34 protein-coding genes and 2 pseudogenes are annotated in these 41,151 nt (G+C 45.0%); 14 read left to right on the forward strand and 22 right to left on the reverse strand.

Annotated elements, in window-relative coordinates; translation table 11 throughout:
• Nucleotides 1-549 precede the first annotated feature (549 nt).
• The 3 genes from RIG27_RS06045 to RIG27_RS06055 form a co-directional block, all read right to left on the reverse strand.
• Nucleotides 550-1,893 carry a flavin-containing monooxygenase gene (locus RIG27_RS06045; protein WP_446343354.1) on the reverse strand — a complete coding sequence of 448 codons (1,344 nt, stop codon included), beginning with the start codon at nt 1,891-1,893 and terminating at the stop codon, nt 550-552.
• On the reverse strand, nt 1,880-2,701 hold the full coding sequence (locus tag RIG27_RS06050) for an SDR family NAD(P)-dependent oxidoreductase (protein WP_446343356.1): 822 nt from the start codon (nt 2,699-2,701) through the stop codon (nt 1,880-1,882). Before RIG27_RS06050 ends, RIG27_RS06045 begins: the two co-directional genes overlap by 14 nt.
• Before the next feature lie 184 nt (nt 2,702-2,885).
• On the reverse strand, nt 2,886-3,875 hold the full coding sequence (locus tag RIG27_RS06055; RefSeq protein ID WP_446343358.1) for an SDR family NAD(P)-dependent oxidoreductase: 990 nt from the start codon (nt 3,873-3,875) through the stop codon (nt 2,886-2,888).
• 216 nt (nt 3,876-4,091) lie between these two features.
• On the opposite strand from RIG27_RS06055, the gene RIG27_RS06060 reads away from it, so the two are divergent.
• Entirely contained in the window at nt 4,092-4,694 is a 603-nt protein-coding gene (locus tag RIG27_RS06060) for a hypothetical protein (protein WP_446343360.1), read from the forward strand.
• Nucleotides 4,695-5,115: 421 nt separating this feature from the next.
• Here RIG27_RS06060 and RIG27_RS06065 read toward each other — a convergent pair whose 3' ends face one another.
• The 4 genes from RIG27_RS06065 to RIG27_RS06080 all read right to left on the reverse strand — a co-directional run bounded on the left by RIG27_RS06065 (nt 5,116) and on the right by RIG27_RS06080 (nt 10,516).
• A complete protein-coding gene (locus tag RIG27_RS06065) occupies nt 5,116-6,405 on the reverse strand; it encodes an alpha/beta hydrolase fold domain-containing protein (RefSeq protein WP_446343362.1) in 1,290 nt (429 codons plus the stop codon).
• Nucleotides 6,406-6,509: 104 nt separating this feature from the next.
• Complete coding sequence (locus RIG27_RS06070) at nt 6,510-9,167, reverse strand: EAL domain-containing protein (RefSeq protein ID WP_446343364.1); 2,658 nt, start codon at nt 9,165-9,167, stop codon at nt 6,510-6,512.
• 639 nt (nt 9,168-9,806) lie between these two features.
• Complete coding sequence (locus RIG27_RS06075; RefSeq protein ID WP_446343366.1) at nt 9,807-10,184, reverse strand: hypothetical protein; 378 nt, start codon at nt 10,182-10,184, stop codon at nt 9,807-9,809.
• Nucleotides 10,185-10,264: 80 nt separating this feature from the next.
• Nucleotides 10,265-10,516: a hypothetical protein gene (locus RIG27_RS06080; protein WP_446343368.1), complete on the reverse strand. Its 252-nt coding sequence runs from the start codon at nt 10,514-10,516 to the stop codon at nt 10,265-10,267.
• A gap of 118 nt (nt 10,517-10,634) precedes the next feature.
• On the opposite strand from RIG27_RS06080, the gene RIG27_RS06085 reads away from it, so the two are divergent.
• Together RIG27_RS06085 and RIG27_RS06090 are read left to right on the forward strand one after the other, a co-directional pair.
• Nucleotides 10,635-10,871 (forward strand): helix-turn-helix domain-containing protein, encoded by a 237-nt coding sequence (locus RIG27_RS06085; protein WP_446342570.1) that lies wholly within the window; start codon nt 10,635-10,637, stop codon nt 10,869-10,871.
• A 124-nt stretch (nt 10,872-10,995) separates the two neighbouring features.
• Nucleotides 10,996-11,196 carry a hypothetical protein gene (locus RIG27_RS06090; protein WP_446343370.1) on the forward strand — a complete coding sequence of 67 codons (201 nt, stop codon included), beginning with the start codon at nt 10,996-10,998 and terminating at the stop codon, nt 11,194-11,196.
• Nucleotides 11,197-11,272: 76 nt separating this feature from the next.
• Here the strand turns inward: RIG27_RS06090 and RIG27_RS06095 are convergent, their stop codons facing one another.
• Both RIG27_RS06095 and RIG27_RS06100 read right to left on the reverse strand, forming a co-directional pair.
• Nucleotides 11,273-12,619, reverse strand: coding sequence for an RNA-guided endonuclease InsQ/TnpB family protein (locus RIG27_RS06095; RefSeq protein ID WP_446343372.1), 1,347 nt, complete (start codon nt 12,617-12,619; stop codon nt 11,273-11,275).
• Nucleotides 12,620-13,190: 571 nt separating this feature from the next.
• Nucleotides 13,191-14,372, reverse strand: coding sequence for an RtcB family protein (locus RIG27_RS06100; RefSeq protein WP_446343374.1), 1,182 nt, complete (start codon nt 14,370-14,372; stop codon nt 13,191-13,193).
• Nucleotides 14,373-14,515: 143 nt separating this feature from the next.
• Here RIG27_RS06100 and RIG27_RS06105 point away from each other — a divergent pair, with 143 nt between their 5' ends.
• Together RIG27_RS06105 and RIG27_RS06110 are read left to right on the forward strand one after the other, a co-directional pair.
• On the forward strand, nt 14,516-16,552 hold the full coding sequence (locus RIG27_RS06105) for an FAD-dependent oxidoreductase (RefSeq protein WP_446343376.1): 2,037 nt from the start codon (nt 14,516-14,518) through the stop codon (nt 16,550-16,552).
• A complete protein-coding gene (locus RIG27_RS06110) occupies nt 16,543-17,109 on the forward strand; it encodes a CHAT domain-containing protein (RefSeq protein WP_446343378.1) in 567 nt (188 codons plus the stop codon). Before RIG27_RS06105 ends, RIG27_RS06110 begins: the two co-directional genes overlap by 10 nt.
• A gap of 161 nt (nt 17,110-17,270) precedes the next feature.
• Here RIG27_RS06110 and RIG27_RS06115 read toward each other — a convergent pair whose 3' ends face one another.
• The gene (locus tag RIG27_RS06115; protein WP_446343380.1) at nt 17,271-17,936 is read right to left on the reverse strand and encodes an RNA-guided endonuclease InsQ/TnpB family protein; all 666 of its coding nucleotides are present in this window, start codon (nt 17,934-17,936) and stop codon (nt 17,271-17,273) included.
• A 166-nt stretch (nt 17,937-18,102) separates the two neighbouring features.
• On the opposite strand from RIG27_RS06115, the gene recD2 reads away from it, so the two are divergent.
• Nucleotides 18,103-20,430, forward strand: coding sequence for an SF1B family DNA helicase RecD2 (gene recD2 / locus RIG27_RS06120; protein WP_446343382.1), 2,328 nt, complete (start codon nt 18,103-18,105; stop codon nt 20,428-20,430).
• A 111-nt stretch (nt 20,431-20,541) separates the two neighbouring features.
• Here the strand turns inward: recD2 and RIG27_RS06125 are convergent.
• The 3 genes and pseudogenes from RIG27_RS06125 to RIG27_RS06135 form a co-directional block, all read right to left on the reverse strand.
• Nucleotides 20,542-21,024, reverse strand: a pseudogene (locus RIG27_RS06125) (DUF4079 domain-containing protein).
• A 126-nt stretch (nt 21,025-21,150) separates the two neighbouring features.
• Nucleotides 21,151-22,326, reverse strand: coding sequence for a nuclear transport factor 2 family protein (locus RIG27_RS06130; protein WP_446343384.1), 1,176 nt, complete (start codon nt 22,324-22,326; stop codon nt 21,151-21,153).
• Nucleotides 22,327-22,557: 231 nt separating this feature from the next.
• On the reverse strand, nt 22,558-23,418 hold the full coding sequence (locus RIG27_RS06135) for an alpha/beta fold hydrolase (protein ID WP_446343386.1): 861 nt from the start codon (nt 23,416-23,418) through the stop codon (nt 22,558-22,560).
• 151 nt (nt 23,419-23,569) lie between these two features.
• On the opposite strand from RIG27_RS06135, the gene RIG27_RS06140 reads away from it, so the two are divergent.
• Together RIG27_RS06140 and RIG27_RS06145 are read left to right on the forward strand one after the other, a co-directional pair.
• Entirely contained in the window at nt 23,570-24,793 is a 1,224-nt protein-coding gene (locus RIG27_RS06140; protein WP_446343388.1) for a peptidoglycan recognition protein family protein, read from the forward strand.
• 143 nt (nt 24,794-24,936) lie between these two features.
• The gene (locus RIG27_RS06145; protein ID WP_446343390.1) at nt 24,937-25,500 is read left to right on the forward strand and encodes a Uma2 family endonuclease; all 564 of its coding nucleotides are present in this window, start codon (nt 24,937-24,939) and stop codon (nt 25,498-25,500) included.
• A 34-nt stretch (nt 25,501-25,534) separates the two neighbouring features.
• Here the strand turns inward: RIG27_RS06145 and RIG27_RS06150 are convergent, their stop codons facing one another.
• Nucleotides 25,535-26,632, reverse strand: a complete 1,098-nt coding sequence (locus RIG27_RS06150) for a DNA methyltransferase (protein ID WP_446343392.1) — start codon at nt 26,630-26,632, stop codon at nt 25,535-25,537.
• 104 nt (nt 26,633-26,736) lie between these two features.
• Between RIG27_RS06150 and RIG27_RS06155 the strand changes: the two genes are divergently transcribed.
• The 4 genes from RIG27_RS06155 to RIG27_RS06170 all read left to right on the forward strand — a co-directional run bounded on the left by RIG27_RS06155 (nt 26,737) and on the right by RIG27_RS06170 (nt 28,548).
• Entirely contained in the window at nt 26,737-26,991 is a 255-nt protein-coding gene (locus tag RIG27_RS06155; RefSeq protein WP_446343394.1) for a helix-turn-helix domain-containing protein, read from the forward strand.
• Nucleotides 26,991-27,872, forward strand: a complete 882-nt coding sequence (locus RIG27_RS06160) for a hypothetical protein (protein WP_446343396.1) — start codon at nt 26,991-26,993, stop codon at nt 27,870-27,872. Before RIG27_RS06155 ends, RIG27_RS06160 begins: the two co-directional genes overlap by 1 nt.
• Before the next feature lie 164 nt (nt 27,873-28,036).
• The gene (locus RIG27_RS06165) at nt 28,037-28,285 is read left to right on the forward strand and encodes a helix-turn-helix transcriptional regulator (protein ID WP_446343398.1); all 249 of its coding nucleotides are present in this window, start codon (nt 28,037-28,039) and stop codon (nt 28,283-28,285) included.
• 23 nt (nt 28,286-28,308) lie between these two features.
• A complete protein-coding gene (locus RIG27_RS06170) occupies nt 28,309-28,548 on the forward strand; it encodes a helix-turn-helix transcriptional regulator (RefSeq protein ID WP_446343400.1) in 240 nt (79 codons plus the stop codon).
• 42 nt (nt 28,549-28,590) lie between these two features.
• Here RIG27_RS06170 and RIG27_RS06175 read toward each other — a convergent pair whose 3' ends face one another.
• Nucleotides 28,591-29,484: a helix-turn-helix transcriptional regulator gene (locus RIG27_RS06175; protein WP_446343402.1), complete on the reverse strand. Its 894-nt coding sequence runs from the start codon at nt 29,482-29,484 to the stop codon at nt 28,591-28,593.
• A gap of 131 nt (nt 29,485-29,615) precedes the next feature.
• On the opposite strand from RIG27_RS06175, the gene RIG27_RS06180 reads away from it, so the two are divergent.
• Nucleotides 29,616-29,765 (forward strand): hypothetical protein, encoded by a 150-nt coding sequence (locus tag RIG27_RS06180; RefSeq protein ID WP_446343404.1) that lies wholly within the window; start codon nt 29,616-29,618, stop codon nt 29,763-29,765.
• A 121-nt stretch (nt 29,766-29,886) separates the two neighbouring features.
• Here the strand turns inward: RIG27_RS06180 and RIG27_RS06185 are convergent, their stop codons facing one another.
• Nucleotides 29,887-30,606, reverse strand: a complete 720-nt coding sequence (locus tag RIG27_RS06185; protein ID WP_446343406.1) for an Rpn family recombination-promoting nuclease/putative transposase — start codon at nt 30,604-30,606, stop codon at nt 29,887-29,889.
• 344 nt (nt 30,607-30,950) lie between these two features.
• Between RIG27_RS06185 and RIG27_RS06190 the strand changes: the two genes are divergently transcribed.
• Entirely contained in the window at nt 30,951-33,692 is a 2,742-nt protein-coding gene (locus RIG27_RS06190; protein WP_446343408.1) for a VIT domain-containing protein, read from the forward strand.
• Nucleotides 33,693-33,709: 17 nt separating this feature from the next.
• Here RIG27_RS06190 and RIG27_RS06195 read toward each other — a convergent pair.
• The 6 genes and pseudogenes from RIG27_RS06195 to RIG27_RS06220 all read right to left on the reverse strand — a co-directional run.
• Nucleotides 33,710-33,988 (reverse strand): annotated as a pseudogene (locus RIG27_RS06195) (ABC transporter ATP-binding protein); the annotation flags it as partial.
• 56 nt (nt 33,989-34,044) lie between these two features.
• The gene (locus RIG27_RS06200) at nt 34,045-35,913 is read right to left on the reverse strand and encodes a DUF6798 domain-containing protein (RefSeq protein WP_446343410.1); all 1,869 of its coding nucleotides are present in this window, start codon (nt 35,911-35,913) and stop codon (nt 34,045-34,047) included.
• Between the two features lie 121 nt (nt 35,914-36,034).
• Nucleotides 36,035-36,742, reverse strand: a complete 708-nt coding sequence (locus tag RIG27_RS06205; RefSeq protein WP_446343412.1) for a class I SAM-dependent methyltransferase — start codon at nt 36,740-36,742, stop codon at nt 36,035-36,037.
• A gap of 156 nt (nt 36,743-36,898) precedes the next feature.
• Entirely contained in the window at nt 36,899-37,657 is a 759-nt protein-coding gene (locus RIG27_RS06210) for a class I SAM-dependent methyltransferase (RefSeq protein WP_446343414.1), read from the reverse strand.
• A 46-nt stretch (nt 37,658-37,703) separates the two neighbouring features.
• Nucleotides 37,704-38,711, reverse strand: coding sequence for a glycosyltransferase family 2 protein (locus RIG27_RS06215; protein WP_446343416.1), 1,008 nt, complete (start codon nt 38,709-38,711; stop codon nt 37,704-37,706).
• 376 nt (nt 38,712-39,087) lie between these two features.
• The gene (locus RIG27_RS06220) at nt 39,088-40,878 is read right to left on the reverse strand and encodes an ABC transporter ATP-binding protein (RefSeq protein ID WP_446343418.1); all 1,791 of its coding nucleotides are present in this window, start codon (nt 40,876-40,878) and stop codon (nt 39,088-39,090) included.
• Between the last annotated feature and the right edge of the window lie 273 nt (nt 40,879-41,151).

The following is a 41,151-nucleotide window of genomic DNA, read 5'->3' on the forward strand; positions in this document are numbered from 1 at the left end:
CAAAGCCTTTATATAACAAAAGGTTTGGGCGTTATCTGGATGTTTTTCTCAATTTTGAATAGCTGAGGCGCTACAATTATTATGGGGCTTGGTTTTTGATTGTTTAAACTGATAGTTTAGCATAGTAACTCCGGAAGAACCCAATGTTGGCGATTAGGACACAAGAGGAATTACTGGGTCGTCATCCACCACCATAAACTTGCATTGACTGATTGCGTTTTTTGTGTGTTGCTTTCCCTTTTTTGACTATGGGGTAAGCTGTTCTTTTAGTACGCTTGTTTCCCCCTAGATTCTGTTGGGTTGACGCAAGGAAACCCAACCTACAACTGACGCAGCTACACCATCTATAGCGGTAATGGTGTGTTACGCTACGCTAACAAACCCTACTGGCTACCTTTCTATTTCCAGTGATAACTTAATCAGGGCGGGTTTTGTTGTTCATTTATTTCTGAATAGCTGAATTTAATCCCTAAACCCGCCCCGACAATTTGGCTAAATTTGCCCCTACAATTGGGGATAAATCCTTGGGAAACATCTCCCTTTATTCGGTCAATGTTTAGCCGGGAGTGGACGGTTCTCAAAGTTAGGATACTTGGCATCAACTTGAGCAGCTCTTTTAGCAATCCAGGTAAAGAAAAAATGAGCCAGTTTTAACTGCCTAAAAATCTGCTGCGGATCAGACAAATGAGTCGTCGGTAGCTGTTGTCCCATTTCTTTAAACACCAACCCTAGCGGCACATTGATTTCATCCTGAAGTTGCAGACAACGGGTAAAATAGGGACCGTAAGCCGACATCAATGAGCCAACTCCGCCCCGCGCTTGTCCCCACCCAATGTAATAGAGTCCCTTGTAATCCTCAATAAACGAGCTAGCATAACATTTAACCACAGCTCCGGCAACGCGCTGAAGTTCCTCCGGTAAGAAGGGGTAGGCAACATGATAGCCAGTAGCACAAACAATTAAATCAAATTCTTGCTCACTCCCATCGACAAACTCGACCTTTTTCCCCTGAAGCCGACTCACCCCAGGCTTGCCAATAATTAGACCATGTTTAATATAGTACGGCACTTCATTATTTAATGTGGGGTGTTTCTCAAAAATGCGATGGTTCGGTTGAGATAAACCATAGTCTTGATGAGTTCCAAAAGTCAGCCTAATAATGCCATAAGCCATCAGCCGTTGTAACCATTCTGGCATCCACCATCGCAGGAGATCAGCCGTTGGCACTCCCATAAACGTTTTGGGAATAAACCAAACGGATTCACGCATACTTAAGACACTCTTACAGCTTACCCGTGCAGCTTCGGCGGCAATATCACAGGCTGAATTTCCACCGCCAATTACTAGCACCCGTTTCCTGCGTAGTTGATCCGGTTTTTTGTAATCTTTAGAATGAATAATCTCCCCGTGAAATTCTCCCTCAAATTCCGGAAACCGTTTGCACCAGTGATGTCCGTTACACAGTAATACGCCTTTGTAAATCCGTTGTTCCCCATTGGCAAAGGTCACTTCCCAGAGGTTATTTTCAATGGGTCGAACATACTCAACAGTACGATTAAGTTCAATCGGCTCTCGTAACTGAAAATGATCGGCAAAACGATTCAGATAATCCCGGATATGTTGAGCGCTGGGGAAATCGGGATAATCATCGGGCATGGGAAAATGAGTAAATTGGGTAATGGTTCGGGATGAAATAATATGGGCAGTTTCATAAACCCCGTGATACCAATTGCCACCGATATCATCACTGCCATCCACCTGATCATAGACAATACCCTCTGCTTTCAGGGCTTGAGCCATACCCAATCCCACAAACCCTGCGCCGATAATCAACTGCTTGTGACTCGTATTAACCTGCTGTACTGTTGAGCGAGAACGACTAACTTGCACCACGGTTTAATCTCTTGGCAAACTCATTACTAATCCAGTCTAATAAGCCAGGAGTATATCGTTTGAAACGCTGGACATTTTGCGCGATCGCATCCGGGAATACGTGCAGTTGATCCCGCTGAATGCCTTGAATTGTCGCTGCCATCACCTTCGCGGGATCAGTTGCCCAGGATTCAGGCACACCTTGATGTCCCTCAGCGAGTGTGCCATACCGTTTTGCTTGCAGAATGGGGGTACGGCTAAAAAAGGGATAAACGGCTGTCACCTTAACATTGTAGTCCTTGACTTCATTGAACAGCCCTTCACTAAATCCTCGTAACCCATATTTACTGGCAGAATAATGGGTCAATCCTGCGAGTGCAAACCAACCCGCGACGGATGAAATATTCACAATATGCCCTTTTTGACGCGCAATCATATCCGCCACAAACAAGGAACTTAAACGCATTGGTGTGATTAAGTTCACCTGCATCAACCGTTCCCATTCCGGTGCTGGAACTTCGTCCATGCGACCAAATACGGCAATTCCAGCATTATTAATCAAAATGTCAATCGGGATATCCAGGGCTTTAACCTGATGATACAGCGCTTCACAGCCCTCGCCAGACGACAAATCAGCCTCGAAGCAAGCCAGTACCTCCCCCGTGGCGACTTGAAGCTGAATATCCGCCACCCGTTGCTCTAGGGCGGGTTTATCCAAATCCGTTAAAATTAATCGGCTACCCGCCATCAATAACTGTCGGGTTAATTCTTGTCCAAAACCACCGGCGGCACCGGTAATCAGGATAACGGCTGAGCGTAGCTGGGTCATCTGTTTATTCTAGTAGGTTTGTCTTATGTCATTTGTCTTATGTCATTTAGACAGGGCGGGTTTAGTGACATTAGGGTGGACAAAAAAATGATAGTAGTGAAACCCGCCCCTACACATAAAACTCTTTTCTAGTCATTGATCATTCACCTCCCTCATCTCCCTCATCTCCCCCCACCACAACAACTTATTCAGCAGCCCCTATTTTAGGAGAGCTAAGTGATTGTAGCAGTAGCAGTGACCAAGGTACATTAATATTAGGCACCAGCCAGGAGGACTTTCTCAGGGCGGGAAAGACAAGGGGAAGCACGAAACGCAGAGACCGTAACGATACAGGACGTTCCCCGTTTTTGTCTACCAATCCGTAGTGTTTAGCTAACTCCGCCACAATCTGCACCCGCCCAGTTCGTCGCATCACCCTGGAATCTGCGGCTAGGGCGGCAATAACCCGTCCGGTGAGTAAGGGTGTTTCCCAGTTGTACCTCTCTTTTATTGCTGAGTTTTTCGGGTCAACCGCTGCACTTTCATCCATATTGGCGGCAAACTGAGTAAACTTTTCTGTCCCCACAATTCCGGGCCAAATTGACAGGGATGCAATGTTCTGGGGTTTGAGTTCAATCGCCATATCTGCGGCTAGGCGATCGCACGCTGATTTACCTGCACCGTAGGGAGGACTAAAAATATAGGATAGACTACCCCAAGAGGAGATGGTACAGATAAGTCCTTGCTGATGGGGGGTCATCATCCGGGCGGCAAAAATACTGGCAACATAGTGGCTCCGCAGCCCCACATTATTGCAAGCATCCCACAAACTCGGTTCACTCTCCCAGAACGGCTTTCCCGCCGCGTCTGTTAAGGCTTGTACCCCGGCGTAAGCATTATTAACTAGCAGATCCAGTTGTCCCTGTTCATCCTGGATACGCTCAAACAGCAAACGCACTTGTTCATCGTCACTGTGATCCACTTGGATGGGAATGCAGACGCCACCGGCTTGCTCAACGGCTAATTGGGTTTCCTGGAGACTCCCGGATACACCATTATCAGAGGTTGAACGCTCTAGGGTACGTCCTGTCATATAGACTGTCGCCCCAGCTTCACCCAGCGCGATCGCAATTCCCTTACCTAGACCCCGCGTTGCCCCTGTGACTACTGTGATTTTACCTTCAAGATGTTTCATAATTGTTTTTTTTCAGTTTATCTTGGCAGCACTTCAAGTGATGACGACACCCAAGCCGTGATCAACCGTACCAGAATAGGAACAGTATGATACTGTTGGTTAACTAACTGAAGGATCTGACCCCTCCCCAAACCTCTCCCTAGCCCTCTCCTACAAGGAGAGGGAAGCAGACCCTCATTCTAGAAAATAAGTTCTTTAACATTTAGAATCATTATTATGCCCTACAGTAAATTTACGCTGAGTAAAGTTGTAGAAGAGTTTCAACTCACAATCATTGAAGGAGAGCGCTTTCTACCAGACGTTCCCCTAGTTCAGCCAAGCCCATTACTCCAAGATACGCTAAAAGAAACAATTCCTTGGGCAATCGCGGTGAGTAGTGAAAAAGCGCGTTCGGAAGGAATTATTAATCCAGTATTATTAGAAGTAAAACGACAACTAAAGGGACAAGTTAGCGTTTTTTCTGGCGAAGAGTTCACAGTGCAGCCAGAGGTTGATTTGACGGGCTATGTTGATTTTTTAATTAGTCGCTCTCCCGAACAATTATTTATTAAAGCCCCAGCGGTGATTTTGGTGGAAGCGAAGAAAGAAGACCTAAAACCTGCCCTGGGGCAATGTTTAGCCGAGATGGTAGCGGCTCAACGCTTTAATCAACAGAAGCAGCAGCCGATTTCGACGATTTACGGAACGGTGACGAGTGGTACAGTGTGGCGGTTTCTCAAACTAGAAGGGCAGTCGGTTGTCATCGATTTGACAGATTATCCACTACCGCCAGTTGAGCAAATTTTGGGATTTTTGGTTTGGATGGTGCAGAATGGTTGATAAGTGGGTGGACACAATTAAAGTTAACGGTTGAGATTAGGGAACACCTCGGACTTCGGCGTGAGCGCGGCAACTGAGCCTGTCGAAGTTCAGTCGAACGCTTCGCTCGGTGGGTCACAGGGAACAGTAAGGAACAGGGAACAGGGAACAGTAAGGGTTTGAGGGCAATTTATAAAACTTAATACAGTACCGTTTTCTTTTGTCCGACTACTTATTCCTATCACCCTAAAGGTTAGGACATTCTGGGCATCTGTTAAACCTGTAATCTGAGTAATATTTATTCCTTGATAAGGGGGTTGAGAAATCAACTCACCAATATTTACTCGACTAAACCTATATTGAAAGTTAATAATCGGATATGATCAAACCCGTTTGAACGGGTTTGAGCTTTTAGCGGGAACTTTAGTTCCCAGCTTCATTTTCAAGAAGACTTCAACGCCCAAGCCAGAAATCGCTCCGTGTAGTACAATGCCAACTGATTACTCACACCATTAAAAACCGCATCAAAGGCATGTTCAGCCCAGGGAATTTCTAACCAAACAGCACAATTCCCAGCCGCTTTTAATTGCTCGTAAAGTTGGCGTCCAAACTTTGCCTTAATGATATGATCTCGACCCGCGTAAACCAATAACGTAGGAGGCAGATCGGATTTAATATAACCAATAGGAGAAGCTTCCCGATAAAGTTCTGGTACTTCATCCGGCGTTCCGGCTAAAAAGGCGCGGAGAATCGCCCGAATGTTGAGCGGGTCAGGAAAGGGCAAGTCATGGTATCCTTCTTTTAAATCTACGGGTCCGTAGTAATTCACCACAGCCCGAATCGGAATTGTATTTAGATGATAAGCTGCAAGTGCTGCCAGTTGCGCCCCTGCCGATCGCCCCATAAGAGCAATTCGTTCCGTATCAATTTCCAACTCATGAGCATGGCTTTGGATATAGGATAAAGCTGCCTGTACATCCTCCAGTTGAGCCGGAAAGTGATATTGGGGAGCATGGCGGTAATCAATAGCGATCACAGAGTAGCCCTGATTTGCCATGTATCGGTTAAATGTCTCATTATTATCGGGAGTTCCAACTTGCCACGCCCCACCATAGATTGTAATAATCGCTGGATATTTACCAACAGTCAACGGTCGGTAAACATTAAGTTTAAGGTTGACCCCATCCGGCTGAGAAAATATAATCCCTCGGTCGATGCGAACCTCTGCGATCTGCTGAAAGCAGCAGCGCTTCGCTATCGCAATCCCCCGAAACGCATCGGCTAAACTAAAAGGCTGGGGACGCATGGGTGTCGGTGCATCCGGAGTAATTGTTGCCCAATCCTCTACACCCAGATCCCTCTGCATTTGAGCCGCCATTCGTGCATTCACTCTTGGAAATTGAATTAACGGCAAAAGGCTGAGAATTAAACCCAAGAGGCTACAGATTACGGCAAAATTGTCAAGCCCCCCTTCTTGTAAATTTAAGATAGCTAGTATTAGTGCGATCGCATTCACACCCAGCAACCAAGGACTCGCTTCTGGCGCAGCCACAGCTAGCGGTAGCATCCAAAACGTAGGCGCTGGGACAATCACCCAGAGACTAAGAAACAATCCGACTCCACTCAGGAACAAAGGAAAAAACAGCGAGAGTAGAACTATGCCTAACAAAATCAGTGCTGTTTTCCCTTTGATGCTTTGCCATGTGCTTTTGTCCCAGTTAGCTTGGAGCATGGAGTCAGAAATCGAGGATTACACTTTCATCCTACATCGGCTATATAAAACTAATACCATGCCGGACATAGAATACCGACTAATGTCAGAAAACGTTGACAAAATTATTGTCCTAGATTATCCTCGACAGATACAGAAGTTTTGACTTCATTTTTAACGCTCACTGAACGACTAAACTGACGCTCTAACTTAACCGATTTTCCTTGAAGTAATTCTCTAGCGCAATCACTGTCTACGGGTTTTGAGAATAAAAATCCTTGACCATAATGACATTGCAACGCCACTAAAGGCGAAACTTGTTCCAATAACTCAATTCCCTCAGCCACCACATCCATACTCATGGTTCGGGCGAGAGTGATAATCGCTTGAACAATTTCCGAGTTTTCACCTAACGCCCCAATCCGACTGATAAAGGAGCGATCGATTTTCAGCGTACTAATCGGAAAATGATGCAGGCGACTTAAGGAAGAATAACCCGTCCCAAAGTCGTCAATGCACAGGTGAATTTGCCGTTTCTTCAACTCCAAAAGTAAGTCTTTGACCAATTCGGGATTATCCATAACCACACTTTCGGTAATCTCCAACTTTAAACTACCAACCGCAATATTAGTTTCCTCCAGAATTTGGTCAATTTGCGCCAATAAATCCGGTTGGGTAAACTGTTTACAGGACAAATTTACATTCATCGTCAACGGTTGAGGACTGGGAAATTGCTGCTGCCAAATACTAAGTTGGCGACAAGCTTCCCGCAGTATCCACCAACCCATGGGAATAATTAATCCGGTTTCTTCGGCGATGGGGATGAACTCAGCCGGAAAGACTAACCCTCGCTGCGGATGTTGCCAACGTAATAACGCTTCAAAGCCGGTAATTTGATGGGTGAGTAGGGAGACGATCGGTTGATAATGAACCTGAAATTCTTGCCGTTCGATCGCACGCCGCATATCGGTTTCTAGCTGTAATCGATCCACCGTGGGACTCAACATCTGGTTATCAAAGATGGCATAGCCCGGTTTGCCTTGGGAACGGGCGCGATGCATGGCGGTATTGGCGTTACGGAGTATATCTTCAGGCGATAAAATCCTGCGATCGCGATTCGTATTTAGGGCAATGCCAATGCTGGTTGTCATGAACACGTCTCGCCCTTCCAGGTTAAACGGTAATGTCAAAGTTTGCTCAATCGCATCTGCCACTTGAATGGCATCACAAACGCCCTGAATCCCCTCTAGCAGGATAGCAAACTCATCCCCGCCCAAACGGGCAACGGTATCCGTGGGACGTAAGCAGTTTTGTAGGCGGTGTCCAAACTCTTGCAGTAATTGATCCCCCAAATGATTCCCCAAACTTTCGTTAACCACTTTGAAGCGATTGAGATTGAGTAACACCACGGCAAATCGATAGGATGGAGAATCCCGGTTCTCCCCTTGACTCGGTTGGGCGCGTCGTCCGGCTTGCTGCAAGCGATCCATGAATAAGGCGCGGTTCGCCAGTCCGGTGAGGCGATCATAAAAGGCATTAAACAATAATAGTTCTTCTGCCCGTTTGCGATCGGTAATATCTAAGGCATAAATACGAATGCACTCAATTTCAGGAACGTAATGTAGGACTTGTTCATAAACAATTTCCCCAATTTTTACCTCGCGTCTCAAGGAACTTTGCTGCTGCATCAACCGAATCATCGAGGGCATTTCTGCCAAAAATGGATGTTCAGCTTCACTCTCTAATAATTCCGGCAACAAGCGCATGGCTTCTGGGTTGAGATAACGCACCCGTCCGGCTAAATCAATTTCGACAATGGGATTGGGAGTCAATAGGGGAAATGAGGCTAAACGGGCTGTTTCTTGATGGGTGAGACAATGTTCGTTTTGATCCCGTCCGATGGCAAAAAAGAAGTCAAGTTCACCGCTTTTCTTAAAAACCTGTTGGCTACGCCATTCCACCCAGAGTTCTCTACCCTCTTTGGTCAGGACTCCGGTTTCATGTACAGTGGGCGATTGTAATTCTGATTTTTCATCAGTGGTTTTGATTAATTTGGCAAAGGGTTTGCGGTCAACGTCTCGAAGAAACGTGGTCACAAAATCTGTTCCCCTCACTTCATCCAGGGTATAACCCAACGTTTCCAGTAATCTGGGATTCATCATCCGGGTTTTTCCCTGGGGGTCAATGGCGACAAAAAAGCCACCGTGGGTTTCGACTAAATTTTGATTAAATTCCTCTTGCTGGTGCAATTGTTCGGTTAACTGTTGACGTTCCATCACCAACCCCAACTGCATCGCGATCGCACTCACCCATTCCATCCATTGGCGATCGCTGGGACGAGAGTGGCGATTAAAAAATGTTAACACAGCGAGTACCCGATCATCGAGGAGAATCGGGATAGCGCCTCCAGCTTGAAACCCTTGCGGCTGATCCGTGGCGCTAAGCAGAGTGAATTCGGCATCCGGATCAATCCTATCTGCCTTGGTTTGGTCAATCCATTCTGGTTGTTTTGATCTCCACACCCGTCCAGGTAAGCCGATATTGGGAGAAAATGTCAGTGTCTCTCGTATGTGTCGAAAGGATTGTAGTTGAGAGGGATCACCAGACCAGGCTTGGCTACAGGTTAAACTGTGAGAATTAGGCGTCGGCAGCCATGCTTCACCATAATCCCAATGGGTCACTTCACAGACACGATGCAGCACCAGATCCAATGCTGAGTGAAGATCTGGAACGTTGGCGATTGCCGGAATCAGAGATTGCAACAGACGGAATTGTTCGGACATGCACTAAAATCCTTTTATCATAGATGCTTTCACGGAGCGCGATCGCGATCGATATTGATATCGATGTGAATAATCGCACTTGTTTGATGCTCTACGATAGATGCAGCCCTTACATCCAGCCTTAGCCAGAAGATTTTTGGGCAATAAGTCGGTTGGGTCAGATCTAGAGTCTCTAAATGTCTGAGTCCTGACGGGGAAACGTTCTGTCTAGTTCCTCGCTGTCACTGACCTGGAACATCGCCGTTGTTTGGTCGTTGGCTCGGCGATCGCTCCCCATTTTGACTTAGCCCACCATTTGCTTATTTTCTATTGTTATGAATAATTCAGTATTTCTTTGTATGTTCAATCACTGGGTCAATTGATTTACATCACAATGACGATGTGATTTTTATAAAGTAAACCGCCTAAATTACCCTAAATTAACCCTCTCAGAAATTCTAAGTTTGATGAAGATAAACGGCGAGACTACTGCATTCAATGTTTAAGAAAGATTTATCCGATTACTTCAATTATACGGCTTAGGGGTGATGAAGTCTGGCGATTCAATCCCTAATTTCACGTTAAGGATCTCCCTATCCTATCCATATTGTTTACAGGTTCATCCTGGTAGGGCGACAGGACAAGGGTTTGAGGCTATTTTTACCATGACTTCAACGGTAGTGATATCACCATTGAACCTCTAGATAACTCGGCGTAGCGTTGCTGGCACATAGTTTGAAGCCGATCCCAGACCTGTTTTGTATACCGTTGGGCTTCTTGCTGAATCAATGACCAGAGAAGGTTTAGGGCTTCTCGGTTGGGACAGAAGCGGATCAAAGTACGGCACGCCGCGATCCATTGTGCGAGATTGCGATAACTGACAAAATAACCGCCCCGTCCTTGGATATGTACCCAAAGAACATTGTGCCATTTTTCCCAGTTGAGAATGCGCCAGGGATCAATGTTCAAGTATTTAGCGATTTGGTTGAGAGTGATGACAAAGGTTTGGGGATTAATACGGTGTCGGATTCGCATCATGGCTATTTTTGGGTTTTCGATGGGGTTTGATTTTTCCCCCTTCCCGAATTGAGAAGGAGGTTAGAGGTGAGATCTATTCATTAATCGATACGAAGGCGGCGGTAGAGAACACTCATCACTTCGCCAGGATTCTGGGTGGGTTGGGGCTTACTCCACTCGCTGACATGGGCGTAGCCGAGGCGATAGAAGGTGTGAATGGTTCGGGTGACGCCTTGGGGTGAACTGATAACGATCACTTTTAGAGGATGTCGGTTGTCTGGCGGGGGCGTAGATGGTAGAGGAGTTGTGGGATTGGGAGTTGGGGAGGAATCGCGGATGAAGTCTTGAGTCATAAAGATTTTCCTACTTAGTGGACAGTGATGTTCAAATTTAGGAACAAAATTATCATAGCAAATTAATTCACAATTAGGAACATTTACTTGGTTATGAACCTCTGACACCATAGAAGCTATGGGAAAGGCAGGTAAAGCTCTGAGGCAGGTGTTAGAAGCCTACGAAATCAGCCAAAATCAGTTGGCAGTGACAATGGGAATTGGTCGCTCAACGGTTCACTATTGGTTTAATGGGACTAGAGATCCCGCAGCTGAGGCAGTCTTGGAAATCAGGAAGGCACTGCGGAAGATTGATCCGGCGGCGGCGCAAGAGTTTATTCGGCTGTATTTGGATGAGTCAGATGAGGATGAATAGTAGTTTTGGGAATTAAGCGACGCTATCTTCTGTCATGGTAATAATGCAATTGTAGCCTTAATGGTCTACGTCTAGCTGCTCATAGCCTAATCTATTAAGGAGCCGTTGACTCAGTGGTTAGGGTTTGCCACAATTCAGAGTCATGGGACAAGCAGGCAAAGCCTTGAAAAAGGTGCTGGAAACGTATGAAATTAGTCAATATCGATTAGCGGCAGAATTAGGGATTGGACGCTCTAATGTATACCGTTGGTTGACACTCCCCCTTTTTCTAAAAGGGGGATTCTGCGGAACTCACATTCCACATATCCTGAGAAAACAGTTCTAATTGTCTTCCTAGGTTCCCAGGCACACGACGTTTACCCTTGCGGGTGTCGTGTTTTCTCCCTTTAGGCGTTGTTAATTCAACGCCCTTGCGTTTCAAACAGGGTTAGCTGTTTGGGTTTCCCACAGTCCGTGGGTACCTTTTTTGTTACTAACTTTAAGCCGTGTTCAACAACGGCTTTACGCTTGATATTTCGTGCAGCTTGCTTATCGGCATGATCAAAATGCCCACACTCAGTACAGATAAACCGCTCTCTGTCCCGGTTTGCTTTATCAATATAACCACAGGCGCTGCATTCTCTGGATGTATTCCGTGGGTTAACTTTGAGCAAAACCTTTCCCGACTTCGCAGCCGTGTACTGAATCTTGTTGATCAACTCTCCCCAGGAAGCATCTAGGATGGAGCGATTTAAACCCCGTTTAGCTGATTGACCATTAGCCAAGAAGCGTCCGGTTTTTTCGTCTGGCTTAGGTTTACACCGCCTAACCATTCCTTGAATGTTGAGATCTTCTACTACAACGGCATCGGCTTTTTTGACCAGTTTATTGGCAACCTGCCACTGGTAGGCATTTCTGCGCTTCCTGACTTTACTGTGTAGCTTGGCTACCTCAGCAGCTCGTTTCTTACGGTTAGCAGAGCCTTTCTTAGTCCGGCTGACACGCCGTTGGCGAATCGAGAGAGTCCGCTTAGTCTTCTGGTTAGTGGCAAACCTGGGGTTGGGAATATCACTCCCATCTGAGCAATGCACCAACTTGGTTAAACCCATGTCCAGCCCAACCGCCGTTTTTACTTCGGATGTTGGTCGAGGGGTAGCCATTGGGACTGACTTGTCCTCCAAGCGCACACTTATGAACCATCCATCAGTTCTGCGGCGAATCGTTACACTCCTAATAGCAAATCCATCAGGGATGGAGCGGGAATTGAAAAAGCGCATCCAACCGATTTTAGGCAGATAGACCTTGCTCCCTTTGAACTTAACCCGACCCGGCTTATACTCAAACGACCGGAAGTTACTGCGGTTTTTAAATGCCGGAAAACCTCGCCCATCAAAGAAATTTTTATAGGCAGTGTTTAACCGAGCAATATTGCGTTGCAATACGTCCGAGTCGATTGATTTATACCAAGGACGGGCAGTTTTAAGGTCTACCAGTGCGGCATCCTGAATTGTGCCAGCATTGCGTTTTTTGCCGCTATTTTGCCAGGGATTACCCGTCGCACCATTTTTAACGATGCAGCAGGTTAAAGGGTAAGCTTCGGCTTGAGTCTTTAAACTACAATAGGCTCCCTGGATAAACTGCTGATGATAGGTTTCAATTCGGTCAGCTAAACACCAGTTGTAGGTACTTCTGAGCATATCGAGCCAAGACTGCATCTTGGCAGACTGGCTGCCAGATGGACGCAGTTTGTAAACGTAGCTCAAAATCATAGTAGAGTCGTGTTAATATAGTTTTTATACTAACACATTTACCAGTTATTCGAGAGCTAACAACTAAAGTGTTTGAGACTGAATTGTCATCCCCACTCTTACCTGAATCCTGACTTCAATTATAGATAAGTACTTGGGGTCTGCTGAATAAGTTTGGGGGTGAGGGGAGGGAACAGGAAACAGGGAACAGGGAACAGTTTCAACCCCCTGTTGGGGGGAGATTCTGCTTAAGCATCCTCGAAAAATACCAGGATTTCCAGCTTATGGGTTTCAACACCTTGCACCTGATGCACCTTTAATCATCCCATAACGCTTTATTTGTAAGGGTTTCAGGCGTGTGCAGCAAGCCCGACTTGAGCAACGGTGCGTTAGCGAAGCGTAACGCACCCTACAATTTGGCTTGTTTATAATGGTGCAAGATGTGAGCTGAAATTGCTTAAAATATTTCTACTGTAAGCTTTAGGTTAGGGAAGTTTATCCCAAGCTATACTGCTAGTCACCCAATCTAAGGGGAGGTTATAAAAGCGAATTTGGTATCAACAAATAAGGTGGGCAATGCCCACCCTACAAATCAACCTTTCACGCAAACCACCTGCTTTAGCGTCGCCACCACCTCCACCAAATCTGCTTGATTATTCATCACTTCATCAATCGGTTTATAAGCGCCGGGAATCTCATCCAAAACCCCACCATCTTTGCGACATTCAACTCCTTGAGTCTGTGTCACCAAATCATCTAGGGAAAACTGTTTCTTTGCCTTTTTCCGAGACATTAAACGCCCTGCGCCATGGGAACAACTGCAATAACTTTCATGATTCCCTTTCCCCTTGACAATAAACGACTTTGCCCCCATCGAACCTGGTATAATCCCGTAATCTTCCTCACGCGCCCGTACTGCACCCTTGCGCGTGACGTACACATCTTCCCCAAAATGGACTTCTTTCTCGGCATAATTGTGATGGCAATTCACCTCTAACAATGGCTTGATTGGCTTACCTCCCGCCAAATATTTTTCCACAATTCGCTTAAAACGCGCCATCATTACATCGCGATTGTAACGGGCATAATTTTGCGCCCATTGTAAATCTCGCCAGTAGGCGGCAAATTCTGGAGTTCCAGCAATAAAGTAAGCTAAATCCGGATCAGGTAAGCGGTTTTCTGCCAGTTTCGCTAATTCCTTCGCGGTGCTAATGTGACATTGCGCCAAGCGATTGCCGATATTACGAGAACCGGAATGAAGCATTAACCATACGGAATTATCCGTATCGAGGCACAGTTCAATAAAGTGATTTCCACCACCCAGAGAACCCAACTGCTTCATCGCTTTTCCTTGCACATCCTGCACACCGCGATGTAAGTCTTTAAAATGCGTCCAGCCTTGCCAATTGCTGGCATCTTTTTCTACCTCTTTATTTTGGTTAAATCCCAGAGGAATGGCGGCTTCAATATCTAAGCGAATTTTCTTGAGTTTGCCCTCAAGTTGTTCTGCCACAAATGGGGTTTTAATCGCTGCCATTCCACAGCCAATATCGACTCCTACCGCCGCCGGAATTACGGCGTCTTTGGTGGCAAGAACAGACCCCACTAATGCCCCTTTGCCTAGGTGAACATCTGGCATCAACGCCACATGTTTAAACACAAAAGGTAAGGATGCCACGTTTTTTGCCATCTTGGTTTCCTCATGACCTAAATCATGATTCGCCCAGGATAAAACGGGCTTATCTGTGGACAGTTTCAGTTGTTCGTAAGGCATAAACCTGCGCCTCTAGCGCTAAATAAAACCAATATACTACAAGTATACTACAAAAGGATGCGATCGCGGGGATGAACTTATCGGGTGATGGCAACGTCAAGGCATCTGTCGTAACATCTGATACGCACTGCATTTTAACTCTTATGAAGCCTTCTCGACGTGTATCTGCCGGAAAATCTCTTGTTTGCTTCTCGTTTAGCCTGATTTCGCTATTATCCTTTGTCCCAGTATCCCGTAGCGTTTCCGATGGCACTCCCGATGATACTGTCACCTGTGAAATCTTGGTGGTTGGCGGTGGATTAGCGGGTGCGGCGACAGCCTATGAAGGGTTACTCGCGGGACGAACGGTTTGCTTGACGGAGATTACCGACTGGGTAGGAGGACAGATTTCGTCCCAGGGTACCTCTGCACTGGATGAACGCCCGACTCAGCGATCGCGCCTTTTCTATTCTCGCGGTTATTTGGAATTGCGGGAACGGATTAGACGCAAATATAGGGAACTGAATCCGGGGGATTGTTGGGTGAGTGAATCCTGTTTCATTCCCCGCGACGCCCACGATATCCTCTTGGATATGTTGCGGGATGCAGCCAAACGGGGGAAAGGGACACTGAAGTGGTTTCCCTCCACGGTAATTAAGGAACTCGACTATAATCCTACCGGGAACTTGATTAAAAGTGCGATCGCAATTCAACATCAACCAGCCTTGGATGCACTCCCCTTAAATACGTTTCCCCTTTCCCAAACCATTGAAGATTGGTATCAGTACACAGATTCCCCCCGCTTTGACAAAACGATTATCCGTTTCGTTCCTCCCAACCCATCACCGGGAAATGCCCCAGATTGGTACGTTGTGGAAGCCACAGAAACGGGAGAACTAATTGGCTTAGCGGATGTCCCTTACCGCTTAGGAATTGACCCCCGTTCTCATCTGGAACCCTCATCTTCCAGTGTCACCGGGAATCCTTATTGCACTCAGGGGTTTACCTACACCTTTGCGATGGAAGCCACCAAGGAATCTCAAGACCATGAAATGCCGCCCTTTTATCCCCAATATGAACCTTATTACAGTTATGAATTACCCCGATTAGCCGACTTTGACTTAGTGTTTACCTATCGGCGAATCTGGAGTCCTAAAAAAGGTGAACCGGAGAAATTTGGCGGAATTTCGTTTACCGCACCTACCGTTGGGGATATCTCGATGCAAAACTGGACTTGGGGGAATGATTATCGTCCGGGTACTGAGGTGGATAACTTAGTCTATACCCGTGACCAATTACAAGCGACGGGACAGTTAGCGCCGGGAGGCTGGATGGGTGGTTTGCGAACCGAGAGTTTACGCAAGGCGGAGGAACTCTCCCTGGGGTATTTCTATTGGTTAGTCGCAGGAACGACGGATTCCCAACTGGGTGATGGAGTGAAGGAACCCCATCCTAGTTACCGCTATTTATCGGGTAAGAAGTCTCCCATGGGAACGGTACATGGGTTATCTAAGTATCCTTATATGCGGGAAGGACGGCGAATTATCGGACGCCCTGCTTATGGGTATCCAGAGGGGTTTACAATTTGGGAAATTGATATGTCTCGCCGCAATTACCGGGAGGATTATTACCGTCAAACTTTATCCCCCAAAATGTATCGCCAATTATGGACAGCTTTAGCAGGACGAGAAGCGATTTCGGTGATTCAGGGTGAGGTATCACCGGATGAGGTAAATCGACGCACTCGTTCGACGATTTATCCCGATTCTATGGGAATTGGACATTACGCGATCGATTTTCACCCCTGCATGAGTTTCTCTCCCCCAGAAGCGCCAGGAAATACGGAACGAGAGGGGGAACGTCAAGGGGCGGGTCAAGCCTATCCGTTTCAAATTCCCCTGCGGGCGATGATTCCGCAAAAGATTGATAATCTGTTAGTGGCGGGGAAAAGTATTGCTACGAGTCATATTGCGGCGGCGGCGTATCGGGTGCATTCCTTTGAATGGTCAGTAGGTGCAGGGGCGGGAACGACGGCGGCGTTTGCGTTGGAGAAGGGGATTGCGCCGTTTGAATTGGTGGATGGACTTCCGCCCCATGATCCGCAGTTGCAGGTGTTGCGGCGGCGGTTAGAGGGGAATAATAATCCGACGGCGTTTCCGGATACGTCGATTTTTAATCAAGATTGGGAGGATTGGCGTTAAAGGAAACGTGCGATCGCGCTGTTTGTAGTAGCCTGTTTGTAGTAGCCACTTTAGTGGCTTTTTGTGCCTTTAGCCGACAGCCTGTAAACCCCTGTTGCTCAAGGTTAAGCGGGGTAGAGAGATGGTGTGCGATCGCGTCTTTGTGGTCTGTTGATGATGGTGGGACGCAAGCGTTGATGAATACCTTTTATACCACGTTAAATACTAACACCATCATCAAAGCCGAAGCCCTACGACAAGCACAAATTGCGTTAATTACCCAAGACTTCTCCGCGATTGGCGGAAAACGGGGATTGCAGCTTATCGCACCTGGAGGTTTACCCGCCAGTGTGACAACGAATCTGAATCATCTTGGGTTTCGCGATCGCGAAACCCAACCTACAAGAACTGAATTGTCACTAGGAACCAGCCCAATGCTTGAACCACGAAAACCGCAGCCTTTATATCGGGGTGCTAGTCATGGGCGACCCGACCCCATTGAGTGGACTGGAATTGTTTCTTTATGCAAGCGGGTCGCCCCTACAAGGGTTCCACTGGTCTTTCTTTCTGTGGTGTGATATCAAATTATTGACACGGAATAACTGTTTAAGAATTACTTTATTATAGTTTCGCTTATTCCCATTTTTAGTGCTGCCAAGTTAATCCGACTAATAGAGCCTGACCTGTTGCACCTGCATTGTACAATAACGGATAGGCTATACAATTTGGGATTTCTTGTTCACCTGTTCAGGGAGCAATCAATCATGTCATTGACGACTCCCACCGTTAAGCTCGTAGCCAAATTATTGAGTCCCAAGTCAATAGAAATTGCTTGTTTCTCGCTAACAGTTATCTGTTCATCGTTCAATTCGTAAACAAATGCAGCATCCAAAAACTTACCTTTTTGTTTTGGCAATATTCGGATTTCCTTGATTCGATACTCTCTAATATTATCAGGAATTGTGATGTAGATAGAGCCATTTTCTCTAGCATATTTGCGAGATGTTGGAATCTTAAACCTCCATTCATCTTTAGCAAAATTATGACGCTTTCTAATCGGAATAATCAAAGGGAAGAAACCATCTTTTGGCAAATATCTAGGCAAATTAATCTTTTCTTGATACACCCCTTCTTTTTTGATCGAGAGCAACTTAAAAAATGCCTTAAAGCATCTATCTACATATTTCAATGTCTGTTGACCACAATCGGTTGCCAAGAGTTGATAATTTTCATTCTCTTTACAAAAATGATAGTTAGATTCATAGCTCAAGTATTTTCCTTCTTGAAAGAAATATTGACGAATCATATACAATCCAACATTAAACAAGTTTTTGGACAAATGACACAGATTTGCCAATATCTCTTTTTGAGATTTGCTGAGCTTGAGTCTAACTGTTTGAGTCAACCACATAATCGGGTTCCGCTATATGCCCGTTACTTTAGCGGATTCGCTTCGCTCAGTCAAGTGTTGGTCGGTAATTCCTCTCCCGTTAAGGGTTCGGGGGTACTTGCCTACGGCTGCGATGCGTCCCCCTTACCTATAACGGGAGTCCCCTTACCGACATTTCAAGATGGCTTTCCCGACAGACAACAACGATCACTTGCCCAGGCTAGAGCAAGCAGAAATCGAACAGTATCTTGCCAGTGGCATATTTCATGGCATTGGCAAGAAGACAGCCGCTTTGCTAGCGGCATATTTTGGCTCGGATACCCTTGAGGTTCTGGAGTTCTCACCCCAACGACTCAAACTAATTCCTGGGTTATCCCAATATCGGATTGATGCCATCCTCTCAGCTTGGGAGAAAAGCAAGAGCAACCCAGTCCGAGGGACTCAAGCTTGGTTGCTGGGGATGGGAATATCTTTGGGGTTAACCCTAAAACTGACGGACTACTATGATCAGCGTACAGCCTCTGTCCTCAACACCAACCCTTATCAGATTATTGATCATCTTGACGGCATTGGATTTAAGATAGCTGACAGTTTAGCGCTAAAGTTGGGGATGCCTCCTGATAGTCCTCTGCGCTATGAGCAAGGGATCATTCAAACTTTACAAGATGCCAGAAATCAGGGGCATTGTTTCCTCCCCAGCTCCGAACTTATCGAAGCAGCCCTAGGGTTATTGAGTTGTCCCGGACATACACCAAATTCCCAGTTACTTAATCAGGTATTAGAGAATGCGCTCACCAAAAAAATTGTAGTGGAGGGACGGTTATCAGAGTCGCTCTATTTAAAACCAATTTATCGGGCGGAGGTTAATGTTGCCCAATTGATTCTGTATTTTTCCTCTCGCAAGAAACTGCCTATCGAGCGGTTAGAGTATTGGTTACAAGAACGAGACGCAGAAGCATGGCGGGAGTCTGGGGTGCTTGATCTAGAACAGCGACAGGCACTGTTAAAGTCTTATGCCCAACCAATTAGCATTATTACGGGGGGGGCTGGGCGAGGGAAAACGCATATTTTGAAGTATTTGATCGATTGGCTAACGGAGTGTAGATTCAATGTAGCTTTAGCGGCACCTACCGGCAAGGCGGCGACAAGAATGAAGAACGCCACCGGGTTAGATGCTCAAACAATTCATCGTCTACTTCAGTGGCGAGGGTATGGTCAAAAGTTTGAGTTTAATCAGGATAACCCCTTGCCGATTGACTGGTTAATTATCGACGAATTTAGTATGGTCGATATTTTCCTGTTTAATTCTCTCTTAAAAGCCTTAGAACCCCATACGAGAATCGTGTTGGTTGGGGATCATAATCAGCTCCCTAGTGTAGGCGCGGGAATGGTGCTGCGCGACTTACTGATATCTGAAGTTGTACCCTGTTCTCGCCTGAAAAAGATTTACCGCCAACGGCAAGAAAGTCCGATTATCTATGCAGCAGAAGATGTCATTCGTGGCGTGGTTCCTGATTTGGAAAAGTTTTACTCGCCTCAACAATGGCAACAGGTTTCTGATTGTGCCATACTCTGTCGCCACACCCCTGAAGAAATTGCCGATACCATTGTTGAGCTAGTGGCACAGATGCAGCGTGATCAGGTTGACTTAAAAAATCAGGTGATGGTTCTTGCTCCTCAAAAGAAAGGGGTAGTTGGAGTTCACGCTTTAAATCAACGATTGCAGCCTCTGTTTAACCCGAAACAACCAGAACAGCCAGAAGTCAAAACTGGAGACGTGGTGTATCGAGTTGGCGATCGCGTGATTCAATTGAAGAATAGATATGATACAATCCCGGCGGTGATGAATGGCGAGGGGGGTTGGGTGATTGAGGTTGATACCAAGTCCAAGCCAGAACGGGTTAAGGTTGCATTTGAAGGCGGCGCGGTTGTTGATTATGTACCCGGCATTTTTGAGCAGATTATGCATTCGTTTTGCCTAACTTGCCATAAGGCTCAAGGTAGTGAATTCCAGTATGTGATTATGCCTCTGTCACCTTCAAACCACCGGATGCTTTCTCGTCAGCTTCTCTACACTACAATGACTCGTACCAGCTACGGTGGATTTATCGCGGTGGGTAGACCAGGAACGTTAAGGTATGCTGTTAGTATTGATAGACCAATGCGTCGATATACTCAGTTGCCTTTACTCCTATCTGAATCTGATCAAAGCTTAATGGATGCACTGAATCAGGTGAGAACTACCCAGTCTCCAGCATCGCCAAATCAACGATTTGTTAGCGTGGCGATGCGACTCCGTGAACTCAACATTGATGCTACCAAAGGGCAAAAGACTTCGATTGGATCGTTGGCGCTCCAGCTTTATCAATCTCGCTATAATCGCCGCCCCTCCAAGCGTCCAGAAGTGATAGAACCTGGACAAAAGTTTAAAACCTATCATTATGAAAATGAAGCGATTGAACTGCTGGATTTGGCAATTAGGACTATTATGGAAGGCGATCGTCATTAACTGTAGTTGCACCATTGAGTTGTTGACATGGGTAGCGAGCAAGATGCAAAGCCTGCGGCATGGCTTCGCTTAACGCATTACAACGATTTTGCAGTTGTTGACATTAAGGTTTTAAATTGAAAAACCCAGTTTTAGACCAAGGACAACATGAACAACGAGCAGGATCATGATTGTACTACCCAAATAAGCATGAGCAGTACGAAACGATTCCTTCTTTTCACCCCCAAAACCAAACGTCATCACCGCGTTAATTCCTAACAAAATGACGGCAGAAGAACCTGTCCAAAAATGCGGACTTTCAAAGATAGGTTTATGCTACATCACCAGGGAAAGAACGCCTCCGGTATATCCCAACGCAATAAACAGGTACATTAACGGTGCAAGCTGACGGTGAGATGCACGACTTTTCGCCGCCACTTCCCCATCCTTCGTCAACCGACTACGCCATCCCATATACGCGACAAAACTACCGAGAACAAATATCACGATTCCCATCATGACAGGATGTCCCCAGTGAACAATCGGTTCAGGAACGCCTAACGTGCGAAACCACGCCGCGATAGGTTCTAGGACTTGACTCAGTTGTTCTCCCATCGGTTTAAATTCATCTTTCGTTACATCTATCTATTTTGACACGTTTTGTGCTTTAAGCAAGTTAAATGATTGGCATAAAACCTGGGACAAAGGACAAATGACAAAGGACAAATGACAAATCACTAATCAGATAATCAGCCAAACCGCCAATCCCCAGAAGGGAACATATCGCAGCCAGCGCCCTTTTTTATTAGAGGGAATGATGGCGGTTAACAGTACACCCTGGAAAATGGAAAACAGCACCAAATCAACACAAAATGCGATAGTTACACGGTTACTCATTAGCAGTTCTCTAAAATAGTGCGCCCTCTGTGCTAAATCTCCAAACTCCGGTCTTCCCACAAAACCCCATACAATAGCTAGAGTACCCACAATCAGCCCTATCCATCCGAAAAGACGAGCTAACCAGCCTTGTTCAGGTTCATCCTTTTCTTGAGGAGGGGGAACGGTATAACGCAGCGCCATATAAGGCGTAAGAATAACATTCGTCAGGAACATTGCTACACTCCACATTAAAACCTTAGGTAAATGGCGTCCCCTTTTATCCATTAACAGTAAGGGTAGGAACATAAATATCCAGGCTTCGGCAAAGTTGAAAAGTGCTTCTAGGGTAGGGTGAACCGTCGGGGATTCTATGACATGAATACCCACCCCATTGAGAATCGGTAAGATCAAGAAGAAATTGAGCGACTCATCCAGAATTTCCTGTAAGGTTTCGGGTTGAATTGCCCAAATTGGTTCTCCAGGAACAAGCTGATTGGGTGGAGAAAGCAAGAGGACATAAGTATAGAGTATAGCCACCAGTGCCAACGCGATCGCAACCCATGGCTGAGGTTGTTCTGATTTAGCCGTAGCACTGGTTTCTGGCTGGCGTTTAAGTAATCGTCGTACCAGAGGAGTAACCAACCGAATAATCCAGAATGCAACTTTACCGGGTTTAATTGGCGGTTCAACCACATCACGGGCGAAAATTAACTTACCCGTGGTTTCAGACAAGCGATAAAAGCTAACTCCTCGTCCATTGGGAAAGGGAATACCATCCAGTTCAACATGCCAAAGGACACCCGTGGAAGATGAATCTGCGGTTGTAATATCATCAATAATAAAGAGTAAGTCATCGGGTACACCTCGAAAGGATTCTTCAAAAAGCTGCTGAACGGCGGCTTTCCCGCGAAAGGGTTGGGGAAAGTTAAGATCCTCATAGACGCACTCATCATCGATGCAGTCTATAGCGGCGGAAATATCCCTGCGGTTGATTGCTTGATACAGGGATTTAATCATCAAGTGAGCAGGTTTTGTCATGTTGGCAGTTTGTGACTCTCATTAAGAATGTATCGTGAATGAGAGCGCAGGTTATGATGGGTAGACCGGGTTAAGCTGTTCGGCATTTAAACCTTCTTAATGTCAATAATGGCAAAATTGTTGTAATGCGTTAAGCGAAGCCATGCCGCAGGCTTTGCATCTTGCTCGCTACTAATACCCAATTTAAATGCATGACAGCTTAAGCTTGTCAATCAATTAAACCTATGAAGATCATCCGGGTTCAGCGGTAGCTTCTCTATGTTGCTCTAAAAACGCTTCTACCGTTCGGTTAAATTCTGCTGGCGCGACTAAAAAGGGCCAATGATTACCAGGAACCTGACAAACTTGTAAATTTTTCAAATAGGTTTTATAGGGTTTCAGTTGCCAGTCTTGGCGATTCACCCCTTTTTCCGGTTGCACAAACAGGGTGGGGATATGAATCGGAACCGTTAATCCGGCGACGAGCATCACATCTTCAAACGTACCATCACGGGCAGCAACGGTAAACTTACTCCCCCAAGAACCATCCGGTTTCTGTTCGATACTGGCTTGAAAAACTTGCTGCTGTAATGGCGTCCAATCTTGATATTGACTTAACTGACGCACTTTCTGTTCAGCGTCTTCATAACTCTCAAACGGACCCATTCCTTTAAGAAACGGTAAAACCCGGTATAACAAAGGGAATGTAACCTTGAGCAGACTAGGCATTTTCCAGATAAAAATCGGATCAACCAAAATCATGCTGCGGAACCGTTCTGGATGCTGTTTTGCCCAAATTGGGGCTAATTTTCCTGTCCAGGAATGCCCGATAATATGGGCTGATGACCATCCCAAGTGATCCATCAGGGCTTCCAAGTCCGCGATCGCACTGGCAAAGGTATAATCGTCTTCAGGCTTACTACTTTCCCCATGACCCCGCATATCGGGAGCGATGATATGATAGCTCTCAGTCAGATACTCGGCTAAACTCGACCACACTAAAGCCTGATCCGCTAAACCATGGAGCAGTAGCAAGGGTTCAGAACCTTGATTCCACTCTAGATAAGACAGTTGGATTTCAGGTAAGGATACAGTGTTCCGTGTCGGTGTCATTTTGCGTTCGGTGGTAGTAAACCCGAATGTAGAATAGCAAATATCAACAAAAGATGACGCATTCTACTGAACAGGAATTAGGTAGAATCAGAACGAATGAAGGAACAGACCGCGATGGGTAAGTCACATTGAATGGAGGGAGACAATCGGTATGGCATTTACGGCTAGTGTTATTTCTACCAAGGAATGGGACGCCAGACCCCCAAGACAGTGGGCAGGAGAAACGCGACCGCAATATATTATCATTCATCATACGGCAACTCCTAACCCCCCTAATGATGTATCGAGAGGCACATTGACAGGAGCCAAAACCTTCACCCGCAGCATTCAAACTGCCCATGTAGATGGCTTTGGCTGGATTGATTCGGGTCACAATTTTTTGAACACGACGGGCGGATATTTGCTAGAAGGCAGACATGGAAGTCTGAATGCAATTAAACGAGGGCGCAGTATCCGTTCATCCCATGCGGGTAGTAATAAAGGGAATGAATCACCCGGTATTGAAAATGAAGGGACGTTTACCACCTATCAAATGAATGCCAAACAGTGGGATAGTCTGGTTGAATTGTGCGCCTCGATTTGCTCAACCACTAAGATTAGTCCCGACAATATTCGCGGACATCGGGACTTTTCACCCACTCAATGTCCTGGGGATTGGCTATACAATCAATTACCTCGCTTGCGCCAAGACGTGCGTCAGCGACTCGGAACCTCTTTCATTGAAGTGTTGCGGGAAGGGGACACTGGACCAAGAGTGAAGGAACTCCAGCAAATTCTCAACGCCCAAGGCTTTAAGGCGGGTCCGATTGATGGTATTTTTGGTGAAGGGACTGAAGATGCAGTGATTTCCTTTCAAAAGTTTCACGGGTTAGATGCCGATGGCTTAGTTGGACCAGCAACGTGGAAGGTATTAGAACGAGTCTCTAAATCTCCAGAGCCACCGACTGATACTGATAGCGGTACTCCGACAGCACCGGATACAACACCGGGGGGAAGTACACCGTTGGGTTCACAAACCCCTTTCACCCAAGTTCAACTCCTCGATACCTATAAGTATTATCGGGAACTGCCTCACCAAACCCAAGCTATTCAGTGGTTACAAGCACAACTGCCTCAGGCGACATTGGTGGAGTTTTCCCAAAAATGGCGCAATCAACCGTCAGACCCTTTTTTACCCCTCCAGGAAGGTTCCGTGGGTCCAGAAGTGAAGCAAGCCCAAGAGCTTTTGCAGCAAAAAGGCTTTGATCCTGGTCCTGCTGATGGGATTTATGGTGCCAAGACTAAAGCTGCGGTTATTGCGTTTCAGCGCTCAAAGGGGATGACGGCGGATGGGATTGTGGGGGCGGTGACGTGGCCCGTTCTGAATTTAGCATAAGGTAATAGACAGATTAAATCGTGTAGAGACATATCATGGCACGTCTATCAATTGTAGGGGCGGGTTTAGGGACTAAAATGCGCTTACCCCGCCGATAACTGTTCAACAAAACCCGCCCTTAATCGTTATGGGCTTGATACTTAATGGTACAAACACCGACTAAAATCCTGACATTGGAGGAGTTTCTCGAACAGCCAGAAACAGAACCTGCGAGCGAGTATATTGACGGGAAAATTATCCAAAAGCCGATGCCTCAAGGAGAACATAGCGCCATTCAAACTGAGTTAGCCCCCGCCATTAACGCCGCCCTCAGATCAAAGCGGATTGCCCGGGCGTTTTCTGAACTTCGGTGTACATTTGGCGGACGTTCAATTGTGCCGGATATTGCTGTGTTTACTTGGGAGAGGATTCCCCGACAGGAGAATGGTAGGGTAGCGAATGTTTTTGCGATCGCGCCGGATTGGACGATTGAAATTCTCTCGCCTGACCAAAGCCAGACCAAAGTTACCAAGAATATTCTGCATTGTTTGAAGTACGATAGCAAGATGGGATGGCTCATTGATCCAGAGGAGCAGTCAGTCTTTGTTTATCGTTCAGATCGACCAACGGATGTTTTTGATCAACCAAAAGCACGTTTACCCGTTCCAGAATTTGCTAAAGACTTTAATCTGACTGTGGTAGAGTTGTTTAATTGGCTTCTAGAGTGATGTGAGCAATAAGAGAAACTATCGCTTACCAGTCTTAGAGAAATTCCGGAAACAGAAATGAATTAATTTGCTCGTACTCTTTCTCCAGCCGTGCTTTCGCCAGTTGATAGTAATCAGGATGAATTTCTGCACTGTAGCACCGCCGATCCTTTCGTAACGACACTACGGCAGCTGAACACATTCCGCCAAACGGTTCCCACACCACATCGCCAGAATCGCTAGTCGCCAGAATAATTAGTTCAATTAGACGTAAAGGTTTCTGGTTTCCATGAAGACATTTTGACTGCCGATTTTTCAGGCGTTCCTTACCTCGAACTGCAGGTTCTGACCAAACATTAGTAATCCCGTGAATATGATGCCATTTCGCTCGCATTTTTGACCATTTTTTCGCTGTCACTGGTGATTGACCCTCAATTGAAAAGTAAGGAATTTGGGTCGGTTTACCATAGCGATTAGCATAAGTGACAATCCGTTCCATCATATCAGGTGGAGGAAAATACCATAAATGATCTTTGGTAAAATATTTACGAGTCGCCGCGTTTTTGACTCCACACGCTTCGTTCGTTTTACTCAAAGGAAGCCCAGTCCGAAGCCACTCATGACGTAGCCATTGCTGCATCGGTAATTGATAACCATCACCCGTCTGAAGTTGCACCTCTCGCACATAATGGACGCACACTTCAGTCACAATCGGAAAACGCCGTATTGTTTTACTATTCACATTACCCGCAATATGGGCAACACCTTTATCCCAAACATTTACCGAACGGTATTGCCAACCTTCCTTGACCAAAATGGGATGAACAGTAGCCCAGCCAATTTCACTACACCAAAACCACAATGTTGTCTCTGGTAAAGAATAGCGCGACCAAGCTTTAATGTGAGGTGCATACCAATCGGCTAAATCCGTTGGTGTTGGTGGATCACCGGGGAAAAGTCCTAATCCATAAGCACCATCTGAGATGATAACTGTTGGCGCTTGCCAAGCCCAATAACGGGTTAACACATCAGCCTGTTCAAGTTGTACCGAATCGATAACGGTGGTAGAGGTTGGGGAAGTGAGTTCTGATGGCTTATTGCACCGATGATTAAGCTGTCCTGAGTTGTCTGTACCATACCCTATATCAGTCACAATTCGTTGTCCTTTGCTCAAGTTTCACCATAACACCCCTGTTAATAGTCGATTTTGGACTATTCTAAAATCGACTATATCATTAAGTGGGGAGGTCAACTTAGATGGAAAAGTCGATTTGTACAAAAGAATACGCCTTATTTCTGAGTCACCTCCGCTCAGCTAGGAAAGCCGCAGGATTGACACAAGTCGAAATTGCCCAATGCCTCCAGCAAACTCAGTCATTTGTAAGTAAATGTGAACGGGGTGAAAGACGTATAGATATTTTGGAACTCCGTGCATTTTGTCAAGCTATTGGAATTTCTTTGAGTGACTTTATTCAAAATCTTGAAATCAGGTTACAGGAAATAGAGCGGTAATGCGTTATCAGGAAGCTCTGGAAATTGCTACAGCTAATTTACTCAGCTTGAGAGGGCATACCATAGATGTTCTTACCGTCTCAAGACCTAGGGATATTCAGGGAGCTATAGAGCTATCCAAAATTGTTAGTAAACTATCACCGATCATTGGCAATCTCTTAGAATATGCTATCACCCGACACTTGAATGAGGCAGGAACCTGGGAAGAGAATTATCAGTGGATACGACAAGATCCTGGTTTTCCTGATCTAATTCTCAATGGTATACCCGATATACAACCTGGGATTGAGATTAAGACTTGGTTCCCATTATCCACTGAAATAACAGCTCGATTTCGGGATAGCCAAACTCACTTTTCAGCCAATCAAGTAAAAGTCGTGATAGTCTGCTGGATGCTGGAATATATTCTCGCTGGTCAACCCAAAATTGTTGACATTTGGGTAGGAGATGCTATTGAGATTGCTAAAACCCGTGACAATCATTATCATAATCCCCTCTCCTATGTAGTCATGGAACCAGAAGATACCCGTTTACGTACTCGCAATCTTCAACAAACAAACTGCCATGGCTATAAATTTCAAGGAACAGTGGAGCAATTCAACCAAGCGATGCTCTTAGTTCAAGACTGGGGACATCAGGCACAGCAATATCGTCCTGATCCAGATTATCAAAAACGTATCCGTCAACTGACTGGCAGTTTTCCCTACCGTCTTGATACCAATTTTGCTAAGGTTGATAGAATTAGTTTGCCGAGTTTGGAAACTTTTAAAACTAATATTTTAAACTCAATACATACTGGACGTTCAATCCAGTCATGGATCAATGCAATAAAGTCGCGCGATTCCAGCGTTTTGCAACAATTAATTTATCCATCAATCTAAATATCTATCGATTTAGTAACGTGGATTTTATTATCATGCCCACCATGGTACTGCGATCGCATTTTATAAAAATCAAGATGTTGAAACAAGTTCAGCAATCATCTCTTCAGACATAGATTGCTTGAAATCTAACCCTTACAAAGGACGAATATTTTAGTTCCGCTATGACTGATTCAAACGAAGGGAAATCTCAATTAAGACTATTCAGAGAAGCTGCGGGACTTACCCGAGCTGAACTTGGAAACCGTATGGGAGTTTCTGAGCGCCAGATTTACGACTGGGAAAATGGGGTCAAACTGCCACGAGTGGATCGGGCAGTTGCTTTGGCTCGTGAGCTAGGAGTTTCAATTCAGACTGTCTGTAGTGCTTTAGGTATAGATGTCACTGGTGTTCCTGACGGTTATGGTGATTAAAACATCTGATAGTTTGTGTGAACATGACAGAAGAACAACGGCAAGAGCAAGAGTCTCCCCTGAAGCAGCGTAGAGATGAGTTTGGTCTAACTCAAAGGGATGTTGCTATGGCTGTCGATGTGTCTGTGCAGACAGTTAGCAACTGGGAGACAGGACGGTACAAGGAAGCTACGTTAACTCTGCCGCAGGTAAAAGCACTCTGTCGAGTATTATGCTGGACTATCGAAGATTTACCTGATGATTTGGCACCGCCGAGAGAGTAATTAAATAGTGAATAGTTAGTGATTACATTCCAAAAAATCTTACTAGTTCTCCATTAAATTTTCTCCAAAGTAACGAATAAACTCTTCTAGAATTTCTCTAGAGGTAATACACACTTGTAAAGTGTCAGGAAAGAGTTGATCCTCGTTAATGACAAGATAGCAATTGTGGCTCCCTAAACTATTGACCTCAAATTCTTCAGGAGATTCAATAAAATCAATGCTGTTGTCGATATCAATATTATGATGAAAAAGAAAAGCTCCTTCATTTAGTGTAAACGAACCTGTAACTTCACCATCTAAAAGGGTGGGATAGTGTGTTTGCATTGATGCCAAGAATATATCTTCTTTACTAGGTATAATCCAAAATTTACCTAAGATAATATCAGGAGCTGCATCTTCATAATATTTTAGACACAATATATGTGGCTCTAAAACATCTTTGGATACAGAAATACATAGACCCTCTTTTCGTTGGGCTAAAACAAGTAGATATTTTTTAGCTCTTGCTCCAGGGTTCTTGAGTCGATACCCAGTATATGAAGAGGTTATATTTTTCTTAAACTTTTCGTCAAAACTAAGTTGCTCCAGCATACTGGTAGCTAATGACATTAAATTCTTCCCTGAACCCGCGTAGGTTTCTACTGATTCTTGGTTAGGTTTAGCGATCGCCTTCTCTGATAACCATTCAGGTTTGTACTTCTCGAAAAGAGTTTTTAACTCACGTCGCTGGAAGTTAGGATCATCGGTGAACTGTCTGGCAATACCAAATCTTTCATAAAGATTTGAGACTTGCTTACGGATAGTTCCTTCCGATTTACCTCTAGACTGAGCAATCTCAGCATTGGTATCACTAGCCAATACTAGACGCAACACCTTTTTTGTAACAGGTGCGCTGTCCAATTTTTTTAGAGCTTCGTCGAACTGATTACGATTCATAGTAGTAAAGATATAGCAGCTATTATAACGCCCGCTTCATCCGTGTGTAGATATTCGCTAATGGATACCCATTGCCGTGCGTATCTGCGTAATGAGCATAATCCAAATAGAAAATTTACACGGATGAATTCATGGAAATGCTTGATGAGCTAAAAATAATCCTGGAACTGATTGTGATTTTTACAACACTTTCACAGTCGCCATTACTCTTAGCAACGGCTATCGCAGCAGTGACTATGTACTTATTGATGAAAGGTCAAAATGATCAAGCTGACGATTAGTCTGCTCAAACTCCCACTGCAAGTAGCAAAAGTCCTCTTGCATAGAACTCGGTAAAATTTCCAGTCCACTTCAGTGGACTTAAGCTATTAGCCCGGAGTTTAAACTCCGGGCTAAATTTTATCAAGCCACTGGAGGATGCTCACCCTGCCTATCCAACCAACTCACCAACTCCTCCACTCCAGAAAAATCCAACAACGCCTCTGCCAATGCCTCCACTTGCTCCAGCGATAGCGCTTCAACTTTTGCTTGGAGTTCTGGACTCATTACCCCAACTCGACGATTGAGCTGACGGAGAACCAGCGCGACTCCCTCTCGCTGCCTTCCTTCCTCCAGCGCTTCCTGATAGACTCGTGTCTGCCTCAATTCACTCAATCCAAACATTGCTGCAATCTCCTGCCGACTCAATTGCGGAAATTTATAAACCACAATCGTTTCAATTAACTCTATTATCGCTTCTTGCGACAAGCTCACTGGCTCTGTTTGCTGTACCCGTGCGAGCAACTGCTTCGCTTGTGCTACTGCCTGTTCTTCAGGTTCAACAATGAGCCGCACCAATCCAACCTCTACCGATAACTCCTGTATGTCCCCCAATTCATCAAGATAAATGCGTTGTACCTGAGGGCTATTGAGTAGAACGCGATAAGGTTGAGTGTCAGTCGGCTCTTGACTTCGCGTTGGATAAAGGGCAACGGCTCGCCAATCGACAATCTGAGGATTTTGGTTCAAAAACAGAAATACTTCTGCAAATAAGCGTCGGTAGAGTTGCTCGTCTTTTTGAAATTGAACTTCGACAAAGTAAGTCGATTTTACATCAAGGCGATTGAAATCGCTGCTACACAAACAAAGTCCGCCTGCGCGGACTAGATTATAAAGGGGGTGGCTAACCCGGATTTGGTATCAGCCCCATCGGGTAGAGATACGATACCACAACCTCTACTGAGTCAATTACTGAGTCAAAGGGTGAGTCAAAGACTGAACACTTTCCCCTCAAAACCGCCCTTATGCTGAGGATATACAGACAAAACTGTTAAACCACTTTGAATTGAAACCCAACGCACCCAAGTTCAAGTCAGAATCGAGTTTACTAGATAAGAAGTGTAGTCCATTTTAATGGACTTAAGCTTTTAGCCAAGAACTTGAGTTCTTGGCGGGTGTCGGGGCTTACCGAAAAAAGGAGAACCATCATGCTAAATCCATCCGCCCATTTGTTGATTATTGAAGACGATAAGGGACGCAGACTCTATACCTTGGAGGAACCCGTTTATTCCATAGGCAGAAATCCGGATGTGGATATTCGTCTGTTCTCACAATTTGTGTCTCGCCAACACGCTACCTTAGTACGGCGAGAACGGGAGGACGGCAGTTTATACTACCGTATTGTCGATGGTAATCTCAAAGGTAAACTCAGCGCCAAAGGACTTGTAATTAACGGTCATAAAGTTCAATCTCACGACCTTGACGATGAGGACGAAATCCTCTTCGGTTCTCAAGTTAGTGCGAAATACTACATAGTTAAGAAAGAAGAACGAGGTGGAGTGAAATATAAGACCAAAAAGGCTAAATCGACCGTTCCATCCCCATCACCAAAATTAGGTGGTTTATACGTTCAATCTGAAAAAGGAAACCCGTTAGTCTTTCCCCTGAAGCATACCGACGTACAAGCTAAGGTGACGGGAAATATCTCGCGGGTGGAGGTAACACAAACCTTTGAGAATCCTTTTTCCACTCCCCTAGAAGCCACCTATATCTTCCCATTACCGGATGAAGCCGCTGTTGATAATATGGAGATTCGCATCGGCGATCGCACAATTAAAGGTAACATTAAAAAACGCCAAGAAGCGGTAGCCATTTACGAACAAGCCAAAAAGCAAGGACGCACCGCCGGATTGCTAGAACAGGAACGGGCTAACATTTTTACTCAATCCCTGGCTAACATCCAACCCGGTGAGCAAATTGATGTGACGATTCGCTACACCGATAGCCTAAAATTTGTTGGGGGAAATTACGAGTTTGTTTTCCCCATGGTGGTAGGACCTCGTTATATTCCCGGAACCACGATTGATGAGAATACCACAGGTGGGGGTTCAGCACCTGCACCGATGACACTGAATAAAGACACCGATTTAGTGCCAGATGCGTCTCGCTTAAATGCGCCAATTATACCCCCTGGAACTCGTTCTGGACATGATATTAATGTGACTGTAGATATTGAGGCGGGGGTTGAGATTAAAGAGGTGCATTCTCCCTCACACCAGATTCAAATTGAACGCCAAGACCAGCGGATGCGAGTCACGCTATCTCAACGAGACACAATTCCCAATAAAGACCTAATTTTACGCTATCAAGTCGCAGGCGATCGCACGCAAACTACAGTCCTCTCTCAAACCGACGATCACGGCGGACATTTTGCGGTTTATTTGATTCCAGCGATTGAATATAACCCCAATCAATTCGTCCCCAAAGATGTAGTATTTCTGATTGACACATCGGGTTCCCAAAGCGGTGAACCTTTAAACAAATGTCAGGAATTAATGCGCCGCTTTATCCAGGAGCTCAATCCCCACGATACCTTCACAATTATCGATTTCTCAGATACTACTCGCCAACTTTCACCCGTTCCCTTGGCAAATACGGTGCCAAATCGCAACAGCGCCATGAATTATATTAATCAGTTAAACGCCAGTGGCGGAACTCAACTGATGCGGGGAATTCAGGCGGTGCTAAACTTCCCAGAGGTTGATCCGGGACGATTGCGGAGTATTGTACTGTTAACTGACGGTTATATTGGCAACGAAAACAAAATTCTGGCAGAAGTCCAACGCCATTTAAAATTAGGGAATCGCCTACACAGTTTTGGTGCAGGAAGTTCGGTTAATCGTTTTCTGTTGAATCGAATTGCTGAAATTGGACGGGGAATTTCCCGGATTGTCCGCTACGATGAGCCGACTGAAGAACTCGCTGAACAGTTCTTTGGGCAAATTAATAATCCAGTGCTGACGAATATTCACCTGTACTGGCAAGGCGAGGGTGAACCTCCTATCATTTATCCGGCGACTCCACCTGATTTATTTGCTGAACAGCCGTTAGTCCTATTTGGACGCCAAAAAGATGCTCTACCTGGACGGCTAGAAATAACAGGAACGATTGCCGGGGGACAGCAGTACCAGCAGAGTTTTGAGCTTAACTTTGAAGATACGGGAAATCCTGCGATTGCCCAACTGTGGGGTCGTAACCGGATTAAAGACTTGATGAATCAAATGGTGAAAGGAGAGACAAAAGTTGGCGTAGAGACTGTCACTGATACGGCTTTAACTTATCAACTTTTGTGCCAATATACCGCCTTTATTGCCGTCAGCGATGAGGTGCGCGTTAATCCCAATGATCGTTCTGTCTCCGTACAAGTCCCTGTGGAAATGCCGGAAGGGATTAGCTATCAGGGAATTTTTGGAGATTTAGAAGTAGAAGCGACCTATGAGTTTGAGGTGATTCCTTCAGAACCACCTGACGAGTTTGATATCACCCTGATCAGTCCCAATATGATGGGGGAAGATGATGCTGAGTACACTCTTATTCCTGAGTCAGCACCAGCGCCATCGAAAACTCCAGACATTGAAGCTGATGTCACCAAAGCTGAGTCAAAAGATAATCGCCTACAAATTATCAGCGCAAAAGGATTGAATAAAAAAGCGATCGCTGATTTGACTCAACATCTACAATCGATCCCGTTATCCCCAAGTGTCAAGGGAAATCTCGTCTTCGAGTTCTACATTAGCCAAGGTCGTGTGCGACAGCTAATTCTTGACCAGGAAGCCTCATCTGTAAACGATCAAGACGTAACAGAGGCGATTCGGCGATCGCTTCTAACTTGCTACCTCCCTCAAGCGGTTGTTAATCAAGTTCGCCTAGTGATAAGGATTAAACCGTGAATCGCTCTTATTCATAGCTAAGTGAACTGTTGAGCATAGAATCGCGCATAACGTCCCTCTCGTTCTAACAATTCTGCATGGGTTCCTGATTCGATAATCTGTCCCTGTTCCATCACCAAAATTCGGTCAGCGCGGCGCACGGTGGTGAGGCGATGCGCGATGATAAAGACGGTACGCTCTTTCATAATCCGTTCTAATGCTTCTTGGACTAAGGCTTCTGATTCTGAATCTAAGGCAGAGGTGGCTTCATCTAAGATAAGAATACTGGGATTCAGGAGAACCGCCCGCGCGATCGCTCATCTCCCCACAAAAAACCGATCGCACTTAGCATAATAAGTTCGGAAGAACCATTTTATTCAGTATGAATCCTCCAAATTACCCATTTTCCTTCATTATCCACTACCTCACCGGGCAAATCAGAATGCCAATCTTTTCGACTGAGAATGTATCTGGCATTATAGCGTTGAGCAACATCTACTAAAGCTGAAGAGTCTTGAGAACTATAGAGCTGATCTAACGGCGAAGACCAACCGTGGAGTTGCTGAATCGGTACACCGAGAACAGCTTCCATGCGGGTTTTCCACTCTAGAATTCCGCTATCAGTGAAAGGGAAGTTCCTGAAGTTAACAACTATAGATCGCTGCGATAACCAATGAAACTTGTGAACGGATGGAGGAACAAGAACTAGTGCATCCTTTGGACTGAGTTCGCGAAAGCGCAGTGCGAGTTGACTGACTTCATCATTTCCTACCCTGTTGATAGCTACTCTTCCTTGAACATATCTATTTAGGCGATTGGGAAGAAGGTCACTGATACCAAGTAATAGCGTACCTGTCATAACTAATGCTAAAGTAAAGGCAACAGTAATTTTAGTGCGTTCTTTATGAATCCACTGGGTTAGCAGATGGGGGATGAGTAAGATACCAAAAAGCACAGGACCTTGAATTAGTGTCGAAACCCAAGCCTCAAAATCATAGTATAGTGGCAATGGATACAGTCCTACCACTAGTATAGCTGCAAGCCATAGATCTGATTTTGACCGAAGGTGTGGCGAAAGTTTTTCAAAAGCCCCTAATCCCATAGCAAATAAAAGTAACAACAAACCTGGGTGATGAGATACAGGAATCACAGCTAGGGAAAGACAAATAGCCCAGTTGCGTTGCTTGAAATGTTCGTCAAATAAGATAGTTAGACCAATGAGGATAGCCAGTTGGGCAAAAGGCGTCATCCGAGTAAACTGTAACTTTGCGACTGTAGCGATAGGAAAAATTTCAACAAAAATAAAATTGACCAATAAACTTAAAAACATTATCCCAACGACTACTGTCAAACCAAACCTGTGAATGGGACGTAGAGAGCGCGTTTTGTGCAAACAGATGATTCCAGCCCCATAGAAGAGAATCAATTGAATCCACTCGCTTTTAGACCAAGCTGAAGGAATAATATGATGGGGAATACGGATAAAACCGTAGAGTTCGACAAATTCTCGGTTAGTTAGCAGATCTGTACTCGTTGTACCCTGTATGAGCATCGGGATATAGACTAAACCAGCTCCAACAGCAAAAAAGGAAAACGCTAAGATGGTGCGAAGCCACTGACGAGTCCGCCAAGTATCTATTATTAGAAGTGGACTGACTAGAAGCGCTGGCAGTAATCCAACCAAAAACTGAAGGAGACAAGCGATGCCAAAAAAGCTATAGGCAATTGTCCAAGTACGGCGGAGACTAAAATAAATTCCCCAAATGGCTATTCCCACTGCATAAATTGAGGGAATAGGATAATTTCTAAACAATGCATTGCCACCAATATCACCAGCAATAACGGTAAACCCCCAGAAGGACAGAAGCACTACTGATATTCTAGATTTGCAGAAATTCCTGGCAATGGCTTGCAGCCCAAAAATAAATGAAGCTAGGGCAACTACATAGATCATAAAATATGAAAGTGGAACTCCGATTCCTATACTGGCAAGTAAATATATCAGGTAATTATAGTAGGTTCTCGGCGTAAATTTGACCATTTCCTGGACAAAGTAGTCCTTTGGATACAAGCTGGAATCCAGCAGGGACAGGATCGGAGGAGTCTCCACAGTGTGATTACCATGTGGAAAGTGGTAGCCGTAGGCAAGTATTACTGCACTGATAACAAAAACAGCCAGTAAAAAACCCTGAAGTAGAGGCATCAAAGATGAATCTATATTTGGGGGAAATTTAAGCTTCATAACTGCACCTCTCTTTATTACATTGGTGTTTTTTTATTTTGAGTTTCAAGCTATTTGTTGCTGTAGCACGGAGATCTGTGAACAAGTCACCTTTGGATTAATTTTAGAACTTATCGGTAGATTATTTAACTTTCTGAGCTAAGAGCAGAAGTGACACGCCAAACGGCAGCGGGACACGACCAATAAGATTACGCTCACTAGCAAATAAAAATGTCAGCACTTGGTTAACCTGTTTCGACGGCATGGTTAAGTTGTCTTTTTGTCCACTACCCAACCCGTTTTGAAGGATGCGTACTCCAGCAATCAAAGGGAACAACAGAGTATTGAAGTAACTAACATAACGCACAGTGTAACCTGCACTCCTAACAACATGGCGTAAACCCCGTAGTACATATCTGCGTTTATGGTGGTGACTCTCGTCATGCTGACTCCACATCCAAGGATTTGCGGGTACTGTAACGAACAACCAACCACCTGGCTTGAGTCGCGAGTACAGTGCTTGTAAAGAAGCTTTATCTTTATCCAAATGCTCTAAAACATCTAACAATACAATCAGGTCGAAGCTTTGATCCCCAAAGGGAATGTCATCTGGCAAGCGTCCGGGTAGGATCTTACCCACTCCGCGATCGCAGGCAAAATGACGTGCTGCTTCATCTAACTCCATAGCGTACACTTGACCGTGACCAGCTAGCATCGCTAAATTACCACCAGTACCACAGCCAGCTTCAAAAATCGCTGCATTGTCTGGTAAAACAAGGTTTGTAATTAACGTGTCAATAATTCTCCGCCTTGCCACAAACCACCAGTGCGAATCTTCGAGATCTGCCATTTTTTTGTATATTTTAGGCTCCATCGTAGGTTACTCTAGGATTGAGTGTAAGCTATAGAATTAACTGAATAATGAGATATCGTTACTACGTTATTCTATTTGTGATCAAGATATTTTTGGGCAATAAACCTTGAGTTTTATTGCTCAATTTAAAAATCAAGCTTCAGCTATGTAATACTGAGTCCATAACAACCAATCAAGAGGGCTATTAGTCAATTTAATCTCTAACCACCGCTCTAGGCGTAACCCAAAAGCTCCTGTAAATTCGGCAATCAACGGCAGGTACATTCCAGATTTGAAGGATTCATGAATGTGAAAACCAGCACCCTCTAACTGGTGCGTTACCTGCTTAGCTGTCATTAAGTTAATGTGACCTGTTTCGAGAATCGGTTCCCTGTAGATTAGCTTAACTAGGTTAATAATGCCAGGGAGAAAGGCAATCTTTGCCGTTAATTCAAGAGGGCTCCAACGCTGCGGTGTAGACAGTACCAGTATGCCACCTGGTTTAAGTAGACGGTGCATTCCTGCTATGGCAGAGACTGAATCAGCAATGTGTTCAATTACTTCAGTACATAAGATCAAATCGAAACTGGCTTCTGGCAGCTTGCTATTAGTGATATCGTCAGTAACAAGGTTTAAATTAGGGTGGATATTTTGGAGTAAACTTGCATGTTTTAAATAAACCTCTTCCACATCACTGGCTATTACTTCCTCAAACCGTTCCGCTAAGATCGGTAAATAGATACCTGATCCTGGACCGACTTCGAGTGCCCGCTTTTGTTTCACTTTTAAGGAAAATCTTTGTATTGCATCAATGATCTGATCGCGACGTCTGCGGTGCAACCATCGCCGCGTGGGGTTTTTGGAGTTATAAAGCGTCTGCTGAAGTTGGACTAATTCAGTGTTCGTAGCCATAACAAAAAAACAATTAATTTACTTTAATTCGTGATTTTTTTTTACTCTATACTTCTTGACTAATAAATTCACTTTTTTCACAAACTTGATGATTTAGGTTGAAACCATAACGGTTACGTACTAAGTAAAGTGGGCGTTGTTTGACTTCCTCATAGACACGACCGAGATACTCACCAATTATACCTAGCGTAATGAGTTGTATACCTCCGAGAAAAAGATTAACTACCATGAGTGAAGCATAACCGGGAACGACGATTCCCAAGATTAATGTACGAATAATGAGAAAAGCAGCATAGAAAAATGCAAACAAGGATAAAATGACTCCCATATAGCTCCAAATTTTTAAGGGAACTAAGCTAAAAGATGTAATCCCATCGACGGCAAAATTCCAAAGTCGCCAATAATTCCATTTCGTCTTTCCCTTGTAACGTGGCGCTCGATCATAGAAGATGGATATTTGTTTAAAACCAACCCAGGCAAACAGCCCTTTCATGAAACGAGTGCGTTCTGGCATTTGCTTGAGTACCTCAACAACCCGTCGATCCAGTAATCGAAAGTCTCCAGTATTACGAGGGATCGGTACACGACTCATGCGACAAATGACTCGGTAAAAAGAATTAGCAGTAAAGCGCTTTAACCAGCTTTCCCCTTGGCGCGATCGCCGCGTTGCATAAACCACATCATAACCTTCACGCCACTTGGCAACAAGTTCTCGGATTAACTCCGGTGGATCTTGTAGATCAGCGTCAATGGGAACCACAGCAGCACCATTCGCGTAATCAATTCCTGCGGTTAAAGCTATCTCTTTACCAAAGTTGCGCGATAGACTAACAACCTTAATGGCAGAATTTTGATAATGATGTTTGATCAAACACGCCAGTGTATTATCTTTACTGCCGTCATCAACACAAATAATCTCATACTTTAATTTCAGGCTGTGTAGTACAGACTCTAAACGCTCAAACAAATAGTCAATGTTGACTTCCTCATTATGAACAGGAACAACTATAGAGACTTCTATATTCTTTAAGTTTTGCGAATTAAGTATAGGCATTTTATTCCCCTCCTTGATTCAAATAAGTTATCCTAATGATTAGGATGCTAGCTGTTTTCTTTTCATTTTTATTGCTTCGATTGGTTGAGCTTGTCAGATTTAGGTATAGTCTTACCCAAGAATATAAATATTGCAAGTGAAATTATATTAAGTTTTTTGTCAAAATAAAAAATGTTTTCTACAATACAGAAATTTGAAGCGATAACATGATGTAATGATGTAAATTATGAAAAATAGAGCTGTCTCTATATTAGATGTGGAGATCGTCATTAGTCATTCATTGGATTTGTAAGGATTTGAGGCTTTTTAACATTTATTAGTGCAGCTTGCCAGCATTTATGTCCAGGTACTTATGTAGCATGTTGGACTATCTATACTAAGTAAATTGTTGTGCATAGAATCGCGCATAACGTCCCTCTCGCTCTAATAATTCTGCATGGGTTCCCGATTCAATAATCTGTCCCTGTTCCATCACTAAAATACGGTCAGCACGGCGCACAGTAGTTAAGCGATGCGCGATAATAAATACGGTGCGCTCTTTCATAATCCGTTCTAATGCTTCTTGGACTAAGGCTTCCGATTCTGAATCCAAGGCAGAGGTGGCTTCATCTAAGATAAGAATACTCGGATTTAGAAGAACCGCCCGCGCGATCGCAAGGCGTTGTCGTTGTCCTCCAGATAGGTTGATTCCCCGTTCTCCCACCCAGGTGTGATACCCTTGGGAGAATTGGATAATAAATTGGTGAGCATTGGCGATTTTGGCGGCGTCTTGAACAGCGTCTAAGTCAAAGTCTTTTTGACCAAAGGCAATATTCTGGGCAATTGTACCAGAAAATAGAGTCGTTTCCTGGGGAACAATGCCTATCTGTCGCCGCAGGCTTTTTAGGGTAACGTCTCGGATATTGATCCCATCAATCAGGATTTCTCCGGCTTGCGGATCGTAGAAACGGGGGAGTAAATTAACTAACGTGGTTTTACCCGCACCCGATGCGCCAACGAGTGCGATCGCGTCTCCTGGCTGGGCAAGAAAACTTAAGTCTTTCAGCACCCAAGGCGTTTTAATTGTAGAGACGTGCCATGGCGCGTCTTTGCCTGCTACGTCTCCGTTTGGGTTCTCTGGGGATTGAGTGTAGGCAAAGCTAATTTGGCGATATTCCACTTTACCTGTAACCGGGGGTAGAGTCATCGCACCCTCTTTTTCAATCACCGTTGGCACAATGGCAAACAGTTCAAAGATGCGATCAACCGATGCCTCCCCCTGTTTAAACTCGTTATAGTTGCTAGTAACGATCGCGATCGGATCAATAAGCATGGCAACCGCCGCACCATAGCTAACAAATTCACTCCCCGTTAAGTTACCTTGGGCAATTTGCCATCCCCCGAGTAAAAATACCAATAACAGGCACATCGCCTCCAGAAACCCCACCACCGGAAACTGAATCGCCTTTAACCGTTCCGCCGCATACTTGGCTTGACGATTGTTTTCTGCCTCTTGACTAAATCGCTCTAATGTGTACTCTTCAGCCGCAAAAGCTTGGACTAAACGAATCCCACTCAAGACTTCAATCAGCAACGCCGATAAATCTGACACCCGATTTTGACTACGCCGAGAAAACTGGCGCATCCGTTCGCCAAACCAGCCAATTAATAGACCCATTAACGGGGCAATGAGTACAATACCCAGGGTAAGTTGCCAGTTCAAGTAAACCACATAAGCGAAGACAGCAATCAACTGTAAGACGCTGGGGACAAACTGGTGAAAGAACTTGTTCACCACCTCGCCAATGCGGTCAATATCCTCAGTGAGTCGATAGGATAAGTCCCCGGTTTTAGCCGTTTCAAAGTAATCAAGACTCAGGCTTTGCAGGTGGGCGTAGACATTTTTCCGCAAATCCAGAGTAATAGCTAGGGCAGCCTTTGCCATTAGGGTGTCTTGCCCATACTGTGCCAGCTTCTGACCCAAGAAAATTAAAGCAGCAATTCCGGCAACTTGTGCGATCGCGCCCACATTTCCTTGTCCCACATAAGCCGCAATCCGCCCCGCTAGCCAAGCCAGGAGGGGCCACACGGCGACAAATCCCACAGTACAAGCTAAGGCTTGCCCAATGGTGACTCCTTGAGGGCGAAGATAAGGCAACAGTTGCCAGTAATGAGAACGGGTTTTCAATGTATAATCACCCAAATGCAATTTTCCTCTGTCTCAAGCTATCAGCTTTCATCGTTTCTACAAAGACTTTCCTGGAACCAGGGAAGTTTCTACTCCTTAAGTGTTTAAGGTATATCAATCAAAATGTAGGGGCACCATCCTTGCGCCCACACATAAGTACCTGTTATGAGAAACGCTATACAATAATAGGACAGACTATTACAGATTGAGGAGTTGGATTATGTCAACAGAAATGACTCAGACTCAGAGTTCCCCAACACCTCCTGTGGTGGA

The organism is Coleofasciculus sp. F4-SAH-05 (genome assembly GCF_040222985.1).
GTDB classification, from domain to species: domain Bacteria; phylum Cyanobacteriota; class Cyanobacteriia; order Cyanobacteriales; family Coleofasciculaceae; genus Coleofasciculus; species Coleofasciculus chthonoplastes.

Bases quoted from the DNA above. Each gene is read 5' to 3' on its own strand.
- RIG27_RS06160 (WP_446343396.1), top strand. From the start codon at position 26,991: ATGCGTTATCAGGAAGCTCTGGAAATTGCTACAGCTAATTTACTCAGC.
- RIG27_RS06130 (WP_446343384.1), bottom strand. From the start codon at position 22,326: ATGACAAAACCTGCTCACTTGATGATTAAATCCCTGTATCAAGCAATC.
- recD2 (WP_446343382.1), top strand. From the start codon at position 18,103: ATGGCTTTCCCGACAGACAACAACGATCACTTGCCCAGGCTAGAGCAA.
- RIG27_RS06075 (WP_446343366.1), bottom strand. From the start codon at position 10,184: ATGATGCGAATCCGACACCGTATTAATCCCCAAACCTTTGTCATCACT.
- RIG27_RS06095 (WP_446343372.1), bottom strand. From the start codon at position 12,619: ATGATTTTGAGCTACGTTTACAAACTGCGTCCATCTGGCAGCCAGTCT.
- RIG27_RS06155 (WP_446343394.1), top strand. From the start codon at position 26,737: ATGGAAAAGTCGATTTGTACAAAAGAATACGCCTTATTTCTGAGTCAC.
- RIG27_RS06210 (WP_446343414.1), bottom strand. From the start codon at position 37,657: ATGGCTACGAACACTGAATTAGTCCAACTTCAGCAGACGCTTTATAAC.
- RIG27_RS06190 (WP_446343408.1), top strand. From the start codon at position 30,951: ATGCTAAATCCATCCGCCCATTTGTTGATTATTGAAGACGATAAGGGA.
- RIG27_RS06205 (WP_446343412.1), bottom strand. From the start codon at position 36,742: ATGGCAGATCTCGAAGATTCGCACTGGTGGTTTGTGGCAAGGCGGAGA.
- RIG27_RS06050 (WP_446343356.1), bottom strand. From the start codon at position 2,701: ATGACCCAGCTACGCTCAGCCGTTATCCTGATTACCGGTGCCGCCGGT.
- RIG27_RS06200 (WP_446343410.1), bottom strand. From the start codon at position 35,913: ATGAAGCTTAAATTTCCCCCAAATATAGATTCATCTTTGATGCCTCTA.
- RIG27_RS06145 (WP_446343390.1), top strand. From the start codon at position 24,937: ATGGTACAAACACCGACTAAAATCCTGACATTGGAGGAGTTTCTCGAA.
- RIG27_RS06175 (WP_446343402.1), bottom strand. From the start codon at position 29,484: ATGAATCGTAATCAGTTCGACGAAGCTCTAAAAAAATTGGACAGCGCA.
- RIG27_RS06140 (WP_446343388.1), top strand. From the start codon at position 23,570: ATGGCATTTACGGCTAGTGTTATTTCTACCAAGGAATGGGACGCCAGA.
- RIG27_RS06215 (WP_446343416.1), bottom strand. From the start codon at position 38,711: ATGCCTATACTTAATTCGCAAAACTTAAAGAATATAGAAGTCTCTATA.
- RIG27_RS06065 (WP_446343362.1), bottom strand. From the start codon at position 6,405: ATGCTCCAAGCTAACTGGGACAAAAGCACATGGCAAAGCATCAAAGGG.
- RIG27_RS06105 (WP_446343376.1), top strand. From the start codon at position 14,516: ATGAAGCCTTCTCGACGTGTATCTGCCGGAAAATCTCTTGTTTGCTTC.
- RIG27_RS06070 (WP_446343364.1), bottom strand. From the start codon at position 9,167: ATGTCCGAACAATTCCGTCTGTTGCAATCTCTGATTCCGGCAATCGCC.
- RIG27_RS06165 (WP_446343398.1), top strand. From the start codon at position 28,037: ATGACTGATTCAAACGAAGGGAAATCTCAATTAAGACTATTCAGAGAA.
- RIG27_RS06180 (WP_446343404.1), top strand. From the start codon at position 29,616: ATGGAAATGCTTGATGAGCTAAAAATAATCCTGGAACTGATTGTGATT.
- RIG27_RS06060 (WP_446343360.1), top strand. From the start codon at position 4,092: ATGCCCTACAGTAAATTTACGCTGAGTAAAGTTGTAGAAGAGTTTCAA.
- RIG27_RS06080 (WP_446343368.1), bottom strand. From the start codon at position 10,516: ATGACTCAAGACTTCATCCGCGATTCCTCCCCAACTCCCAATCCCACA.
- RIG27_RS06085 (WP_446342570.1), top strand. From the start codon at position 10,635: ATGGGAAAGGCAGGTAAAGCTCTGAGGCAGGTGTTAGAAGCCTACGAA.
- RIG27_RS06055 (WP_446343358.1), bottom strand. From the start codon at position 3,875: ATGAAACATCTTGAAGGTAAAATCACAGTAGTCACAGGGGCAACGCGG.
- RIG27_RS06135 (WP_446343386.1), bottom strand. From the start codon at position 23,418: ATGACACCGACACGGAACACTGTATCCTTACCTGAAATCCAACTGTCT.
- RIG27_RS06170 (WP_446343400.1), top strand. From the start codon at position 28,309: ATGACAGAAGAACAACGGCAAGAGCAAGAGTCTCCCCTGAAGCAGCGT.
- RIG27_RS06100 (WP_446343374.1), bottom strand. From the start codon at position 14,372: ATGCCTTACGAACAACTGAAACTGTCCACAGATAAGCCCGTTTTATCC.